General features: G+C 54.1%; 40 protein-coding genes and 1 pseudogene (1 of these 41 only partly in view). 13 read left to right on the top strand and 28 right to left on the bottom strand.

The window, feature by feature from the left end:
* Window positions 1–30: 30 nt before the first annotated feature.
* From R2K28_RS01490 to R2K28_RS01475, 4 genes are all read right to left on the bottom strand, one after another.
* Window positions 31–1,038, bottom strand: a complete 1,008-nt coding sequence (locus R2K28_RS01490; RefSeq protein WP_316367665.1) for a porin — start codon at window positions 1,036–1,038, stop codon at window positions 31–33.
* Window positions 1,039–1,430: 392 nt separating this feature from the next.
* A complete protein-coding gene (locus R2K28_RS01485; RefSeq protein ID WP_316367664.1) occupies window positions 1,431–2,420 on the bottom strand; it encodes an aminoglycoside phosphotransferase family protein in 990 nt (329 codons plus the stop codon).
* Between the two features lie 124 nt (window positions 2,421–2,544).
* A complete protein-coding gene (locus R2K28_RS01480; RefSeq protein WP_316367663.1) occupies window positions 2,545–5,688 on the bottom strand; it encodes an efflux RND transporter permease subunit in 3,144 nt (1,047 codons plus the stop codon).
* A complete protein-coding gene (locus R2K28_RS01475) occupies window positions 5,685–6,866 on the bottom strand; it encodes an efflux RND transporter periplasmic adaptor subunit (protein WP_316367662.1) in 1,182 nt (393 codons plus the stop codon). The genes R2K28_RS01480 and R2K28_RS01475 overlap by 4 nt, the downstream gene beginning before the upstream one ends.
* 164 nt (window positions 6,867–7,030) lie before the next feature.
* Between R2K28_RS01475 and R2K28_RS01470 the strand changes: the two genes are divergently transcribed.
* The 3 genes from R2K28_RS01470 to pdxA are packed head-to-tail and all read left to right on the top strand — an operon-like array spanning window position 7,031 to window position 11,597.
* Complete coding sequence (locus tag R2K28_RS01470) at window positions 7,031–9,283, top strand: LPS-assembly protein LptD (RefSeq protein ID WP_316367661.1); 2,253 nt, start codon at window positions 7,031–7,033, stop codon at window positions 9,281–9,283.
* Between the two features lie 47 nt (window positions 9,284–9,330).
* On the top strand, window positions 9,331–10,599 hold the full coding sequence (locus R2K28_RS01465) for a peptidylprolyl isomerase (protein WP_316367660.1): 1,269 nt from the start codon (window positions 9,331–9,333) through the stop codon (window positions 10,597–10,599).
* A 59-nt stretch (window positions 10,600–10,658) separates the two neighbouring features.
* Entirely contained in the window at window positions 10,659–11,597 is a 939-nt protein-coding gene (gene pdxA, locus R2K28_RS01460) for a 4-hydroxythreonine-4-phosphate dehydrogenase PdxA (RefSeq protein ID WP_442871458.1), read from the top strand.
* Window positions 11,598–11,638: 41 nt separating this feature from the next.
* Here pdxA and pmbA read toward each other — a convergent pair whose 3' ends face one another.
* From pmbA to rlmH, 8 genes are all read right to left on the bottom strand, one after another.
* On the bottom strand, window positions 11,639–12,964 hold the full coding sequence (gene pmbA, locus R2K28_RS01455; protein WP_316367658.1) for a metalloprotease PmbA: 1,326 nt from the start codon (window positions 12,962–12,964) through the stop codon (window positions 11,639–11,641).
* A 5-nt stretch (window positions 12,965–12,969) separates the two neighbouring features.
* On the bottom strand, window positions 12,970–14,412 hold the full coding sequence (tldD, locus tag R2K28_RS01450) for a metalloprotease TldD (RefSeq protein WP_316367657.1): 1,443 nt from the start codon (window positions 14,410–14,412) through the stop codon (window positions 12,970–12,972).
* A 183-nt stretch (window positions 14,413–14,595) separates the two neighbouring features.
* Window positions 14,596–15,414: a carbon-nitrogen hydrolase family protein gene (locus tag R2K28_RS01445; RefSeq protein ID WP_316367656.1), complete on the bottom strand. Its 819-nt coding sequence runs from the start codon at window positions 15,412–15,414 to the stop codon at window positions 14,596–14,598.
* Between the two features lie 161 nt (window positions 15,415–15,575).
* Window positions 15,576–19,163 (bottom strand): YhdP family protein, encoded by a 3,588-nt coding sequence (locus tag R2K28_RS01440; RefSeq protein ID WP_316367655.1) that lies wholly within the window; start codon window positions 19,161–19,163, stop codon window positions 15,576–15,578.
* Window positions 19,148–19,447 carry a YhdP family protein gene (locus tag R2K28_RS01435; protein ID WP_316367654.1) on the bottom strand — a complete coding sequence of 100 codons (300 nt, stop codon included), beginning with the start codon at window positions 19,445–19,447 and terminating at the stop codon, window positions 19,148–19,150. Before R2K28_RS01435 ends, R2K28_RS01440 begins: the two co-directional genes overlap by 16 nt.
* Window positions 19,448–19,471: 24 nt before the next feature.
* Window positions 19,472–20,926 carry a ribonuclease G gene (gene rng, locus R2K28_RS01430; protein ID WP_116447153.1) on the bottom strand — a complete coding sequence of 485 codons (1,455 nt, stop codon included), beginning with the start codon at window positions 20,924–20,926 and terminating at the stop codon, window positions 19,472–19,474.
* Between the two features lie 18 nt (window positions 20,927–20,944).
* Window positions 20,945–21,535: a Maf family protein gene (locus R2K28_RS01425; protein ID WP_316367653.1), complete on the bottom strand. Its 591-nt coding sequence runs from the start codon at window positions 21,533–21,535 to the stop codon at window positions 20,945–20,947.
* Between the two features lie 40 nt (window positions 21,536–21,575).
* Entirely contained in the window at window positions 21,576–22,046 is a 471-nt protein-coding gene (rlmH, locus tag R2K28_RS01420; RefSeq protein WP_316367652.1) for a 23S rRNA (pseudouridine(1915)-N(3))-methyltransferase RlmH, read from the bottom strand.
* A gap of 148 nt (window positions 22,047–22,194) precedes the next feature.
* Between rlmH and rhlB the strand changes: the two genes are divergently transcribed.
* The 3 genes from rhlB to R2K28_RS01405 all read left to right on the top strand — a co-directional run bounded on the left by rhlB (window position 22,195) and on the right by R2K28_RS01405 (window position 24,886).
* A complete protein-coding gene (gene rhlB / locus R2K28_RS01415; protein WP_316367651.1) occupies window positions 22,195–23,556 on the top strand; it encodes an ATP-dependent RNA helicase RhlB in 1,362 nt (453 codons plus the stop codon).
* A gap of 5 nt (window positions 23,557–23,561) precedes the next feature.
* Window positions 23,562–23,924, top strand: coding sequence for a YkgJ family cysteine cluster protein (locus R2K28_RS01410; protein WP_316367650.1), 363 nt, complete (start codon window positions 23,562–23,564; stop codon window positions 23,922–23,924).
* 131 nt (window positions 23,925–24,055) lie between these two features.
* A complete protein-coding gene (locus R2K28_RS01405; RefSeq protein ID WP_316367649.1) occupies window positions 24,056–24,886 on the top strand; it encodes an ion transporter in 831 nt (276 codons plus the stop codon).
* A 166-nt stretch (window positions 24,887–25,052) separates the two neighbouring features.
* Here the strand turns inward: R2K28_RS01405 and R2K28_RS01400 are convergent, their stop codons facing one another.
* Together R2K28_RS01400 and yrfG are read right to left on the bottom strand one after the other, a co-directional pair.
* Window positions 25,053–25,679 carry a hypothetical protein gene (locus tag R2K28_RS01400; RefSeq protein ID WP_316367648.1) on the bottom strand — a complete coding sequence of 209 codons (627 nt, stop codon included), beginning with the start codon at window positions 25,677–25,679 and terminating at the stop codon, window positions 25,053–25,055.
* A gap of 194 nt (window positions 25,680–25,873) precedes the next feature.
* A complete protein-coding gene (gene yrfG, locus R2K28_RS01395; protein WP_316367647.1) occupies window positions 25,874–26,542 on the bottom strand; it encodes a GMP/IMP nucleotidase in 669 nt (222 codons plus the stop codon).
* Window positions 26,543–26,559: 17 nt separating this feature from the next.
* Between yrfG and R2K28_RS01390 the strand changes: the two genes are divergently transcribed.
* The 5 genes from R2K28_RS01390 to R2K28_RS01370 all read left to right on the top strand — a co-directional run bounded on the left by R2K28_RS01390 (window position 26,560) and on the right by R2K28_RS01370 (window position 31,171).
* Complete coding sequence (locus R2K28_RS01390) at window positions 26,560–27,225, top strand: hypothetical protein (RefSeq protein ID WP_316367646.1); 666 nt, start codon at window positions 26,560–26,562, stop codon at window positions 27,223–27,225.
* A gap of 5 nt (window positions 27,226–27,230) precedes the next feature.
* A complete protein-coding gene (gene nudE, locus R2K28_RS01385; protein WP_316367645.1) occupies window positions 27,231–27,776 on the top strand; it encodes an ADP compounds hydrolase NudE in 546 nt (181 codons plus the stop codon).
* Window positions 27,777–27,802: 26 nt separating this feature from the next.
* On the top strand, window positions 27,803–28,594 hold the full coding sequence (gene cysQ / locus R2K28_RS01380; protein WP_316367644.1) for a 3'(2'),5'-bisphosphate nucleotidase CysQ: 792 nt from the start codon (window positions 27,803–27,805) through the stop codon (window positions 28,592–28,594).
* Between the two features lie 343 nt (window positions 28,595–28,937).
* On the top strand, window positions 28,938–29,969 hold the full coding sequence (locus R2K28_RS01375) for a thioredoxin family protein (RefSeq protein ID WP_316367643.1): 1,032 nt from the start codon (window positions 28,938–28,940) through the stop codon (window positions 29,967–29,969).
* 80 nt (window positions 29,970–30,049) lie between these two features.
* The gene (locus tag R2K28_RS01370) at window positions 30,050–31,171 is read left to right on the top strand and encodes a GGDEF domain-containing protein (protein ID WP_316367642.1); all 1,122 of its coding nucleotides are present in this window, start codon (window positions 30,050–30,052) and stop codon (window positions 31,169–31,171) included.
* Between the two features lie 42 nt (window positions 31,172–31,213).
* Here R2K28_RS01370 and R2K28_RS01365 read toward each other — a convergent pair.
* Window positions 31,214–31,453 (bottom strand): annotated as a pseudogene (locus tag R2K28_RS01365) (CDGSH iron-sulfur domain-containing protein); the annotation flags it as partial.
* Window positions 31,454–31,930: 477 nt separating this feature from the next.
* On the opposite strand from R2K28_RS01365, the gene bioA reads away from it, so the two are divergent.
* Entirely contained in the window at window positions 31,931–33,220 is a 1,290-nt protein-coding gene (gene bioA, locus R2K28_RS01360) for an adenosylmethionine--8-amino-7-oxononanoate transaminase (protein ID WP_316367641.1), read from the top strand.
* Between the two features lie 14 nt (window positions 33,221–33,234).
* Here bioA and R2K28_RS01355 read toward each other — a convergent pair whose 3' ends face one another.
* From R2K28_RS01355 to R2K28_RS01300, 12 genes are all read right to left on the bottom strand, one after another.
* The gene (locus tag R2K28_RS01355; RefSeq protein ID WP_316367640.1) at window positions 33,235–34,290 is read right to left on the bottom strand and encodes an FAD:protein FMN transferase; all 1,056 of its coding nucleotides are present in this window, start codon (window positions 34,288–34,290) and stop codon (window positions 33,235–33,237) included.
* A 91-nt stretch (window positions 34,291–34,381) separates the two neighbouring features.
* The gene (locus R2K28_RS01350; RefSeq protein WP_316367639.1) at window positions 34,382–37,393 is read right to left on the bottom strand and encodes a diguanylate cyclase domain-containing protein; all 3,012 of its coding nucleotides are present in this window, start codon (window positions 37,391–37,393) and stop codon (window positions 34,382–34,384) included.
* The gene (locus tag R2K28_RS01345) at window positions 37,390–43,566 is read right to left on the bottom strand and encodes an Ig-like domain-containing protein (RefSeq protein WP_316367638.1); all 6,177 of its coding nucleotides are present in this window, start codon (window positions 43,564–43,566) and stop codon (window positions 37,390–37,392) included. Before R2K28_RS01345 ends, R2K28_RS01350 begins: the two co-directional genes overlap by 4 nt.
* Window positions 43,563–44,651 carry an efflux RND transporter periplasmic adaptor subunit gene (locus tag R2K28_RS01340; RefSeq protein ID WP_316367637.1) on the bottom strand — a complete coding sequence of 363 codons (1,089 nt, stop codon included), beginning with the start codon at window positions 44,649–44,651 and terminating at the stop codon, window positions 43,563–43,565. The genes R2K28_RS01345 and R2K28_RS01340 overlap by 4 nt, the downstream gene beginning before the upstream one ends.
* Window positions 44,652–45,062: 411 nt before the next feature.
* Complete coding sequence (locus R2K28_RS01335; protein WP_316367636.1) at window positions 45,063–47,246, bottom strand: hypothetical protein; 2,184 nt, start codon at window positions 47,244–47,246, stop codon at window positions 45,063–45,065.
* The gene (locus R2K28_RS01330) at window positions 47,183–48,892 is read right to left on the bottom strand and encodes an efflux RND transporter periplasmic adaptor subunit (protein ID WP_316367635.1); all 1,710 of its coding nucleotides are present in this window, start codon (window positions 48,890–48,892) and stop codon (window positions 47,183–47,185) included. The genes R2K28_RS01335 and R2K28_RS01330 overlap by 64 nt, the downstream gene beginning before the upstream one ends.
* 147 nt (window positions 48,893–49,039) lie before the next feature.
* Window positions 49,040–49,477: a glutaredoxin family protein gene (locus R2K28_RS01325; protein ID WP_316367634.1), complete on the bottom strand. Its 438-nt coding sequence runs from the start codon at window positions 49,475–49,477 to the stop codon at window positions 49,040–49,042.
* Between the two features lie 116 nt (window positions 49,478–49,593).
* Entirely contained in the window at window positions 49,594–50,631 is a 1,038-nt protein-coding gene (gene trpD, locus R2K28_RS01320) for an anthranilate phosphoribosyltransferase (protein ID WP_316367633.1), read from the bottom strand.
* Between the two features lie 90 nt (window positions 50,632–50,721).
* Window positions 50,722–51,972 (bottom strand): hypothetical protein, encoded by a 1,251-nt coding sequence (locus tag R2K28_RS01315; protein WP_316367632.1) that lies wholly within the window; start codon window positions 51,970–51,972, stop codon window positions 50,722–50,724.
* Window positions 51,973–52,014: 42 nt separating this feature from the next.
* Window positions 52,015–52,929 carry a LysR substrate-binding domain-containing protein gene (locus tag R2K28_RS01310; RefSeq protein WP_316367631.1) on the bottom strand — a complete coding sequence of 305 codons (915 nt, stop codon included), beginning with the start codon at window positions 52,927–52,929 and terminating at the stop codon, window positions 52,015–52,017.
* Window positions 52,930–53,108: 179 nt separating this feature from the next.
* Window positions 53,109–53,696 carry a hypothetical protein gene (locus R2K28_RS01305; protein ID WP_316367630.1) on the bottom strand — a complete coding sequence of 196 codons (588 nt, stop codon included), beginning with the start codon at window positions 53,694–53,696 and terminating at the stop codon, window positions 53,109–53,111.
* A 278-nt stretch (window positions 53,697–53,974) separates the two neighbouring features.
* Window positions 53,975–54,331: a bacteriohemerythrin gene (locus R2K28_RS01300; protein WP_316367629.1), complete on the bottom strand. Its 357-nt coding sequence runs from the start codon at window positions 54,329–54,331 to the stop codon at window positions 53,975–53,977.
* 564 nt (window positions 54,332–54,895) lie between these two features.
* Here R2K28_RS01300 and R2K28_RS01295 point away from each other — a divergent pair.
* Window positions 54,896–56,788, top strand: coding sequence for a PAS domain S-box protein (locus tag R2K28_RS01295; protein WP_316367628.1), 1,893 nt, complete (start codon window positions 54,896–54,898; stop codon window positions 56,786–56,788).
* A 139-nt stretch (window positions 56,789–56,927) separates the two neighbouring features.
* Here R2K28_RS01295 and R2K28_RS01290 read toward each other — a convergent pair whose 3' ends face one another.
* Window positions 56,928–57,671: the 3' portion of a putative metal-binding motif-containing protein gene (locus tag R2K28_RS01290; protein ID WP_316367627.1), read on the bottom strand. The gene runs 213 nt beyond the window's last position; the window shows 744 of its 957 coding nt (coding positions 214–957); its start codon lies off the right edge, out of view; its stop codon occupies window positions 56,928–56,930.

Below are 57,671 nucleotides of genomic sequence, written 5' to 3'. Positions count from 1 at the left end.
GTTTCTAGCTTTAAATAGTCTTACGAGCTATTAGAAGCTGTGGATCAGACCAGCGAAGAACGCATCTGATTCCACATCGGTCTCGTCTTCTTCATAAGAGGTGAAGCCGACGTGAGCCTTGGTGCGCTTGCTCAAGCCATGCTCGTAACCGATGCTGAACTGAGTAACATCGTTCTCAGGATCGGAAACAGGCATACCAACGTTTACATTAGGAGTGAAACCAGCTACCAACCCGGCAACACCACCATTGGTGGAATCACCCATCAGGTACTGAGCCTTGATTTTGCCAGAGCCGACTTTGACGTGGCCGCTCAGACCGAGGAAATCAGGATCGTCCACACCGTCGAGGTCCAGATCCATGGAGGCCCACATGATGCCAGCCTGCCACATGCCACCATTCCAGATACCGGTAAGACGCAGCAGTGAAGGATCGGCATCTACTGGAGAACCGAGGTCATAGCTGTTGTAGGCCAGGGATGCGAAGATCGGGCCGTTGCTGTAGAGACCAGCCAGGGAGATGTGGTCGGCGGGGCCGTCCAGCTCTAGGTCAGGTCTCTCACCGGAAACCAGTGCGCCGACGAAGGTCAGACCGCCCATGGCAGGTGATACATAAGCGATAACGTTTTCAACGCGGTCATCGCCAGGAATTACGTTGGCAAGGTCACCGTTCGGCAGATCACCGAACTCATCGAATTTGCCCTGAGACATCTTCATTGGGGTGTCGTGAGTACCCAACAGAGCGGTACCGAAGCCACCGGCCAGGCCGATGAACTGGTTACGATCGCCAAGACCATCGGCGCCGTCATCGTTGTGTACTTTGAATTCGAAGTGATAAACAGCTTTCAGTCCACCACCCAGGTCTTCGCTGCCTTTCACACCAACGCGAGAATGGATGCTGTCAACACCCCAGACATCTGTGTCGCCATCATCTACGTTTTCGACGATGAAGTGCGCTTTACCAAACAGGGTGGCATCAGCCATGACTGCGGCAGGAGCCACCAGTGCAGCTGCAATTGCCAGAGAGAGTACTTTTTTCATTGAGTTAACTCCGAGAATTGATGGGTAGAAAATTGACTACGATGCGAATATTAGCCAACAGTGTGGCAAATTGCAAGCGTTTCTTTGCAAAAAAGACACAGAATTTAATGGTGTTGTAAAATTGCCACACCAACAAATATCCCAGGTTCAAAAAAAATAACATCAAAGAGTTATGATTACTATCTAAATACTTTCTAGGTTGTTATTGAGGAATACCTTAGGATGCTACTCAGGTATTGTTGCGATATTTTTCTGGACAAAAAGCACAGCAACAATAACTGCTGCAACATACTGTCAAATCACAGAAAATCAGTAGATTAGATCGAGCTTGTAACAGCTGACATAAGAAACTGGCATGAATTATCTGAATTGATAGACCAACCCGTGGGTTTTCACCCCTGATCAAGACAGGGTGAAACCCGCGTTCGGATAAACTCCCCAAGCGCCTGCAAAGGTGCAAGGCCAGTGTTCAACCGAGTGATGTAATCAAGTGTCCTTGGAATATCCTTCAAATAGCCGGATTTGCCGTCACGATGGTGCAATCGGGCGAAGATCCCGCTCGCTTTGAGATGTCGCTGCACCCCCATCAGATCGAACCAAGTCAGAAACCCTGCTTCATGTTCGCTGCGCAAAATACCGGACTGAACCGCCAGTTCATAATATCCCATGGCCCAGTCACGCACCCGTTGCTCAGGCCAGCTGATATAACAGTCACGCAGCAACGACACCAGATCGTAGGTCACCGGTCCCAATACGGCATCCTGAAAATCGAGAATACCCGGATTGTGGCTTGCGGTTACCATCAGATTACGGGAATGGTAGTCACGATGTACGCAGACCTGTGGCTGTTCCAGGGCACGATCCGCCAGTAGTTCGAATACCCGATCCAACATCGAATGTTCTTCATCACTTAGGGAGAGACCCAACTCCTGCAACAACAACCAATCGCGAAACAGCGCCATCTCCTGCATCAACAGGGTGCGATCATAGACCGGTAGCCGTTGCATCGGTCCACATGCCTGGAGTGTGGCCAGGGCACCCAAGGCATCACCATAGAGCCTGTCCACTGTCTCTGTCGTCAGGTGATCAAGATAGAGCTCAGTGCCAAGATCCTCGAGCAGCATGAATCCCTGGGTAAGATCCCGCGCATAGATATGCGGAACGTTCAAACCGATTGACTCGAATGCTTCTGCCACCTGAACGAAGGGTTTTGAATCCTCTCTCTCCGGAGGGGCATCCATGGCGATGTAGCTTTTTCCGTTTTCGCTTATGCGAAAATAGCGCCGAAAACTCGCATCGTTGGATGCAGGTGCGAATGAATAATCAGAGAGTTCCGGCAGTGACGTCAGCCAGGTTTTCAATTGTTCAATGCGTTGTGGCATCGCTATATGCTTCTCCGGTACGGCAAGCCGCACCCTACTTATAATGCTAACCGCTCATAATTGCGTAGGGTGCGGCTTGCCGCACCGTATCAAGGTGATTGTACCAGATGCCGTTTAAACGAAATTAACTATCTGTCGCCAAGACAGCATTCTCATCCCCGGCGCCGAAACGGGAAGTGACACGCAACCTCATATCATCCGCAATCAGATAGAAACAGGGCAGTGCGAGTAGTATCAATACCGTCGCAAACAGTAAACCAAAGCCGAGACTGACCGCCATCGGTGATAGAAATGCCGTCTGCCCGGTGGCGAAAAAGATGATTGGAGAGATACCAAGAAAGGTTGTCGCACTGGTCAACAGGATAGGTCTGATACGTACCCGTCCCGCCTCCACCAAGGCATCTTTACGCTCCCATCCTTCTCGTATCAAACGCTTGGCAAAATCGATCAGGATCAGTGAATCGTTGACCACGATTCCTGTCAGTGCAAGAAAACCGATAAGGGATAGGAACTGCAGATGAAAATCAAACAACACATGACCCACGATGACACCGATGGCGCCAAATGGGATTGCGAACATCACCACCAGGGGGTCAAGCAGTGATCTGAATAGCGCGGCCAATATGAAAAAGATAACCGCCAATGCGATCACCCCCGCACGCTGCATGCCGAGCATAGACTCTTGCGCCTTTTTCTTCTCACCGAGGAAGATAAGACGTTGCCCATCAGGAAGCTGACTGAATTCACCCGTTATCCGTTCCAGCACCTGGTTGGGCGTGGTGATCTTAGGATCGACTTCCGCGGTGATGGTGGCCAGTCGATGCAGATTGCGCCGATTGATACTGTTGTAGCCTCTCGCCTCCACGATTTCCGCTACATCGCCCAGGTAGAGTGTGCGTCCATCATCCAGGGTGATAGGCAGGCGTTCAAGGGCGCCGGCATCGTGGCGCAGTTCATCATGGTAGATCAGGCGTACGGGGATGCGTTTGTCGCGCCAGCTGACATGGGTCAGTTTCAGCCCAAGAAAACCGGTGCGCACCGCATTCGCCAATTCTGTCTGGGTGAGTCCCAGACGCCGTCCCCGCTCATTCAACTGATAGCGATACTCCAACTTGCCCGGATCCATATCCTGCCTGGCATCCGAGACCCCCGGTATACGACCGAGAAAGGTGCGAATCGTCTCCGCGGTTTTGCTGATACGATCCACCGATTCACCCACAACCCCGATCTCAATATCAGCACCTGCCGGTCCTCCCTGGGTACGCAGTATGGACATACGCTGAATACCAGGTATCTGTTGCAGCGCCTCGCGCACTTCTTCGATCACTTGTTTTGAGCTACGTTCGCGGCTCCCCTCCCAAGAGAACTTCAAACTGACAACAGGCGATATCCAACGTTCGATGAAGCCACTCGGTTTCTGCTGTTTCAGATCGACGATCAGCTGTATATATCGGCTGCCGATTTTCACCCGATGAAAGTCGATAAACATAACCCCCACATTGCTCAACAGTGTCTCCAGCTCATCCTCGCCCAGGGTCTGCATCAATGTCCCTTCAAGCTTATCCGCCAGGCGGGAGGTATCCTCGATACTGTAGGTGCTGGGTGCCTCCACATTGACAAAGAACTGTCCCACATCCACGTGACTAAAGAGCAGAAACGGGATCCGTGTGACAGCAAATGCGATGGCGATGCTCAACACCCCGATGCTCAGCATGCTGACTGGATAACGATAGTCGAGACATTTACGCAACAAACGAGTGTATCGGTGATTCAAGGCACTCCAATCGATACGCCCGCGCTGGCGCTTCCTGGCGGTGCGCAGGAACTCCTTGGCATGGGAGGGCAGCACGCCAAAGGCCTCCAGCAGGGAACCGGCCAGGGATGCGCTGACCACCACCGGTATCACGGCGATGAATGCCCCCATGGTACCGCCGATGGCGAACATCGGCATAAAGGCGGCTATGGTGGTGGTGGTCGAGGCCACCACCGGCCAATAGACCTCCTTTGTACCCAGGGCCGCGGCCCCTGCAGGGGACTCACCCATCTCCAGGTGGCGGTAGATATTCTCATTCACGATGATGGCATCATCGACAATCAGGCCAAGGGCGATCAAGAAGGCAAACAGGGAGACCATATTGATGCTGTAACCCAGCATATAGAGGGTGATCACAGCCACCAGGAATGAGACAGGAATGCCTAGGGCGGTAATGAATGCAATGCGGAAATTGAGCATCAGGTAGAGTGCCAACAGCACCAATGCCAGGCCGACAATCCCCGATGACTTAACGGTCTCGAGCCGGTTTTTGACATACACGGATAGATCGTTGAACAGGCCGAGACTAACTCCCGCCGGCAGGGACTTTGTATGGGTTTCAATGAACTCGCGGACCAACTTCGCCACCTCGATGGTGGAGGCCTGACTGGTCTTGTTGATGGTCATGTTGACGGATGGCTTGCCATTGAATCGGCCCAGGGTCTGCGCCTCCTCCAGACGCAACTGCACCTCTGCCAGATCCCCCAAACGCAACTGTCCGCCCTGCTCATCATGACGCAGTACGATGGCCGCCATCCGATCGGGATCTGGGGGAACTCCCATACCCCGCAGGCGAATATCCCCAGCGGTGGATTTCAAGGTACCGCCAGGCAGATCGCGCAGGTTGTTGCGCAATGCATGGCCAATCTCATTGAGTGAGACACTCAAGGCCGCCATCACCTGGGGATCGACAACAACCCAGACCTCCCACTCCCGATCGCCGGCCGTGCCCACGGAAGCGACACCTGGCAGTTGAATCAGCTCATCCTTGATGCCTTCGGCGATGCGATACAACTCACCCCGGGTGATCGTGCCGAACAGGCTGACCGATATGACCGGGAAGCGGGTCTCCAGGCGTGCCAGTTCAGGCTCTTCCGCCTCCTCCGGCAGGTCATCCACCTGATCAAGGGCGGTGCGGACCTTGCGCATGAAATTGTCCACATCGGAGCCGCTCTTCAGTTCGATGAGAATACTCGAGCTGCCCTCGCTGCTGGTGGAGCTGATAACGTCGATATCGGCCAGACCATCCAGCTCCTGTTCTATGGGCAGGGTAACCTGACGCTCCATCTCTTCCGGCGCGGCACCCTCGAACAGGGTGGTGATCCTGACCTTGTCCTGCTCCACCACGGGAAACATCTCCTGGGGCATGGCATACCAGGAGATCACCCCGGCCAGTAGAATAATGACCAACATCAGGTTGACCATCAGGGGATTGCGGATGGAAAAATCGATCAAGGCACTTTCCCGCCAGGCTCGACCTGAACCTCGATATCATGGCTGAGCACTTCCACATCACGGGCAACCAGCCGATCACCCGGCTCCACCCCCTGTAACAACAGCCGCCAATCCCCCTGGCGAATCCCGGGGACGACCTGTCGACGCACCAGGCGATTCGCTCGTACCAGGAAGACATAGTGTTTCCCCTCCTCCCGCATCACGGCGGAGGCCGGCACCACAAGCGCATCCCTTCTGGGACGCAGGGGCAGATCCACCCGGCCCAACTGTCCGGGCAACAAACCCTGCCCTGGCACCCGGATGCGCAACGGATGGGTATGGGTCTGAGAATCGGGATCGATCTGCAGGGCCACCAGTACACCCGCCACCTCACGATCATCCACATTCACCGTTAATTGTTGCCCCAGGGTCAATGCGGCGGCCACATCCCCACTCACCGCCACCTCGAGTTCCAGGGCAGCAGCATCGATCAACTCCAGCACCGGGCTGTTGCCTTGCAGATAGTCACCCACCTCGACCATGACACGGTTTACCCGGCCGCTGAAGGGGGCCAGCAAATGGGTACGCTCCAGATTTCGTCGGGCCCGATTGTTAGCGGCCTCCTGGCGGGCAAGGCGGGCACGGCTGCTCTGTTGACTGAACACAAGCCGGGCCTCTTCGCTCTGCAGATTGATCAACTGCTGACGGGCACTCTCCCGGGTGGAGACCGATGCCAACGAACCCTTGCCCAGCTTCTCCAGGCGCTGATACTCCCGTTCGGCCAGTCGCCTGTTCTCCCGCGCCAGCTTTAGCAGTGCCGCATCCCGCTCCTGTGTGGCACGGGTCTCGGTCAGCTGGGATTCCGATTCGCTCAAGGCATCCCTATAGTCCTCGTTAGCCAATCCCAGGAGCAGGTCCCCCTCGGATACCGACTCACCAGGTTCTACCTCCCGCGCAGTCAGTTCACCAGCCACTTCAAACCGCAGGGATGCAACCTGGCGCGGTCGCAGAACACCGGTAAAGGTCACCTTTGGCAACAGGTCCCGCTGCAGCACTTCGGCCACCTCGACCCGGGTGATACCCGGCTGCTTCATCTCCACATTGGCCTCAGGACGGGTCACAAACAGGAGCACGACGACGATGACGGCGGTCATCAGAATGGCCAGGGTGAGCAAAAATCGTCGTCTTACTGAGGTCACGAGAGATACCAATGGACAGGGGTAATTTGAAGTAATGCAGATTCTATGCGATTTTGTGCAGGGTCGCGTGATGAATTATCAATACCTTCCATTAGTGAGTTCATAAACCACTATTGGTTCCCTGACACGCATCGCCAGAATGGAAACACCAATCAGCCAACTCAATGCCAGCTCGTCCACTCACTTTTAGTCTTTGCCTCTGCCTGCTGGTAATCACCCCTACTACAATAGCGGAACAGCAGCCCCGCATCGACCAGGGTCTCAACTGGGACTATTGCGCGCAACCCCATAGGGAGAGCGATCTCACAGTGCCGGCATCCCCACTGCCGAACCAGCATCTTCAGCTGGCAGCCGACAGCATGGAGTTCGATCAGGAAACCGGCCTAAGCCTGCTCACCGGCGGGGTACAGCTGTGGCGGCTGGAGGGCTATGCAGAGGCGGACAGGATTGAATTCGATCACCAGCGTCGAGTGGCTGATCTTTTCGGTAACCTATTCATTCAGCAGACCGGGCTGCGGGCCACCGCCACCCAGGGTCACCTGGAGTTGGATGAGGACAGGGGCTGGTTGAGGGATACCCGGTTTCGTCTCACCCAGGGCAACGCCCGGGGCAGTGCTGGATTGATCAACCTGACCGGCAAGGATCAGTCACGCTATGAGCAGGTTGTCTACTCCACATGTCCCCCCGACAGAAGCGATTGGAGCCTGGTCGCCTCCGAACTGGAGATCGACATGGCCGAGGGGTGGGGAAGCGCCCGCCATGCCCGGCTGCAACTGGCCGGCCTGCCGGTATTCTATATGCCCTATTTCACCTTTCCGGTGGACGAGCGGAGAAAAACCGGTCTTTTAATCCCCTCGATCGGATCATCCAACCGCCTGGGCAGCGAACTCACCCTCCCCTACTATTTCAATCTCGCACCCAACTATGACGCCACCCTGACGCCGCGCCTGATGAGCAAACGGGGGGTAATGCTGGGGGGTGAATTACGTTATCTCGGTGAACGGCATCGCGCTGAGATCAGCGGCGAAATACTCCCGTCCGACAAGCAGATCAGCCCGGATCACGCTGAGCGACGCAGCGCCTTGAGATTCATTCATGTCAGCCACCCCTACCCCGGTCTCACTACCCGCATAGACACCAATGCGGTGAGCGATAACGACTACCTGGAGGATTTCGGCACCGGCCTGGTCATCACCAGTACACGTCACTTGGAGCGGGTCGGAGAGGTGCGTTACAACCTGGGCAACTGGAGCCTGCTGGGTCGAGTACAGCGATTCCAGACTGTGGATGACTCCCTGAGTGAATCACAACACCCTTACCGCCGCCTGCCGCAACTGACATCCCGCTATCGGGGATTCATCAACCCACTGGGACTCAATATCGGCTTCAGCGGGGAATATACCCACTTCAAGCACGATACCCTGAGTGATGGCGAGCGACTCAGCCTGCGCCCCTCCCTGAGTCTGCCGCTGCGTCGCAGCTGGGGCCACCTGATCCCCAGGTTGAGCCTCAACTATGCCAGCTACAGGCTGGACGAAGAGGATGACCCTGAAAACGAAACACCCGATTATTTCGTGCCTGCATACAGCCTTGATGGCGGCCTGGTATTCGAACGCGATACCCACTGGTTCGGTATTCCCGCGCAACAGACGCTGGAACCGCGACTGTTCGTACTGTATGCCCCTTTCGATGATCAGTCAGACATCCCCGACTTCGATAGCGCCGACCTGGATCTCAGCTTCACCAACCTGTTCAAAGAGAACCGTTTCAGCGGCCGGGACCGCTTCGGTGACGCCAGGCAGATCTCATTCGGTCTCACCAGCCGCTGGTTTCAAAGCGAGAATGGCATGGAACGACTACGCGCCAGCATCGGTCAGATCTACTACGGGGAAGATAGAGAGGTACAATTGACCGGCGCAACCGAAGACGATCCTTCATCCGCCATTGTGGCGGAGCTCTCGTCGAGACTGGGAAGCCATTGGCGCACAACGCTGACCCTACGTCACAACCCCCATCTGGATGACGAACAGATCGATAGAGGTCGTTTCACCCTGCGCTACAGTACGCCAGAGCAAAAACAGATCAATATCGATTACAATTTCAAACGTGATTCCATCGAAGACCTGGATTTCTCCTTCTATTGGCCCTTTGGACATGAGTTCAGCCTGTTTGGGAAATGGAAACACTCATACCTTTATGAGCGGAATATGAATAGAATACTCGGTTTGGAGTATGGCGGGCACTGCTGCTGGAAACTTCGCACCCTGCTGCAACGCTATGTGGCCAATGAAGACAAGGATGAAGAAGAGGAGACGCGATTCATGCTGCAGCTCGAGCTGCGGGGGCTGGGCGCCCTGGGTCATACGGTGGACAGAACAATGCAGGAAACGATTTATGGTTATCATAATGAACGGTAATGGCTATGCATCTTAAACAGCAACTCGTGATCACGCTTGCAGGAGTTATGATGCTGCTGCTCACGCTACCCGTACAGGCAGCGGTCAAGGAGCTGGACCACATTGTGGCGCTGGTCAATGACGACATCATTGCCAAAAGCGAGCTCGACAGTCGAACCCAGGAGTTGCTCGCCCAACTCGCGCAAAAACAGACCAACCTACCCCCTATGCGCATCATTCACCAGCAAGTGTTGGAGCGCATGATCACCAAGCGTCTGCAGTTGCAAGCCGCGCGACGACTCGGACTCAGCGTCGACGATGCCACAGTGACCAAGGCAATCGCCAATATCGCCGAGACCAACCATATATCACTCTTGCAGCTACGTGAAACCCTGGAGGCTGACGGCATCAACTTCCCCCTGTTTCGTGAACAACTTCGGGAGGATATCCTGATCAACCGCCTGAAACAGAAAGAGGTGATCAACAGGATTGTCATCACCGAACAGGATATTGATAATTTCCTCGCCCGGGAGGTGGGCACCAGCCGGCAACGCGCCGCTGTCCATCTCTACCATATCCTGATCGCCACCCCGGAAGGGGCGTCACCGGAAGATGTGCAGCAGGCAAAGCAGAAGGCTCAGTCGGTTTATGCCGAGCTTGCCGATGGCGCCGATTTCAGTGAACTGGCGATACGTCTGTCCGACGGCAGACAGGCCTTGGATGGGGGTGACCTGGGATGGATAGAGATATCACGCATCCCCAGCCTGTTTACCGGTGTGATCGATGAGATGGAGGTCGACGCTATCAGTGAACCGATACGCAATGCCTCCGGTTTTCACATCGTGAAGCTGGCAGAAGTGAAAGGGGGCAATAAACTGATCATCAACCAGACCCATGCCCGGCATATCCTGGTGAATACCAATGAAATCGTCTCTGACAATGAGGCCAAGCAGCGGCTTGAGACCCTGCGGGAACGTATCATAGGGGGTGATTCATTTGAGTCATTGGCACGCTCTCACTCCGATGACAAGGCATCGGCTATCAAAGGCGGTGATCTCGGATGGACCAGCCCCGGGGATCTTGTTAATCAATTCGAGGAGCAGATGGATGCCCTGGATATCGGTGAAATCAGCCAACCCTTCAAATCCCCCTTCGGTTGGCACATTGTGCAGCCTCTCGAGAGGCGTCAGCATGACAATACTGAAGAGGCGTTGAAAAACAAGGCCCGCCAGGCGATCCAAAAACAGAAATCGGAAGAGGCCATCGATCTGTGGTTGCGGCGTTTGCGCGACGAAGCCTATGTCGAGGTCTACCTGGAAGAGCTGGAAACACCTTGATTTCACGTCTAGCACTCACCCCTGGCGAGCCTGCCGGCGTCGGGCCGGATCTTTGTGTCATGCTGGCGCAAAAGCCCTACCCGGAAACCGAGATCGTCGCCATTGCTGATCCGGTGCTGCTGCAACAGCGCGCGGAACGTCTGGGTATGGCACTGGAACTGATTCCCTTCGATCAGCACCAGCCAGCATCTCCACTGCCACCGGGCAAGCTGAGATTCCTACCCGCAACCCTTGCCCACCAGGTGGTGTGCGGCCGGCTCAATCCTGCCAATGCGGAGTACGTGCTCGACACCCTGCGAATTGCAACGGAGGGGTGTCGCAATGGGTTCTTCGACGGCATGGTCACCGGCCCGGTACACAAAGGGGTGATAAACGACGCCGGCCTCTCCTTTACCGGTCACACAGAATACCTATCCGCCTTGTGTGAAGATGCCAATCCGGTGATGATGCTCGCCACGCCCGATCTCCGGGTTGCCCTGGTCACCACCCATCTTCCTCTCTCCCAGGTCAGTCAGGCGATTACCAAACAATCTGTGCAACAGGTCGCCAGCACCCTGCACAATGATCTACGACGCTATTTCGGCATCTCTCAGCCACGCATCATGGTGTGCGGTCTCAATCCGCACGCGGGTGAGCAAGGCCATCTTGGAAGGGAGGAGATCGAAATCATCCAGCCGGCACTGGCGGAGTTGAACAGCCAGGGCATGCAACTCATCGGCCCGCTGCCTGCGGATACCATCTTCACCCCTATTCACCTGCAACAGGCGGACGCAATCCTGGCGATGTATCACGATCAGGGATTACCGGTATTGAAACACCTGGGGTTCGGCAACGCTGTCAACATCACCCTGGGACTGCCCATCATCCGCACCTCTGTGGACCACGGCACGGCCCTGCCCCTGGCAGGTACCAGTCAGGCAAACCTGGGCAGTCTGCAGTACGCGGTGAAGGTGGCGGAGACGATGGTCAAGAGCAGGCCAAAGGAGGGAGTTGGCTGAGATACGCAACGGCAACCACTAATCTCTTCTCCACCCCCCGCTTACTCGCCCGCGATCATCATCCGTTCGATCAACCAAGAACCGGTCTGTACACTGCTCCGGGTCTCCACGTCAGTGCCCACTTGCTGTAATCCCATGAGCATATCGCGCATGTTTCCGGCAATGGTTATCTCCTCCACTGGGTACTGTATTTCGCCCCCCTCGACCCAAAAACCGGCGGCACCCCGGGAGTAGTCACCGGTTACCATATTGACTCCCTGCCCCATCAGTTCAGTGACCACCAGACCCCGGTTCATGGTTCTGAGCAGACCCTCCCAGTCCAGCTCTCCGCTATTGATACGAAGGTTCCTGACACCGCCTGCATTGCCTGTGGTCTGCATGCCGAGTTTACGTGCCGCATAGCTGTCGAGCACATAACTCTCAAGCACGCCCTGATCCACGAATACCCTGTTGTGGGTGGTTACGCCCTCGTTATCATAGGCTGCACTGGCCAGTCCCATGGGTAGACGGGGCTCTTCATGGATGGTGACGAAATCAGGAAAGACCGGTTTACCCAGATGATCGAGCAGAAAACTGGCCTTGCGGTAGAGCGCGGAACCCCGAATCGCGCCAATGAAGCTGCGTAAAAGTCCCACCGCCACATCCGCCTGAAACAGCACTGGCGCCTGTTGCGTCGGCAGTTGTCTGGCGTTCAAGCGTGCCAAGGTCCGCTGCGCCGCCACCCGGCCCACCTCCTCGGGACTATCCAACCGGCTCGATTGGCGAGACAATGTATACCAATAGTCACGCTGCATACTCTCATTCTGCTTACCTACAACCGCACAGCTCAGGCTGTGCCTGGAAGAGGGATAACCCCCCATGAAGCCATGGGTATTGCCATACACATGCAGACCGTTATGGGAGTTCAGGGAGGCACCTTCTGAATTGACGATGCGCGGATCGAAATCACGCGCCGCATCCTCACAACGGATTGCCTGTTCGATCGCCTCCTCCACGCTTTGCTGCCAGGGATGATAGAGGTCTAGATCAGGGTTGTCCGACGCCATCAACTCCGCATCGGCCAAACCGGAACAGGCATCCTCCGAGGTATAACGGGCAAAGTTACAGGCCGCCTCAACTGTCTCTTTTATGGCATGCGGACTGAGATCGGAGGTACTGGCGCTGCCTTTGCGATGGTCGAAATAGACTGTCACACCCAGGCCGTTGTCGCGAGTGTGTTCGATGGTCTCCGTCTCACCGAGTCGCACTGTCAATGAAAGCCCGGCATTACTGCTTACCGCGGCCTCCGCTGCCGTTGCACCCAGGCGTTTGGCCTCGCGCAACAGATCCTCAACCAATTGCTGCAATTCCCCTTTGCGCTGATCCATATCAATCACTGCTCAGTTCCCCCGACGATCAACTCATCCAGCTTCAACGTCGGTTGACCGACGCCCACAGGCACGCTCTGCCCCTCCTTGCCGCAGACACCGATACCGGAATCCAGTTTCAGGTCATTGCCCACCATACTCACACGGGTCATGGATTCCGGACCATTACCAATCAAGGTTGCCCCTTTCACCGGCTTGGTCACCTTGCCCTTCTCGATGAGGTAGGCCTCACTGGCCGAAAAGACAAAACGACCGGAGGTTATATCCACCTGGCCGCCGCCGAAGTTGACCGCATACAGACCCCGTTCCACAGAGGTGATGATCTCTTGCGGATCATATTCTCCGGCCAGCATATAGGTGTTGGTCATGCGCGGCATCGGTAGATGAGCATAGGACTCGCGCCTGCCATTACCGGTCGTGTCGACCTTCATCAACCTTGCATTGTGTTTATCCTGCATGTACCCCTTGAGGATACCGTTCTCAATCAATACCGTGTTCTGACTTGGCGTTCCCTCGTCATCCATATTCAGCGATCCCCGCCGCCCCGGCATGCTGCCATCGTCCACCACGGTACAACAGCTGGCCGCCACCTGCTCACCGATCCTGCCACTGAAGGCGGAGGTACCCTTACGGTTGAAGTCACCCTCTAGACCATGACCCACTGCCTCATGCAACAGCACCCCCGGCCAACCGGGACCCAGTACCACCGGCATCGATCCCGCGGGTGCATCGACCGCTTCAAGATTCACCAGGGCCTGCCTGACCGCTTCCCTGGCATAATCCAAGGCGCGATCCTGGTGGCGAAAATAGTCGAGACCCTCCCGAGCACCGCCGCCGCTGCTACCCTGCTCCCGTCGCGAACCCTGTTCCGCGATGACATGGACGTTGAGACGAACCAGGGGCCTCACATCGGCGCTGAGGGTACCGTCGATGGCTGCCACCAGCACGACATCATGGGCACCCACCAGACTGACGATGACCTCCTTTACCCGGGGGTCCTGTTTTCTCGCCTCCTGATCCACCTGGCGTAACAGGTCGACCTTTTCCACCTCACTCAGGGTGGGCAATGGATTGATCGGGGCATATAACTGACGCGGCATGGGTGTGCCCGCAACACGCACTGACTGGTCTGCACCACTGCGTATGATGGCACGCGCTGTCCGCGCCGCCTCCTGCAAGGTGGTCAGTTGCAGCTCATCGGAGTAGGCAAAACCGGTCTTCTCACCGCTGATGACCCGGATACCCGCACCCTGCTCGATATTGTGCGCACCCTCCTTGATGATACCGTCCTCCAGGACCCATGATTCCAACCGGCTGGATTGAAAATAGAGATCCGCCGCATCGATGCCGCTTCCGGTCAATTCACCGAGCATGCGGTCGAGATCCTGTTGCGCCAATCCCACTGGGGCTAAGATTGTCTGTTGTGCTATTTGAATCAGATCTGACATGATGTTCCTAGCCTATCGGCCGTTGTGCTATCTCCCATTGTCGCTGCAGGTAGTTCCCGGGTAACCCATATCCGAACCGGACAGAGTCATATCTGACTCATTTCATTGGGTGCCGGAATAGTGGATATATTGTGGTTAACGCAACCTGCTTTCATGATCGGGGCATACGATCCTGTAATCCCCTCATAGACGTAGATGGTCAATCGTCGGAAAAGTGCGCCGAATGGTCTTTTGGTATTCGCGATCAAGCTCCACACAGACAAAATCGGTGCCTCTGGGCACCTGGCTCAACACAGTGCCCCAGGGATCGACAATCATACTATGCCCGTGGGTTTCTCGACCACTGATGTGATATCCGCCTTGTGCGGCAGCAACCACAAAAGCGAGATTTTCGATAGCCCTGGCCCTGACCAGGGTCTCCCAGTGCGCCTTACCCGTCATGGCGGTGAATGAGGCCGGCACCACAAAGATCTCTGCACCCTTTTCCATCAACTGTCGAAACAGCTCAGGAAAACGCAGATCGTAGCAGACCGACACCCCCAGGATGCCGAAGGGGGTTTCCACCGTGACCAGTTCGTCGCCCGGTTCGATTGTATTTGATTCCACATAACGCTCATCCGTCTCCACAAGATGAACATCGAATAGATGTATCTTGTCGTATCGAGCCACCAGATTGCCACTACTGTCCATGATCAGGCATGCCGCACGAACCTTGCCGCCCTGACTGGCGCGCATAGGTATGGTGCCCCCTACAACCCAGACGTCATAGCGTTGGGCCATCTGGTTGAGGAATCCCTGCAAAGGACCATCATCATCCTCAACCAGGGTCAGCATATCCCGGTCGTGTTCCCCCTTGAAGGCGAAATTTTCCGGCAATACCACCAATCCGGCGCCCGCTTCGGCCGCTTCACAGATCAGTCTCTCTGCCTCTAACAGATTAGCACTGACATTGGGGCTGGAGGCCATCTGTATGGCTGCAACTTTATTCTTATTGCTACTCATCTGAAAACTCTTCAGTCAATTTCTGACTATTAACAATTACTGTGCCAATCTCGAGGATAGCATCATGAACCTTGATGCTACCAGCGATGGCTGGCATGATCTGCCACCTTAACCCTCCTCTCTACCATGCATTGGACGTGGTATTCGATGTGACTCTCCTCTCATTCACCTGGCATTTCCGGCATTAGTGCCCTGCCACCTCCAGTATCCTCGGTTTTGTTGACTTGAATAAATTCTGGTTTATCCCAGCTGCCGGTGACTTCGTAGGTACGCATGGCAATGCGATCAAACAACCGGCCAATCAACTTTTGTGTCATTGCCAGTGCCACGCCAGCGGTGGGATTGATCGCCAGGGTTCCCAGCAGGGGCAAGGTAGCACTGACATTCGGGGTGACCACAACCTTCTGGTCATAGGTCCGGGTCGCCAAACCTGTACGGCCTCGCACATCGACAACCGCTGCCGTACTCTTCATCACCAGGTCTGAGGTGTAGGCGTCACCATCGTTAATCGTGAAATTGCCCTCGATCGAGTCGAAAGCCAAACCTTCGGAAAAGAGATCCGAGAAGTCCAGGGCTAAACGTTTACCCAGAGCGTTGAGACTGAACAGGCCGATAAGCCGACCGACCCCTGGATCCACATTATTCACCAGCCCTTCATCCACCTTCAGGGATATACTGCCATAGAGTTTTTCCGCTCCGATCTCCAGCGGTGATGTTGGCCAATAGAGCTCTGCCTTGACATCGGTGGGGGCCTGCTCGATACCGGTGGTGATCCCCAAGGCTTGCTGTAGATCACCCAGACTGCCGGTATGCAACTTCAGATTCAGTGAAGTACTGTGCCCCTTAGGTGTCAGACGCCAATATCCCTGTCCGGAGAGGTCCACGTTATCTCCTACCAGGGCCAAGCTGTCGATGGTGATGCCGTCCGGCTCCTTTCTCCAGGTTACATAGCCCTTACCCATGGGATTGCCGTTAATGTAGAGGTCTTCAACCGTAAGATTGATGGCAGGCACATCCCTGGGATCGAGATCTGGCGCCTGGCGCTGTTGGTCTTCCTGTCCCGTAATGCCTCTTGCCAACTGATCCAGATCGTATTTGATGTAGTCAAAACGCCCGAATATGGGCCGATTATCGAGCTCGCCCGGCACCTGTATCATGCCCTGCGCAGTCTCTGAGGTCAGGTTGATACGGTAGCCGTCGGCATAGTTTTCATAGGTGAACTGGGTGTCGGGACAAGCTGTTCCGAGGGCAATCAGCTCATCCACCCGCAGGTCCATGGTAATGATTGGTAAACCACCCTGCTCCGAAGCGGCCTGCTGCGCCACCCAACTGATCCAACTGTCTGCGTTCAGTCTCTGCAGATGCCCGCGCATGTGGAAACCCTCCACATTCTCGAGTGAGAGGGCTTCCTGGGAAAATCCAAAGGCGGCAATCCAAGGCTTCTCCCCGGTATCGAAAAAGCGGAACAGGGCATGGGTGCTATCGTTGTAGCGAATCCTCAATTCAGTGGAATCGTCATTGCGCAAGTCGGCACTCAAATCCAATTTCATCTTTGATTTGGCAGGTTTGCCAAGGGGTTCCGGCAGCGTGACCGAGATCCCCTGCAGATCGGAAATCAGGTTCAGTCTAACCGGCACCTGGCTATGGTGATGGGCTATCCTGACTTCAACATCCCCCTCTCCAAGTCCCAGAAAGTAGTCGAGCTTCCAGTCGGGAAACTGTTGTTTCAAGCGTGCCAGATTGATCGGCATACGGGTTGTCACCCGTGTCCAATGCTGACCCTCATGGCTATAAGGCAAGACGTCGAAGACAATCTCATCCTCCAGCAGCCTGCCCTTGAGGCCTTTAGCCTCCACCCCTGTACGATTGAATTTAAGCCTGCCGGAGAGCTTATCGATCTTGAGATCAGGCTTCTTGATGGTTAGCGCAGCTTGGTCAAAATCGACTTCACCATTAATCTTGAGCTTATCCACTTTTTTCAGCGGTATCGACAAATCCACCCGGGTTTTGGTCTCTCCATCCACTTCCACCGCATCCACAAAGGCACGAAACTCCTTACGCAGAGGGGTGTCACCCAGAATCCCCATCAGGTCCTGCAGCGACCCCGACGCAGTCCCCTGTATCTTTACCGGAGAGGCCTCCTTTAATCTTTCGATCTCAACCGCCACATCCTGCAACTGACTGTTGAGCAGCAAGCCATCCTGCAGCTTGACCTGGAGTGCATTATTGATGAAATGGACCTCGGCCACCCCTTCAGAGAGGCGTGGCCATTGGGGCATATAGTCGAGAATCAGATCCTCCACACCGAACCAGACCTCGAACCGCCCCTGGTGTTGAGGGAAAGGAAATTCGCTGATGGGGCCATACAGCAGAAAACTGCCCGACTTCACATATCCGCTCACCAGCGCCTTATCCAGCCAGCTAACCAACTCGTCAGGCATGATGCCAACCGGCAGATATTCGCTCTTGCGTGAACCATCCGCATCCCAGAAATCGGATTGCATATCAATGAACAGATCCTTACCGGTGAAGGGTATCTGCAAATCGATACGGGAGAGGGTCTGCACGTCCCGGGAGCTCATCTGTAAACGGTCACTGTTGAGATGCAGTCCCCTGTCGAGCTCGAACTTCCATTCAAAATCACCCATCGCCTGTTGTGATTGCAGCGGGTTACGGAACAGCTGAGGAAAATCAACCATCAGGTTGCTGCTGTCTATTTTCAACCAGCCACCGGCCTGGTCTCCATCGAAGGCGAGTGTCAACCCACTCAACCCGGGTATGTCCTGCCATGGTTGATGTGCATAGTCTTCAACCTTCCCCTTCAAATGCCAGCTGAGCTCACCCTGCTGAGGCTTGTTAAATCCGAACTGCAGATGATTCAGCCTGCCCCGCGGCGAGAGCCCTTTGAGGATTGCGTGCAACTCGGGATTGGGCAGTTTCAGGATCGCGAGAAAATCATTCAACTCCATCAGCGACAGGGCATCCGCACTTAATTCAAAATGACGCTGCTGCTCCGTCCGCTGCCATCTGATACTTACCTCTTCGGTCGGCCATTGCCCATGGGATTGTTGTACATCAAGCCGGTCAAGGTCGATTTGCCAACCATCATGCATACGCCGCCACTCGAGCCCGGTGGAAAGCTGTTGCAGATAGAAAGGCTCTGTCCGCCCCGGTCCGCTAATGCGAAAATCGCTCAGCTTGCCTTTTCCACGCAGGCCCTGCAGCGCACCCTGTTCCAGATCACCCCAGAGTTCAACCTCAAGATCACCCTCGTCAAGGGTATAAGGGGTTGGCATCCACTCGGCCAGGCGCCCGCCCAGCACCAGCCCTTTACAACTGAAATAGAACTCTCCACTCATGGCCAGCGAGGTTGCACTCCTTTGCTGCAGGTCGGCTATCAGACGCACAGACTCCTCTCCCCGTTTACCGATCTGTGTACTCATGGAGAGTTGATGCCGCAAGCCATTGTTGAGCAGCTCCACATTCACCCCTGAGAGTCTGAGCGGGGGTTGGTTGGGAATGGCGCTTTTCAGGTAGATCTCGGTATCGAGCAGACGCAGTTTGTTCTGTCCCAGTAAAATGGCAGCCACCGTGTCCGGATCCCCTTCACTGACCTCCCCCATACCCTGCAAGGCTACGCTGCCATCAGAGAACCGTTCCAGTTTGAGTTTGGTGCCGATGACACTGGCCTCTCCCAGTTGCAGCTGGCCAGCAATAATACTTTGTATCAGCTTTATGTTGACCAGCACCTGCGGGGCATGCAGCAGGGGCTCGTGTTCTTATCATCCAGCACACTCACATCGGTAAAGTTGAGCGCCAGGTGAATCCCTTTCACCTGGGCCTTCATATCACCTATCTTCAGATCAACACCGGCTCCCTCTTCGGCCACCCGTTCTATCTCCCGCCGATAGGGATCGAGATCGATAACCGGGACAAACAGACGTAGAGCGCTGAGCAGCAGTGCGGCCAGGATCACCAGCCATGCCAGGATCTGCCAAAATTTAAGGTGAAGATACTTAGCGACGCTCAGCATATGACGGAAGGTCAGTGATACGGATCATACCAGCACGACGTCGTAGTGCTCCTGGGTATAGAGCATCTCTACCTGTAACTTGATGGGGTGACCGATAAACTGCTCCAACTCTGCCAGGTGGGTTGACTCCTCATCCAGGAGCCTGTCGATCACCTCTTGGGATGCAAGCACCAGTAGTGACTCCACATCGAATTGTCGCGACTCCCGGAGGATCTCCCTGAAGATTTCATAGCAGGTGGTCTCCGCTGTCTTCATGGAGCCCCGTCCGGCACAGCAGGGGCAAGGCTCGCAGAGTACATGCTCAAGGGATTCACGAATGCGTTTGCGGGTCATCTCCACCAGCCCCAGTGTAGAGACCTCGGTGATGTGGGTCCGTGCATGATCATGTGCCAGGCATTTTTCCAGGGCTCGCAGGACCTGACGACGATGTTCGGGATCGAGCATATCGATGAAATCGATAATGATGATTCCGCCCAGGTTTCTCAGACGCAGTTGGCGGCAGATGGCTTGTGCCGCCTCCAGGTTTGTCTTGAAAATGGTCTCCTCTAGATTCCTATGTCCTACAAAGGCACCCGTGTTGACATCGATAGTGGTCATTGCTTCGGTCTGATCGATTACGAGGTGTCCACCCGATTTGAGCTGTACCTTTCGTTCCAATGCCTTCTGAATCTCATCCTCGACCCCATAAAGATCAAACAATGGCCGTTGTCCCGGGTAGTATTCGATACACTGTTTTATGTCGGGGATAAATTTTTGCGCGAAGTTGATCGCCTTTTGATGAGTCTCCTTGGAATCGATGCGCACCTTTTCCACATCAGGTCCAACCAAATCGCGCAGTGAGCGCAGCGGCAGGGAGAGATCTTCATGAATCAGTTCGATGCCACTGGTCAGCTTGCTCTTCTCCTGAATCGAAGACCAGAGGCGCGCCAGGAAACGCATGTCCGCTTTCAGTGAAACCTCGTCCACCCCCTCCGCAGCGGTACGGGCGATGTAACCACCGGATATCTCACCGGCGTCTGCAACTTGATTCAATAACTCACGCAGGCGCTGACGCTCATCCTCGGCTTCAATGCGTTGCGAGATACCCATATTCCCCAGTGAAGGCATGAACACCAGGTGGCGAGAAGGGATGGATATATTGGTGGTCAGGCGGGCACCCTTGGTACCGAGTGGATCTTTCAGCACCTGGACGATGACATAGTCTCCTTCACGCAACAGTTCATGGATATTGTCTGTCTTGGGTTTATCGGTGGTCTCGCCAATGTCGGAAACATGCAGGAACGCCGCTCGCTCCAGACCGATATCCACAAACGCCGCCTGCATGCCGGGCAGTACCCGGCAAACCTTGCCCTTGTAGACATTGCCTACCAGGCCACGCTTGCCATAGCGTTCGATGATCACCTCTTGTACCGCGCCATTCTCGATGACCGCAACCCGGGTTTCCGGCGGTGTCACATTGATCAGTATCTCTTCACTCATACATCAAATACGCTCTTATTATTCATTATCGAATTGGATGCCATTACGGCTCAGTAATTCCGCCGTCTCGAACAGGGGCAGTCCCATCACTCCTGAATAACTGCCGTGCAACATGCTGATAAATCGTGCACCAATCCCCTGGATGGCATAGCTTCCCGCTTTATCGGCAGGTTCCCCGGTGGCCCAATAGGCTGTGATCTCCGCCTCACTCAAGGCTCGAAAGCTAACCTCGCTGAGGCTCAGATCGGTTTCAGTTTCCCGCCCGTTCAGTGCAACTGCGGTGTAGACCTGATGGGTCTTGCCAGACAGCTGCCGCAACATCCACAACCCGTGTTCTCTGTCCCTCGGCTTGCCCAACACCCGGTTTTTGATCACAACGCTGGTATCAGCGGCCAAAACCGGTAAAGATTCAGCCCCGGCAACCGCCTCTGCTCCCGCCTGGGCCTTCGCCGTCGCCAGGCGCAACACATAGGAAACCGGGTCCTCATCCGGCCGCTGCCGCTCATCCACATCGATCTCAAGCAGGGCATGGCTGATACCGATCTGGTGCAACAATGTCCTCCTGCGAGGCGAGCGAGAAGCCAGGTAGATGACAGGATTCTTCTTCACAGCGGATGGTTTCCTCTTACTGACTACTTGCTTACATCTCCTATGCCCTATGGTAGGGGTGATTACGCATCAGGCTCCAAGCCCGGTATAACTGCTCTGCAACCACTACCCTGACCAGGGGATGGGGGAGGGTCAGAGGGGAGAGAGACCAGCGTCCATCCGCCCGTTGAAGACAATCACCCGCCAGTCCCTCTGGGCCACCCACCAGCAGAGCCAGATCCCGGCCATCAGCCATCCACTCTCCAAGTTTGATCGAGAGACGCTGCGTACTCCAGGCGCTACCCGTGACATCCAGTGCCAATACCTGACACCCTTTGGGGATCGACTTCAGCATCCGTTCACCCTCATCGCGCACCGCCCGTGGGATATCGGCGTTCTTGCCGCGATGGCCAGGTGGTATCTCAATCAGATGCAAGGCGCATTCAGCGGGAATTCTGCGCGCATACTCCTGGTAACCTTCGACAACCCACCCCGGCATGCGGTTTCCCACGGATATCAGATGGATATTCATAGGGATGGATTGTACGGGATTCTACGCCATCTTGGTTGCCTGACCTCTAAAAAATGGTAAATAGACACCCTTTTACTCCCATAACCCCCAACACGCTGGAACAGCGAGCCATCGTGTGTACAGGCAATTTACTGTATCCTTGCCCGCCATGACTGAAAAACACCTTACAAATATAGGCTTCGACAGCTTCGATCTGGCCGATTCCATCCTGCAGGGAATCCGTGAGACCGGCTTTGAATACTGCACCCCAATCCAGGCTGAGACCCTGCCCATCGCACTTGACGGCAAGGATGTGGCTGGGCAGGCCCAGACCGGCACTGGCAAGACGGCGGCCTTTCTCATCGCCACCTTGCACCATCTGCTGCAACATCCCGCCAGCGAGGAGCGCAGGGCCAATCAGCCCCGGGCCCTGATCCTGGCACCCACCCGGGAGCTGGCGGTACAGATCTACAACGATGCGCAAACCCTCACCAAACACACCGATTTCTCCTCGGTGGCGGTATTTGGCGGCACTGGATACGATCAACAGCGCAAGCAGCTCGAGGCGGGTGTCGATATCCTCATCGGCACACCCGGTAGATTGATCGACTACTTCAAGCAGCATGTCTATGATCTGAAGGCAATCCAGGTGCTGGTACTGGACGAGGCGGACCGGATGTTCGACCTCGGCTTCATCAAGGATATCCGCTACATGATGCGCCGCTGCCCGCCTCCGCAGAAACGCCTGGGCATGCTCTTTTCAGCCACCCTCTCCTATCGGGTTAAAGAGCTCGCCTATGAGCATATGAACAACCCCCAGAGCGTGGAGGTGGCACCTGAGCAGGTTACCGCTGACAAGATCACCGAAACCTGCTACATGACCGCCAACGAGGAGAAGATCCCGCTTCTGGTGGGTCTGATTCAGGGTATGACGGACACCCGCACCATCGTCTTCGTCAACACCAAGCGGGTGGCTGACAAGGTGTGGGGATTCCTACAGGGCAACGGCATCGACACCGCCGTGCTCTCCGGCGATGTACCGCAGAAGAAGCGCCTTAGCCTGCTAAAGGGTTTTCAGGAGGGGCAGCTGGCTGTGCTGGTGGCCACCGATGTGGCGGCCCGTGGGCTGCATATCCCCGATGTCACTCACGTGATCAACTTCGATCTACCGGAGGATGCCGAGGACTATGTGCACCGGATCGGTCGTACCGCCCGTGCCGGTGCCAGCGGCGATGCCATCAGCTTCGCCTGTGAAACCTACGCCTTCTCCCTGCCCGATATCGAGGTCTTCGTGGGTCACTCCATTCCCACTCAGACCGTCGATCCAGCCCTGTTGGCGGAGATTGATCCCAAGAGCAGAATCTATCCCGAAAAGGGCTCGCGTCAGCCACATCGCGGCAAAGATGGACACAAGGGCCACGGCAAGGGACATCACCATAAGAGCCATAAACCCAAAGATGGGGAGAAAGCGAAGAAACGGCGCCGCCGCCGGCGTGGCCCCAAACCGCCGCAAAGCGGCAATACTGAATAACCCCTATGGACGGCAAGTGCAGTCGCTGTCTCAACTCGAAATGCTGTACCTACACCACGGAGGCCATCGGTGTCGCCCCCCGCTCCAAGGCAGACTTCGAACACCTGCTGTGGCAGGTCTCCCATCAGGGGGTGGAGATCTACAAGGATGAGGACGGCTGGTTTCTCCTCTTCCAGGGCAGCTGCGAGCACCTGGGACCGGGGGGATCCTGCGGCATCTACGACCAGCGGCCGCAGATCTGCCGCGACTATGACAATGACTGGTGCGAGTTCGATGCCCCGGCGGAAAATGGTTTTGATCACTACTTCCGCAACTATGCGGAACTGCTGACCTATTGCAAGAAACGTTTTAAAACCTGGGGACGTTGATCCTTCCGGGCCACCAGGGGAACTTTTCCTCTCATCCCACCCCTAATCGCACGCCACTTCGAAACTGATTTTTCATTCGAAATTCGTATAATGCGCGCCTTGTTACTACAGCCCGATATCCGACATTCACCATGAAACTTAACTCCGTGACACTGCGCGACCGTTTTGAGCAACTGCGCTCCAACAAGCTGTTCGAGACCTTCGTCATTCTAGTCATCATCATCTCCGCCCTGATGATCGGTGCCAAGACCTATCCCATACCCACCGCCACCGTCCAGGTGCTGCGCATCCTCGACGTGGGTATCACCCTCTTCTTTCTCACTGAGATCATCATCCGCATGGTGGCGGAAAAAAATCTGAAGGCCTTCTTCAGCAAGGGCTGGAACATCTTCGATTTCCTCATCGTCACCGCCAGCCTGATCCCGGTGGACGACAGCGAGGCCGCACTGCTGGGGCGCCTGCTGCGGATATTCCGGGTATTGCGCCTGGTCTCCATCATCCCCGAGCTGCGCATCCTGATGAACGCCTTCGTCACCGCCATCCCGCGCATGGGCTATGTCTCTCTGCTGATGTTCATCATCTTCTACATCTACGCCGCCATGGGCAGCATGTTCTTCAGCGAGATCAACCGGGAGCTCTGGGGCAACATCTCCATCGCCATGCTCACCCTGTTCCGCGTCGCCACCTTCGAGGACTGGACCGATGTGATGTACGAGACCATGGACATCTACCCCTTGAGCTGGTCCTTCTATCTCTCTTTCATCTTCATCGTCGCGTTTGTCTTTCTCAACATGATGATCGGCATTGTACTCGAGACACTGCAAAGAGAGCACGAACAATTCTCCCGCGACAGCGGTGAAGGGGAAGCGGGGGAAGTACACAGAATCGATGCCCGCACTCAAGAGATGGAGCAGCGGCTGATCCGTATGGAGGAGATGTTGAAGCAGCTTGGCACTAAATGATGAGCGATTGACTCAGGGTATTTAATGCCGCCGCCAGTTGAAATGAAATCAAATATACAGGGAATCCGCCCCAGGTTACCCAAGGCAGATTCACCAATCTCAATGTGATACTACATTTCAGTTAAACACCAACTCCACTAGTGTAACGAATCAGTGCCGCAAGGACCTATGGTAACGCTGGGATAATTTCTTCGTCGTGGGAAGAGGTCTCTCCTACTCCCCCTATAAAGACGGTTTGGCTGTGCTCTGCACGATTGTTCGTCCCTTCAATGAATACTGATCTGGAACCCAAACCACCATTGTCAAAACCACTCAAGAGGGTTGAATAGGATCCATTCCCCTTATGATCAATTCCACCGCACATGGTGACATGACTTGCGTGAGCATAACATTCCCGGCCATTGAGAATAGTCCCATACTCACCATTTATATTGTTGGCCATACCATTTACGATGCCACAATAACTTGAGTAATTATGCCTGATACCAATAATCAGGTTGTGTGATCCGCTACGCTCGACGGTCCCTTCGGTATGGGGTTCGTTATAGCCCAGAATCAGATTTCCTTTACAGTTGACGCTCTGGGTATTGCCCTCGCCGTTAACAATCTGCAGGTTGATACCAGTCAAACGAGCAGTTACACATTCGCTCTCATCGTGAAATGTAAGATAGTCGTTAAGTCTACCTATACCACCTGTGGATAGCCGCTCCACTGTAGACTCCAACTCCTGTATACGCGCTTCCAACTTGTTGATTCGTTCCATGAGCCGAGGAAAAAGAAATTGGCCAAACATGATGATTCTCCTTAATTAAAGTCCTTTTCTCGCACAATAAAAGGATGTCCTGTCGAATAATTAAAAATCGGTATGTATCGATTCAGCAGCTACTAAAGGCAGAGACAGACAGAAGCAACGTGAACAATTAACTTGATTATACAATCAGCTTCAATACCTGCAGTCATCCAACCTCTGTACTGTCAAATCCACTTTCAGACCGAGCAACGCAGACCGCTCATGATTTCCGAAAAATCATGGATGGCGGAGTAATCCCCGATCTCTCTCGATGGCGCCTTGGAGTCTGGCTTGAGCATGGCCAATAACCAATGAATGCCATATTCCCTGGCCGACGCGAGCACAGACAGGCTATCGTCTACGAACAGGGTCCGCTCTCTATCGAAGGGGTGAAGATTCTGCAGCCGGTTCCAGAATTCGGGGTGCTCCTTGGGCAGACCCAGCTGGTGAGAAGAAATGACCTGGTCGAAGAACCCCGCCAGGCGTGTCTTCTCCATCTTCAATGCCAGGGTCTTTTGATGGGCGTTGGTCACCAGAACACGTTCCTTGCCGGCACACATTAGCAGATCCAGGAAGTCGATAACATGGGGGTGAACCGCGATCAGATGATCCACCTCCTCCTTCAACAGGGCGATATCGAGTTCCAGTTCCCGACTCCAGTGATCAATGCAGTACCACTCCAGTGTGCCTTCGACACTTTTGTATCGGGCCAGCAACTCACCCTTGGCCTGTTCCAGAGACAAGCCTTTTGCCTCCGCATAGCGTGCCGGTACATGTTCCAGCCAGAAATGGTTATCGAAATGGAGATCCAGCAGGGTGCCGTCCATATCCAGCATGACAATATCAATTTGGTTCCAGTCGATCATCGTATACAGTTACACCTATGTATTTGATCCTTTCATTACTTCTCTCTCTATGGCCGTGCATTACCACCGCTGAGGAGGAACCGTTCGAATTCCCCGATGAGGATCTGGAATCACGCATCGAGGCGGTCAATGAAGGTGAATTGGAATTTCTGCACACTCCTCCGGCAGAACCCGTTCACCACCATATTAACCGGATACAGATCAATGTGGATAGTCTGGATCACGGTTGGGTTGAGCTGCATCAGTGCCACCGCCACCTGGATCCGGTGCCACACCTCGAGATCGTCTACCATCCCCAGCGCATACGTCAGATTGAATTGGTCAGGGTTGAGAATATCGGCTCCAGCCGGGTAATCGGCTCCAGCATCGAACTACGGGATATTCGCCACGGCGCAACTGTGTGTCTCCGGGCTGAAACCCAATCCCTGCACAAGTTGGCAAAGGGTGGTTATCAACTGCGCAACGGCCCCTACATGCGCAGATTCCTCGACGGTTACTTTCCCATGCAACTCAGTCTGCATGTAGACTATCCAGCCAAATTGATCCGCTTCACCGGCATGCGGCCACTCCCTGTCGACACCGAGCACACACGGATAAGAGAGGGCAGCCTCTATTGGAGCGGCTGGTTCCAGGGTAAGCTGTTTACAGAACTAGACTTTCTCGCGCACGAACAAGATCACTGAAAACCATGCCAAAACTCCCAACCATCCATTCTCAGCAACTGATCGCTGAAACACGCCTGTTCCGCGTGGAACAGTTGCAACTTGAATTCAGTAACGGTCAGCAACGGCAGTATGAGCGCCTACTCGGCGGTGAGAGAGGCTCGGTCCTGGTGGTACCCATGCTCGATGATGATACGGTGATGCTGATTCGCGAATACTCAGCCGGCAGCAACGACTACCAACTCGGCCTGCCCAAGGGACGCATGGAGGCGGGCGAGGATCCTCTGCAGGCCGCTAACCGGGAAATTCGCGAGGAGATCGGCTATGCAGCCCGCGAGCTGCGACTCATCAAGACATTTACCATCGCCCCCGCATACATCCGTCACCAGACCCATGTTATTCTTGCCCGGCACCTTTACCCCGACAAGCGACCGGGGGATGAACCCGAACCGATCGAAGTCGTACCCTGGAAGCTCTCCAACTGGGATGACCTGATCGGTCAAGCGGATTTTACCGAGGCCCGTTCTATCGCGGCCCTCTACCTGATCAGGGATCATTTAGGTACCCGTTAGCACTGATCCAAACAAAGACATTAGACATGAGTATACCCATATCTCTCAACGACCTGCTTCAGATGGCCCATCAGGCAGGGGATGCCATCCTGGCTGTCTATAACACCGACTTCGAGGTCGAGAACAAGCAGGACAACTCCCCATTGACCGCCGCCGATACTGCTGCGCATCATTTAATCGTTTCCAGCTTGGAAAGTCTCACACCGGATATTCCGGTACTATCTGAAGAGTCTTCCGAGATCCCTTTCTCGATACGTCAGCAGTGGCAGCGGTATTGGTTGATCGACCCCCTTGATGGCACCCGGGAGTTCGTCAAACGCAATGGCGAATTCACCGTGAATATCGCCCTCATCGAGGAACACGCCCCAACCTTGGGGGTGGTCCATGCACCGCTATTGGGCACCACTTACTATGGCATCCATGGTAATGGCGCCTGGAAACAGGAGGCCGGTCAGCCCCCCAGGCCGATCCAGGTCACGGAGCGGTGCAAGCACCCCGTCCGCGTCGCCGGCAGCCGCTCCCATGCGGGCGACTCATTGCTGCGTTTCCTGGAGAAGATGGGGGAACATGAGCTGATCAGTATGGGCAGCTCATTGAAACTCTGCCTGGTGGCAGAGGGCAAGGCCGACATCTATCCCCGCCTCGGCCTCACCTCGGAATGGGACACTGCCGCCGCCCAGGCCGTGGTTGAAGCGGCCGGCGGACAGGTCACCACCCTCGATCTGCAGCCCCTCGAATACAACACCAAGGATTCCCTGCTCAATCCACATTTCCTGGTATTCGGCGATCTCTCCACAAACTGGTCAGCCTATCTCTAGGCTTCAAAGCACTTGATTATTGCTTTGCCTGCTGTGGTTACTGATCGCCTTCTTCTTCCGCGTACAAATGACTTGACACCAGGGTTAACAGGGACAGGCACAAATTGTGCACCGACTGGTTACTCGACCACTATGCCCTATTCAAATAACCTGCAATACGGTTTCGATTTACAATACTGAAATTTATATCTAACCTGATATATTGTAGCGTCTAGAAAGAGAATAAAAAAAACCTTGACCCTACCCCTATCCTATCCTCATCTGTTTCAGTCTAGAGTATGGGGTTGGTCAACTTAGATTAGGGCCTGTTAACACTAATCTTGCACCCTGGTGAACCATGCCCATGAACAAACTACTATGCAACACATCAATCATTGTCGCGATGCTGTCGGCATCTTTCAATCAATTCGCTTTTGCCATTGATTCCGAAAGCGATGTCTATGCATTCGATGATTTCCCCCTTGAAGATCTGCTGCAATACCCCGATTGGTTCAAGAAGAGCTTCCTGGATCTGCCAGACGATCTCGATGAAGCGGCGCTCAACAACAAGCGTGGCATTATCGTCTATTTCGGCCAAAAGCGTTGTGCCTATTGCAAGATGTTGCTGGATGTGAATTTCGGTCTCAGCGACATCACGACCTATACCCGCAACCACTTCGATATCGTACCCATCGATATCTGGAGCACGGAAGAGGTCACAACCTTGAATAATGAGGTGGTCACTCAACGGGAATATGCGTTACGCGAGAAGACAAACTTCACGCCCTCGCTGATTTTTTACGATAGCCAGGGCAAGGAGGCACTGCGCCTGCGCGGGTATTACCCTCCCTACCAATTTCGCGCTGCCTTGGAATATGTCGCCGATGGACACTATCAAAAAGAGTCATTCCCCGAATATCTTGCCAGGGGAGACTCAGGCACCGCATTTGAACCTGGTGATTTAAACGAAGAGGACTATTTTATCCCACCACCGCACAATCTTGATCGCAGCCGCTTTCCCGGCCAACGCCCGTTACTGGTCTACTTCGAACAGGGTAACTGTCACGCATGCGACATTCTCCATGGCCAACCCTTGCGTGACCCGGCCATCGATAAACTGCTGCGCGGTTTTGATAACGTTCAACTCGATATCGCAGGACAGACCCCGGTCATCACCCCCAAGGGAAAACGCACAACTGCGCAACAGTGGGCCAAGGATATGGGTCTCTTCTATACCCCCTCGCTGGTTTTTTTCGATGAACAGGGGAGTGAGATAATTCGTGTCGACTCGGTAGTCCGTTTTTATCGTCTGCGCAAGGTGATAAATTTCATCACCAGTCGGGGCTATGTTTCCGAACCCAATTATCAGCGCTGGCGGGTCAACAGCGACTTTTGAATCAAATAGATGCACAATGGTTTCTCAAGATGCATACCACTAAGCCGATATGTCTGAGCATGTGACTTGTGTGCAGTACAATGGATCTAAAAAAAGAGAACCGACTACTCCATGCACGCCTTAGGGAATTAACCCAAAAGGCACAGGAGAACCAGGAGACACTAGGGCGCTTTCATGCCCGTGAACTGGAACTGCTGAGCGCTGAAACGCTGCCGGAACTTCTGAGTTGCATGACCGAAGGACTCAAGACCTCCTTTGAGATCAAGACTATTCAAGTCATGCTGCACGATCCCAATCACGAAATCCGTCACCTGTTGTACAAAAACGGTCTGGATGAAAAGGCCTTTCCGTTGCTCGATTTTGTGGATGATATGGTGGCGATAAATCCACGCTTTCTGCGTCTGAGAAGCCCCTGGCTGGGCCCTTTTCTAAGCCCTGAGTATGATCAGCTCTTCTCTGATACCGAGGGTCTGGAGAGCATGGCCATACTACCCATGGTTCGACACAATGTACTGGTAGGCAGCATCAATTTGGGCAGTGACGAACAGCATCGATTCTCACGCCAGCTCGCCACCGATTTTCTTGCCCGTCTCGCCACCATCTGCACCGTTTGTCTGGAAAACACAATCAACCGGGAACATATCCTGATCAGTGGCTTTACCGATCCGCTAACCGAACTTCACAATCGCCGCTATCTGGATCGCCGCATCAATGAGGAGATCGCCCGGGCGGCACGTTATCGCCAACCCTTAAGCTGCCTGTTCATCGACGCTGACCATTTCAAACGCATCAATGACAGCTACGGCCACCAAGCCGGGGACACGGTTTTGCGGGAACTGGCAAATCGCATCCGCTCCCAACTGCGTGCCAGTGACATCGCCACACGGTTTGGCGGCGAGGAGTTTGCATTGTTATTGCCCCAAACCACCCTCAACGAGGCATTGATGCTGGCTGAACGGATCCGCATGGAAGTCAACGCCCAGCCGATCCCCCTGGATGATGGTTCATCACTGCAGTTGAGCGTATCGATAGGGGTCAGCGAGACCCTGCCCCTATCAAATAAAACCCAGCAAATGGCCGACGGGGAACAGCTTCTGGTGAATGCCGACCAGGCCCTCTATACAGCCAAGAAAAATGGCCGAAACCGCATCGAATTCCATACCTCACATGGGCAGCTGTCCAACGATATCAACTCCAGCTAGGGCTGGGTTTTACACCCTACCCGGCACAACCGATGATCAATCCTCCACCTGTTTGTGGCTGCCATCGCAATAGGGTGGGGTTTTTGTCTGTTTACAACGGCAGAGCCAGGCCTCACCGTTCTTCTCGGCCTTGAATCCAAGCGGCTCAATCCCCGTGCCCTGGTGTGAGCCATCACAGAATGGCTGATTGGATGAGCGACCGCAGGCACACCACCAATACTCTTTACCTGCGACAAGTTCCACATCGATGGGTTGCTTTGCGGCTACTACAGGTTTGCCCATATTATTCTCCTTATTTGTAAGGCCGGGATTGTTTTACTATGGCCTGTTATTTGGAGGTGTCATTCACCTTTTGCTTCGATCTTCATTGGTAACATAGATAGCAATTAAAAAAAACTCGGCAACATCCTCGATTATTATCTGTTAACCTCTGCCTCGCGACTGACTAGACTCTGCGGTTGGCAACCTGGCAAGCCTTTTTACAGCCCCCGTCTGGGCACTATGGATTCAGGTATATATACAACTTAACTACTTGATTATAAAAAAATATACCCATGAAGGCCGAATTTGCAGCAGCGCTGCCACGGAGGAGACCCAAGTGACGTCATCTCGCCATAATGCTGTAACATGCATAGGTAAACTATTACACCATTTAACAAGGGACCAGTGGTGAGTTGCCGGTTGATCTGACTATGGATCGATGTCTGACTCTTCAACCCCCTCAAATTGCTTCTATTTTTAAAGGTCATCCCTGCTGAAATGAGTGAAAACCTGGACTGGATCGAATTCGACAAACAACATATCTGGCACCCCTACAGTGCCATTGGCTCCGATTTGCCGGTTTTTCCCGTCGTATCTGCCGATGGGGTGCGGTTACGCCTGGCCGATGGCCGGGAGCTGATCGATGGCATGTCCTCCTGGTGGTGCGCCATCCACGGCTATAATCACCCTGAATTGAAGCGGGCGATGGCAGATCAACTCGATACCATGCCCCATGTCATGTTCGGGGGGCTTAGCCATCAGCCTGCCGCCGATCTGGCAAAAAAACTGATCGAAATCACCCCCGGTCCGCTACAGACCGTCTTTTACACCGATTCCGGCTCGGTTTCAGTGGAGGTGGCCATGAAGATGGCCATTCAATACTGGCACGATAAGGATCAAGCCGAAAAACAGCGATTCCTCACTATCCGCAGGGGCTATCACGGCGATACCTTCGGCGCCATGTCGGTGTGTGACCCTGAGACCGGCATGCACTCCCTATTCTCCGAGATCCTGCCCCAGCAGATCTTCGTCGATGCCCCCAGCTGCTACTTCGGTCACCCCTGTAAGGGGGACGGGGCCAAGGCGCTGAGGAAAAAACTCAAGAAGTATCACTCAGATATCGCCGCGGTTATCCTGGAACCAATCGTGCAGGGGGCCGGTGGAATGCGTTTTTATTCCGCTGAATACCTGAAAGAGGTACGCAGTCTGTGTGATAAATACGGGGTACTTCTGATCCTGGATGAGATCGCTACCGGATTTGGCCGCACCGGCAAACTCTTCGCCTGCGAACATGCCGATATCGCCCCTGACATCATGTGCCTGGGGAAGTCACTTACCGGCGGCACCATGAGTCTGGCGGCAACCCTGACCACGGAAGAGATCAGTAAATCCATCAGCCAGGGGGATCCAGGCCTGTTTATGCATGGCCCCACGTTTATGGCCAATCCCCTGGCCTGCAGTGCCGCACTGGCGAGCCTGAATCTACTCCTCGACTCCCCATGGCAGGAACGGGTCAAGACCATAGAAGCGAGTCTGCAGAATGGGTTAGCCCCCTGCCGGGAGCTGCCGCAGGTGGACGAGGTTCGGGTGCTGGGCGCCATCGGGGTAGTGGAGATGAAGAAGCCCGTGGATATGCGACAGATACAACCCTGCTTCGTCGATGCCGGCGTATGGGTCAGACCCTTCGGCAAGCTGGTCTACCTGATGCCTCCCTATGTTATCGAACAGGATGATCTCCACACCCTGACCTCTGCGGTGGTCGATGTGGTTGGGAAGTGCCCGATCTGAATTCTGCCTGTCGATCAGGATCCGGCGTCCAGCCCGGGAGATACAATCACCTGCCCGATAGGCTGCTGAAATTCGATGCGCTCACGCATATCCGGGGAAAGATGGACATCTCCATTGTCGTCAACAAGCATCACTTGGGCTAGACCCATCTGCTTTGCAATCCTCTGCCATTGTGCGGGACCTGCCACGCTCAAGGCGGTGGCCGCGGCATCGGCCAGGCCACCATCCTTGCTGATCACTGTCGCCGAGGCTACGTGCTCCACCGGGTAGCCGGTTCGCGGATCGATGATATGGGCATAGCGTATACTTTCGTATTCACGGTATCGTTCATAGTTTCCGGAAGTAAGCACACATTCACCGTCCACCACATCGACCGAGGCAATGACACCCTCGCCCAGGGGGTGACGTATACCGATTGTCCAAGGCCGGTCGCCGTGATGACCCGAGACACAGAGATCGCCCCCCGCATTGACGATGGCATTGGCAATGCCAAACGCCTGCAAGCGGCGTATGGCGAGATTCAAGGCATAGCCCTTGGCGAATGCACCCAGATCCAGGGACACCGCCGGATTGGTGGAATGGATTCGATTCTCCTCGAATAGAAGCTGAGACATGGAGGGCGTCTCATCAATCAGTGAGGCTATCTTTTTTGCATCCGGCGGCGGCCCACCCGGAGGTTCATCGCTGTGAAAACCCCACAATGCGATTAAGCGCCCGATTGCAGGATTGAAGAGGTGATCACTCAGTTCCGCATGGCGTTTGGCTTGCTGTAACAGATCAGCCAGTTCAGGTGTGACCGTCATGGGGTCTCCCTGGGCAAGCATTCTGTTCAATCGAACCAGTTCACCATCCCCCTTCCATGCGTGCCACTCCCGGTGCATCGCCTGGAAGGTCCGCTCCAGATCCCGCACCGCGGCATCAAATTCCGCCGGTTGGTCGGTGTAGGCCTTGATATCGAGAAGCGTACCGAATACCAGCAGGGTCTGATGATGATCCCGGGGACCCCGGTCACAGGCAGCCACACCGATCAATACGGCAAACAGCAACAAAATGCGGCAGCTCAAATGCACTTTTTTACTCCGTTGAAAGCGGGTGATTCTGCACACCACTATACCCATCGAAGGGTGCTTGTGCATTTGTAATAAGTCGGTAAGAAAAGGCTTACGCCTCGCCCTCAGGCCCGTTGTAGGATTCGAGCAGGGATAGCACCTGGTCTGCCGCGACCGGCTGACTATAGAGTGTTCCTTGAACCTCATCACAACCAAGCATGGACAGCACCTTTTTCTGGCTTTCAGTCTCAACGCCCTCGGCGGTGACTCTCAAGTGCAGACCCTTGGCCAGGGAGATGATGCCGTTGATGATGGTTTGGTCATACTCACTCGGCAGTGTATCTTCGATAAAGGAGTGGTCTATCTTGATTGCATCGATCGGCAATACCCTGAGATGGCTGAGAGATGAAAAGCCCTTGCCGAAATCGTCCAGAGTAAAACGAATGCCGGCCTCGTTCATTGCCTGCATGACAGGCGTAGTCTGTTTGTAGTTTTCAACCAATGTGCTTTCAGTGACCTCTAATTCCATATATGAAGGATCTATACCAAGTTTTTCGCAGCTCTTTAGAACCTTTTCCGTTAGGTCTGATTTACGTAACTGCACAGCAGAGAGATTGACCGCAACCCGCAGATCATCGTAGCCCATATCATGCCACTGTTTCAGATCGCGAATTGCCTGTCTCAGCACCCAAATCCCCAGCTTATGGATCAATCCCGTGCTCTCCGCGACCGGAATAAACTCGCTAGGAGGTATCAATCCAACCTTCGCATGAGGCCACCGAGCCAGGGCCTCCATGCAGACGATACGACCGCTCTTGAGATCGAATTTCGGCTGATAGTTCAATTCAAAGTGTGAGCGGACAATCGCCTTGTGTAACTGGCTCTCCAGCCAGACCTTATGATAGGCATCCCGGTTGATCTCAGGTGAGAAGAAGCGGATGTTGTTGCTTCCCTGTTCACGCTTGGCGGCATATCGGGCCGAACTCGCCATTTGCATCAAACCGGCCGGTGACTCGTCATCGTGCGGGTAGAGGGCCACACCTACACTGAATGAGATGAATAGCTCTTGATTATTGATTTCAATCGGTTCTTTCAAGCCATTCAGGATGCGTCTGATGACCCAGGTAATCGACTCGATATCCTTTACATCCGTCAGAATCAGGGCGAATTCGTCTTTGTTCACGCGGGAGATGGTTGAGGACTCTTTATTGTCCTGTTCATCTATGACCGCAACGGTATCGGTGATACGCAAGCTATCCACAAGCCGGGAGGCGATGGCCTTGAGAATCCGATCACCAGTGCTGAAGCCGAATGCCTCGTTGATACTGCTGAAATCATCGATATCGATCGAGACCAATGCTGCGGATTTTCCGTAACGCTTGCATCTGGCAAGAACCTGAAGTATGCGATCACTGAAGATAATCCTGTTGGGCAGACCTGTCAGCTCATCCTTCCCCTCCCGGCGCTTGATCTCTTCCCGGCTGTACTCAAGTTCCGACTCGAGATTACGCACCAGATCTTCCAATCTATGCACCTCACTCCGGAGTATCTTCTCAGGCGCCTCATCAGTCAGTGGTACCGCCTGTGCCTCCTTAATATCCTGCTTCGCCTTTTCAAAAGCGCGCTCCTGCTCCGTCAAATCGGGATCCCAGGCGACGACGCAGTTGCGTCCCTGCTTCTTGGCTGCATAGAGGGCATTGTCAGCATTGGTGATCAATTGTATCTGCTCATCCACACCATCCGGTAGGAGTGCCACACCGATGCTTACGGTCAACGTCCGATTGTCGATAAATAGATCATGACCCTTTTGTTGAATCTCGTTGCGTAAGCGTTCGGCAAGCACCATCGCCTGTTGCTGATCCGCATCGGGCATGACCAGGGAAAACTCTTCACCGCCATAGCGGCCGACAACGTCTTCCGGCCGTGAATTGACGATCAGGGTTTCGGCAACGAATTTTATCGCCTTGTCTCCGTTGGCATGACCGTATTGATCATTGACCAACTTGAATTTGTCGATATCGATCATCATGAAAACCAAACCGGTTCCCTGTTTGACCGCCGACTCGAAAAGGGCATCGTATTTTTCAAAGAATGCGCGCCGATTGTAGCAGCCTGTCAAGGGGTCACGGGTGGCCAGCAGTTCAAGCTCCACGGTTTTGTCACGTAACGCCTTCTCTGAACTACGCAGTTTTTCAAGTGTCGATTGGAGTTCACGGTGCTTTTTCTCCAAATCGGTCATATCGTCGAAGGTTGCCAGCACACCACGCGGCCTTCCCTTACCATCGAAGATCGGCGCAGTATTGACCGAAAATGTTCGCTCGGTTTTGTTCCTCAACTGCAGATGCATCGGGATCCCGGTCTTGCGCTCCATATTCTGCATACTGCTGCACCATGGAAAGATATCCGCCTTGATTCCCTTCTCTCTCTTTCTCCATGCCAACTCATCCGCACGCAGGCCGATCAGGTCATCCTCCTTGATACTGGTTTTCTCGGTAAAGGAATCATTGGCCAAAATGATCTGGTCTTTCTCATCCAGAATAATCAATCCCTCGGAAAGGGCATTGAATGCGGAGCGGACCCGTTCGGGTATCACCGCTTTCGGATCGAGCTCGCGTAGGGTTCGCTTGATGAAGATCATGTAGAGGACAAATCCCATCAAGGCCACGAACAGCAACAATCCCCCAAGGGTGCCAAGCGAGAGTGCGCTCTCCTTTTTCAAGGGAGCGAATGCCACCTCAAGGGTTCCCCATCGGCTCTTGTTGGCCATGATCGGCACCCGCACATGAGTCGAGGTGGATTTATCCAGAGGGACATCCACCCAATGTTTATCGTGCTCACCGATAACCAGGGAGACACCCCGGTTGCTACTCAACGCGATGGAGAGGACTTCATCATCTCTATCCACTACAGATTTGAGCGTTGCACGTAGAATCTCAATATCATTCGATGAGGCAGCCGAGGAGACCTGAACCGCCAGCGATTCGCAGAACTGTTTTCTTGCCTGCAGAGCCGTCTTCTCCTCATCGGGAACAAAACCGATAAGACGCCCCAGCAGAAGAATGCTTAAGGTCAGCAGCACCAAACCCAAGGTGATTTTGATTGTCGGACTGAACCGAAACATCATGCGTCCTTCCGTGAATTGTTGCCTCGGCCATGCCTGCTCCTGCGATCGAACAGTTTCGCCAAACGCTTCTCCTCAGGATCGTCTTCTGCTCGATCATCCCGGGCTTTCTCACGCCTTTTTGCATACGCCGAGAGAACCGGCAGGGGATCGACCTGACGCCACAGGGGAACTGATGAGAGCAGGCTGGCCGAAAGCACACCAGCACGCAACAACCAGGCCACATAACCAGCCGAAAGGGTGAGGGTGCCCAGTGCCGCCGACTGCAGCACGATACCATCGCTCGAGGACTGTTCATCCCGATGGTCCGACATCTCCTGACCCATGGTGTCGAGGAGGTACCAGATCGTCTCCGGCACCTCAATCAATTCGCTGCTCTGAGTATTGAACTGTGGCAGTTCATCAGGTGAAACCGGTGTGGGTGTAAGCCTTGCCTCCACAAAATCAAAACCGTTGGCATTTCTATTATCCGTGCCAAATAACGACGATGACAGTTGTTTGAAAGCATGCCGTTCAGGCTCAGCAAAACTCGAGACCGGGTCTTCCCCTGCGGTTTGTAACAAGGATTCATCCGCCTGCCTGATCTCATCCATGGCTTCGACAGCTGTGAGTATAGGTACCTGCTCTCTATCCTGCTCGCTCAGTGTGGCTGCTGGCACATCAGGTGCTATCGGTTGTTCTGGACCGAGATCAAAAATAACCTCATCCAGAAAGGGCTCTTCAGGATCAGCCGGCCCTTCGACCGCCCTGATCAGAGCAATATTGAAGGTTTGAAGAGAGAAGGATCCGTCTTCACTTGTGGCGCGCACCGTAACCTCAAACTGTGACCCATCCTGGCTCTCCAAATCCGACACCAAGGTAATGACCCCGGTGGACGGATTGATGGCAAAGAGTCCCCCAGCATCCCCATCCAGACTATAGGAGATGCGGTTGTTTCCACTATCCGGATCTTCAGCCCAGACTGTGATGCCGACTTCATCTTCGATCGAGCCGGAAATGGGGATAACATCGGGCGCATCCTCAATATCCATCAACAGACCGACATCGAACTCATCCACATCCCTGACCTCTACCGTAAAGATCTGACGGTCGGCCCCGCCGTTTCCGTCTGCAACCAAAATCTCAACTTGATAGCGATTATCTTGGTTAGAATCTAATGGATTCTCTCTATCCGGTGCCACATTGAATACCAGCTCTCCACTCAGGTTATCGATACTGAATAAGCCCAGATCACTGCCCCCCACAATTGAGAATGAGAGGGTATCGTTATCAGGATCATTGGCGTTAACCGTCGTCACGTCCGAGCTATTTTCTTGCAACGAGAGTAAAACAGACTCGGAATCACTCTGACTGATAATGCTTGGAGCATCGTTTACCGGTACAACATCTATCTCTACCAAGTAGCTGTTTGCTCCACCATTGCCATCTCTTACGCTGTAAACAAAACTGTCGGCACCATAAAAGTTGGCATCGGGAGCATAACTGAATCTACCATTCTCATGGACCGTAACACTACCGTGAGCAGGTTCGTTTTCCAGGCGGTAGGTAACACCATCCCCATCGCCATCACTGGCTGCTGGAAGTACTCCCGTGTAGACACTGTCCTCGGTCACGCTGATATTGATATCCGAAGCCACTGGAGAAGTGTTGACTGAGTCAATATTGATATTGACCATTGCAACCGACGACTGACCATCATTGTCGGTAACACGATAGGTGAAGCTGTCGGTAAAGTTCTCACTACCGTTGTGGGTGTAGCTGAAGGTGCCGTCGCCATTCAACGTCAGAGTGCCGTTGGTCACATCGGTGATCAGACTCACCGTCACTGGGGTATCGCTCAGACCGGCGTCGTTGTTGAGGACGGTTGTAGAACCACCGACAAGAGTGGTGGCAGTGCCGCCTTCTGCAAGGCTGATGCTGTCGGCAGTGGCGGTTGGCGTAGTATCGCTCACCGGGGTGATATTGATCGTCACCGTGGCGTCGCTGGTCTGACCGTCGTTGTCAGTAACACGGTAGGTGAAGTTGTCGGTAAAGTTTTCCGAGCCGTTGTGGGTGTAGCTGAAGGTGCCGTCGCCATTCAACGTCAGAGTGCCGTTGGTCACATCGGTGACCAGACTCACCGTCACTGGGGTATCGCTCAGACCGGCGTCGTTGTTGAGGACGGTTGTAGAACCACCGACAAGAGTGGTGGCAGTGCCGCCTTCTGCAAGGCTGATGCTGTCGGCAGTGGCGGTTGGCGTAGTATCGCTCACCGGGGTGATATTGATCGTCACCGTGGCGTCGCTGGTCTGACCGTCGTTGTCAGTAACACGGTAGGTGAAGTTGTCGGTAAAGTTTTCCGAGCCGTTGTGGGTGTAGCTGAAGGTGCCATCGCCATTCAACGTCAGAGTGCCGTTGGTCACATCGGTGATCAGACTCACCGTCACTGGGGTATCGCTCAGACCGGCGTCGTTGTCGAGGACGGTTGTAGAACCACCGACAAGAGTGGTGGCAGTGCCGCCTTCTGCAAGGCTGATGCTGTCGATGTTGGCAACCGGCGTAGTATCGCTCACCGGGGTGATATTGATCGTTACCGTGGCGTCGCTGGTCTGGCCGTCGTTATCGGTCACACGGTAGGTGAAGTTGTCGGTGAAATTCTCCGAACCACTGTGGGTATATGAAAAGGTACCGTCGCCATTCAACGTCAGGGTACCATTGCTAACATCAGTGACCAGACTCACCGTCACTGGGGTGTCATTCAGACCGGTGTCGTTATTCAGCACCGTGGTGGAACCTCCCACCAGGGTAGTGGCGGTTCCACCCTCGGCTACGCTGATGCTGTCGATGTTGGCAACCGGCGTAGTATCGCTCACCGGGGTGATATTGATCGTTACCGTGGCGTCGCTGGTCTGACCGTCGTTGTCAGTAACACGGTAGGTGAATGAGTCGGTGAAGATTTCACTTCCATTGTGGGTGTAGCTGAAGGTGCCGTCGCCATTCAACGTCAGGGTACCATTGCTAACATCAGTGACCAGACTCACCGTCACTGGGGTGTCATTCAGACCGGTGTCGTTATTCAGCACCGTGGTGGAACCTCCCACCAGGGTAGTGGCGGTTCCACCCTCGGCTACGCTGATGCTGTCGATGTTGGCAACCGGCGTAGTATCGCTCACCGGGGTGATATTGATCGTTACCGTGGCGTCGCTGGTCTGGCCGTCGTTGTCAGTAACACGGTAGGTGAAGTTGTCGGTAAAGTTTTCCGAGCCGTTGTGGGTGTAGCTGAAGGTGCCATCGCCATTCAACGTCAGAGTGCCGTTGGTCACATCGGTGATCAGACTCACCGTCACTGGGGTGTCATTCAGACCGGTGTCGTTATTCAGCACCGTGGTGGAACCTCCCACCAGGGTAGTGGCGGTTCCACCCTCGGCTACGCTGATGCTGTCGATGTTGGCAACCGGCGTAGTATCGCTCACCGGGGTGATATTGATCGTTACCGTGGCGTCGCTGGTCTGACCGTCGTTGTCAGTAACACGGTAGGTGAATGAGTCGGTGAAGATTTCACTTCCATTGTGGGTGTAGCTGAAGGTGCCGTCGCCATTCAACGTCAGGGTACCATTGCTAACATCAGTGACCAGACTCACCGTCACTGGGGTGTCATTCAGACCGGTGTCGTTATTCAGCACCGTGGTGGAACCTCCCACCAGGGTAGTGGCGGTTCCACCCTCGGCTACGCTGATGCTGTCGATGTTGGCAACCGGCGTAGTATCGCTCACCGGGGTGATATTGATCGTTACCGTGGCGTCGCTGGTCTGACCGTCGTTGTCAGTAACACGGTAGGTGAATGAGTCGGTGAAGATTTCACTTCCATTGTGGGTGTAGCTGAAGGTGCCGTCGCCATTCAACGTCAGAGTGCCGTTGGTCACATCGGTGACCAGTGAGACGGTCACCGGGGTATCACCGAGGCCTGTGTCGTTATTCAGCACCGTGGTGGAACCTCCCACCAGGGTGGTGGCAGTACCGCCCTCAGCCACGCTGATGCTGTCGGCAGTGGCAATAGGATCATCATTGACCGGGTTTACGGTGAGGGTAATGCTGTCACTGTCCTGTTCGCTTCCGGCATCACCGGTCAAGCCAGGATCGCTGCCACTGTTACCACGATCGTTGGTGGTGACAGTTAGATTTACATTGCCGTTAAAATCGGTTGTGGGGGTAAAGCTCAATGTCAACAGGGCTGCATTGATCTCCGCCAGGGTGCCGGTAAAAACCATATTGGCGTCATCCGTGCCATCGCCTGTGGAGAAGATCAGACCAGTGGTATCACCAAATGTCAGCAGACCACCGGTGTCCACATTGAGCGCTACCTGCAAAGTACCGCCAGCATGATCCGCGTCGCTGATCTGGATCTGATTGACACCGCTGAAATTGACAGTCGTATCCTCGTTTGTCGATACCGAAGCCGGTAGGGTATTGACCGGGGCATCATTCATGGCCGTATAGTTGACGGTTGCCACCAACGTATTGGAATCGATGAAGCCATCATTCACGGTAACGCTGAAACTGGGTGCAACCTCGTCACCATCATCCACAAACTGCACCACACCTGCTGTCAGATTTGCGCTGGTGAAGGTTGATATAGACGTGCCGGGATTACTGCTCAGTTGGAAATAGCCGTCTGTTACACTGCTCACGGTATAAGTAAAAGCCGTATCATCCGGATCGGTAACAGTGAAATCGGCAGCTGTCAGAGTGACGGTCTCACCTTCCGACAGGGTCATACTGGCGCTGTCAATGGTTGGCGCCAAATTTGCCAGCTCTGCCATGTCGGCCGCGGTCAAGGCGCGATCATATACCCTTACCTCGTCAATAAATCCGTTGGTTGGATTGACGATTCCCGTCATAGTGTCATCGATAGACCCAATCTGCATGTCATCGATGAAATCGACATCGTTAAAGAATGCCGAAGTAGCCGAGGTGCCGTTGAGATAGGTTATGGCCGCACCCGTCATCTGCACACCATCAACATAGAGACTGTTGCCGCTGCCATCGACGGTGACAGCCACATGATGCCAGGCACCGTCGTTTATGGGCGTATTTGCTTGAACATTCAGCAGAATGCCTTCACCCCAATTCTGCGCATAGTAATAAAACTCGCCATTGATCATGCCAATGTTGGCATCACTCGAAAGCGAACGGTCATAAATCGAGAAGATGTACTGAGCGGCCGAGCTGGTCGTATTGACCCAGGCAGCTACCGTCCCCTGGCCTAATCCTGAAAAACCGGCAATATGACTCGATAAATCGGCATAGTCGTTGATGCCATCGACTGACAATTTACCTCCACCGACAATGTTTGTAGCAACATTGGTGTCTATCGCGGCTCCATTGGTTAGCGTTCCGTGATAGTTGTTACCACTCGAATCTGCAGCATTGGCATCAAAAGCCCAGTGGCCCTGCAAGCCTGTGGTGATGTCCAATGTGTGATGGAAGTTCTGTTGCAATCCAGCACTCAGTGCCAAGCCGCTCTCGATGTTGCCGCTGGTGAATTCCAAATCCCAATCACCATTTTGCTGCACATCTCCAGTTAGATCGTCGGAAGCAGCAATATCGGTTCCGGTCAGTTGAGCCAGGGTTGAAAGCAACTGCACACCCTCAGCTGTAGCGGCGACATTACAACCATAGATCAGAATATCCGCATCGCTGGTGAAAGCGTCACTCCATGTACGCAACTCGTCGGCTTTCTGATTCAATGTTTCATGATCAATGGTGTCTTTACCGATCTGTATGGCACCGTCACCACCATGGGTGATGAGATGCATTGCATCGAGGTTGCGATAATTACTGAGCGTTTCATTAAGCTGATCGATGCCGCTGCTTTCCATATCGAGCACCACGATGGCGTAGCTGTGCCCCTCACCGTTGCGACTGATCAGGTCATCCACCATTGACTGGTAATCCGGTATTGCCGGGTCGACGATTACAAGTTCAAGGCTGGAACCATCGGTTTCCCCTGCATCGCCGGTGGGGTTGCTCTGCAACGCGGCAACTATGGTCTGCAGGTCTGATTCATCATCAGTGGATTCGACATCGTTCGGCGACAGATCTAAGGCGACACCCGCAAGGTCGGCCGAGAGCAGAATTCGCGGCTCCAGTTCCTCGAAAATCAGCCTATCCGGTCTCCTTGACCGATGCCGCTTCATTGTTCGATGATCCTCGCATCAATACCCATCTCCGTGAGTTTCTTATAATAGTTATCCGCAATTCTGCGGTTGTTGAAGTAGCCGAGAGAGATGTGTCCCTTCAGCGACCCCTTAGGTATGACCCAGGTATCCTTGAGACCTTTTTGGTTGAGTACCGCCGCCTGATGCTCGGCTTTGCGCAGTGGTAAATGGGAATCATTGGTCACAATCAGGAAATAGGGGTTGGATGCTCTAATTGTATTCACAGCTGGGTTGAGTGGTTGTGAAACGACAGCGTCGTCCGAGTTGTTCGCCGACACTGCCGTCTCCTCATCGGCCTGTTGCATCCGGGCAGGAGCCTCTTTTTCAACCTTGGGTAATGCCGGTTGCCGTTGAACCATTTTGTCGAGAAAACGCACTTGGCATCTCAAACCACTGGTGAGCTTGGAATTCTCATTGGGTATCTCAAGGCGGATACGAAAGGTGCCGCTGGCTGCATCGAGTATCGGATCGACAATCTTCACCACCGCCTGATGGCTACCACCGACGGGCTTTTCCGGACTCACCATGGCGAGTTGGCCGAGTTTGATCTTGCCCAACAGGGAGACCGGCGCGACGACCTCTACCCGCAATGGGTTGACCTGGGCGATCTTGACGATGGGACGCTCCTCCACCGACTCCCCTGGATTGAGATAGCGATCAACCACGATGCCGTCGATGGGGCTGCGAATGGTATGGCGATTGTAGAGTGCCTCGGCCTGCTTCAGGTCGAGTTCCGCCAAATATTTGATCTCTTTGGCCTGGGCAAGTTTGTAACGGGTGAGCCGGGTTTCGGTATCGACCTTGTCGTAATCCTGAAAAGAGGAGAGCTTCTTTTCATGCAGTTCCTTGATCCGGTTCAATTGACGCCGGCCATAGGCAAGACTGACCTCCTGCAGGCGCACATCACTGTCGATCGAAGCCTTGGCGCGGGCATATTCCAGGGCGGCCTGTTCGACCTCCGACTCGAGCTTGGCAACCACCTGGTTCCTGACAATGCTATCCCCAACGTCAACGGAAACCGCCTCGAGAATACCATCGATGCGCGAGCTGAGTTCCACTGTCATGAAAGGTTCTATGACACCATCCAGGGTCTCAGTTCCCTGTGCAATCATCGAAGAAGAAAAAAGGCACGAAAGCACCCCTAAAAGAAGATGAATTTTTCGCATGTCGTTTTTCTCTTACTCTCTGTAGCCAACGCTGCCGTAAAAAGCTTCAGAATGGTTTTTTCAAGTGATTCTTATTCCCATTCCAAGAAATATTCAGTAAGCATATACTCGGCCTTGAGCGCGATTTCTTAATAAGAAAAACGTGATATTCCCTTCAGATTTAACACTTTGTGATCGATATTCCTAATCCATCCAGATGCGCTATCGTGATAACGGGATATTTGGCATGCATGTCGTGATTTGTGGGTAGATGACAATGGGAGGCACAGGCTGCTGTTGATCCGCAGCATTGTGACTAGGCACCGCAGCTCAAAGATTGAATCGTTTGAGAAACAGCTGGCGCAACGATCGATACCATTGCCATCCCAAAGGCCGCGGTCGATGTTCGAAGCGGACAATGATGCGCTCACCCAAGCGTGTAACCGGCTGTTCGAGCTGCAGTCGCATTTCAAACACCGCCTCCAGGGGACGCGTGCCGTCCCTATCCTCTGGGTGTAGGGTGAATTCACCGCCCCCGAGGCTGCCCAGCGCGGGGCTGGGTAGACGCTGCCGGGATTCGGGGATCTCCCTGACCCGCTTAACCGGCACTAACTCACCAGGCCTGTTGGCGTAACGCGCCTCGATCGTCTCAGTGGCGTGACGCACCAGACCCACAGCCTCCTGCGAAACAGCCACCCTGAGCTCTGCCTGACGGTTATCGAACACATAACCGATGAGATCACCCTGATGGAGAAACAGGCCGGGCAGGTCTCCAGGCTGCTGAACCAGAAAGGTACCTGCAGCAGGGCTGCGGAGTGTGAGACCTGCTGCCAGTGTCTGCTTTTGGGCAAGCTCTGCCTCAACCAGTCCCATCTCGTCCGACACCATCTCCGCCCTTACCGTTTCCCGGTCGCTGACCAGGGCCTCATACTCAGCCTGGAGCTCGCGGAGACGACCGGCCAGGCGTTTCAAATCGGTCTCGAGAAATGGATCTTCAAGTGCCACCAGGGATTGATCGGCTATGACGTAACTGTCTGGCAACGCCAGTAATTCAATGACCTCTCCTTGCGTCCCTGCACGTACTTCCGAGCCGTCCGGCGGGAGTACGACACCCTCTGCATGGGTGGCATAAGGGGCGGGGATGATAAACAACATGATTGAAAGCAACCCGATGATCGATGCGCTACTCAGCACAGCCCGTTTTCGCCGCTCGGCAAGCCTTTGGCTGGTGAAGAGGAATTTAAGCTGCCTGGCCAGTGGCACTATTACCATCCCGACCAGCGCCCAAAGCGCGATTCCCTGACCCACCAGCGGATAGCGCTCCGCCACGAACAGCATGATCGTGATAAGGATGAAGAGCCGATAGAGGAAAGCAGTTATGCCGTAGGAGATGAACCATCCACGCTCCCAGTCACTCTGTGCCGGTGAATCCGCATCTTCCACAGCGAACAGATAGTGCTGCAACAGATAACCGAGATAGCGATTGGCGCGGCTACTGAGGTTGGGGATATCGATCAGGTCGGCAAATACATAGTAACCATCGAATCTGAGTAGTGGATTGCCGTTTACAAGCAGCGTCGACAGTCCACCGATCAGCATCATGTTGTAGGCAGCCGCATTGACCCAGCCGGGCCCGGTGGCCAACCACAACCAAAGCCCCAGGCTGGCTAGAAAAAGTTCCGCCATGATTCCCGCGGCGCCGACCGCAATCCGCGCCCGCCGCTCACTGAACCCGTTGGCAGCGGAGGCATCCACGAAGGGCATGGGGATGAGGGCAAGCAGCAGCACCCCCACCTGATGCACTTCTCCCCCCCAGTGCTTGGTGGCAAACCCGTGAGCCGCCTCGTGGAACAGCTTCATCAGCAGATAGACAATCCCCATCAACAGCAGATTGTCCGCTGAGAGCAATTGACTGGTGACGTTTCCGGCGATCGACTGCCAATGCAGCGCCGCCTGAAGCAGCCCACTCAGTACTGTCAACAGCCACAAACCCATACCGAATCGACTGAACAATGGCCGCACCATCGGCATCACTCGGTTCAGCACATTGTCGGGGTCCCACAAGGGGATCCGTAGTGAGAGTGGGTTGCGCAGCTGTCGCAGCCATTGGCGCGGCTGTTTACGGCGTTCGAGTAGCTTCAACCCATCACTCTCCGCGCTCTCCATAAGGGCTCCACCCCCCTTAAGCTGCATCAGTAAACGGATGAAGCCCTCCAGCTCAGGCGGCTGCCGCATATGTTGTTGGGCATGTTTCCAGATCGCCTCGAGGGTCTGCTCGCCGTCAAACCGGCTTATCAGTTGATAAGCCCCTGGTGTGAGACGGAAATGGCGCTCGCTGATCGGATCCTGCAGCAGATACCAGAGCTCGTTCCGGTAGAGCTGCCGGCGGATCACGATCTGCGGATTGAGACGGGGGCGGGCCCCGGCAATCCTCTGCCACAGGCTCTCCATCAACCCCACCAGCGCCAAAGCTGCAATCGCAGCCAATCGCTCAAACGGTGACCGGCAAGCCACAGCAGGCTACGCTTGCCCGCATCGATTTTCGCCACACCCTGAAGCCCCGGTCTCAGCTGTTCGCTCACCTTCTGCAGTTCCGCTTCCAAGGTGAACAGATAACTCCCCTCAGCGGCTGTCGAAAGCGGCAGGATACGCTTCACATGAAATGGGTGTACCAGATGGGGATAACCGGCAAGACGCAAATTACCCGACTGACCGACATCCACGGCACCGATATCCAACTCATCCACCTGCAGGATGACGCGGTAGCTTTCGAGGGGTGCGATCTTGAATAACTCCTCACCCCGCTTCAGGGGGACACCGAGGGACTGACTGAGATCTCCGCTGACAATGACGCCATGCAAAGGCGCCTTGATACGACTCATCGCAAGTTTCATTTCCACCCGATCAAGCTCCGCCTGGGCCTGATCCGTTTTCGCCTGCAGCACCGCAATCTTGCTCCGCTCATGGGTCGCCAACGCCTCGCGCTGCTCATGCTGCAGCTTTGCCAGTTCGGTTTGCCACTTCGCCTGCTCCAGCTGCAGCTCCTTGTCATCCAACTGACACAGCAAGGTCCCCTCCGCCACGACATCGCCCGCCTTGGCGGAGGCCTCATGTAGATAACCGTCGAACGGCGCGGTTATAACGCGCTGTATCCGCCCCTCCAGGTTTGCCCGCGCTTCGATATGGTAGTCTCCCTCGATCAATGCCGACATCAAGAGAATCAAGGCCAGACCCGGCAGACCCAATTTCAGCCACAGGCCCTGCGGACCCAGCCAGGACTCCAATCGCTTGCGTAATCGCTCCCCCATCAAGCGAAACAGAGACCGCTCACAATATTGCCGCTGCTGCAGCAACAGACCGAGTAATCCAGCCGCCTGCTGACAGTGCCTCTGCTCCTGTTGCGTGAACGGCTGTTGCCGATGACGTTCCAGCAACAGCGCACCTACTGCACTATCCGCCGCAGTCAACGGTATCGTGCAGAGTGTTGCCTGCCCCACCGCCTCGGCTAGAAATTGTTGGTTTCGCAGCAGCAGATCAGCGGATGACTCCAAGGCTGGATAGGCCAACATTTTCCGTTGATCGAGGGCTTCGAACATCGCCTCCTTGATGGCGCGCAGCAACCCGGTTTCGCGTTCGATCTTGATGGGTGGAGCTGTCGCCACGATCTCGAGACGGCGTCTATTACCAAAGGCAAGAGTGACCCTGTCGCAACGGAACTGCTTGGCGAAGAGTCCCACTATCGACGCTGGGGATAGGGATCCGGCTGTTAAGCGCTCAACCCATTCCCCACCCAATGGATGAGTGTCGGCGGCCTGTTTCTGCAACAGCTGCAACCAACGCAGGCTCCACTGTAGCGCCTGCATCGCCGCCTTCTGTTTTTGCGCCTCCCGGGCGCTCATACACAGGGCGACAGCACCCTTTGCCTCACTCCCGGAGACCAGGGGTACGGCAACCAGATCGGCACCGGAAACACTATGCTTGCCAATGGAAACGATCAACCGCCTGCGGGTCTCAATCGCCTTCCGGGCAAGCTTCAACAGATCTTTTTCCGGCTCCTCATGCTCCGGCCAGCACGCCAGGCTGCGCCAGGCGTTGTCCTCAGCGTTTTTAGCAACGACAACAGCCGACTGAATACCACTGATCAAACGACACAGTTGCATCAACCATTGCTGTATTACTGCCTGGGAAGGTGACGGCATGCTAGACATAAATTCCTTTGATTCCTATTCACTGTTTTCGGTAGTGGTTAGGATATCTTTATCGCCGTCTGATGAGCGTGCTCCGATACGCACAGTCGATCAATCGATCTATCTTGTGTAGACCTCCCGAAAACTGGCCTCGGAAAAGCCATTCAGCCGTTGTTTGCCCACGAGGATGATCGGCACCCCCCTACCCCCCAGTTTTTTATAGTCACGCCTGCCTTTTTGACTCGTCTCCACATCATATTCCACATAGGGGATAGCGTTACGTTTGAAATATCGACGGGCCTTTTTACAGTAACCACACCTTTTAGTGCTGTACATGACCACCTTTTGTCGAACTGAGCCGATTGTAGATTCATATTCAGGTGCCTGATAGAGATTGGGTTTGACAGTGACGGCTTCAGACTCTTCGGTTGCGGGTGGCCGATCACCAAAATGAATCTTCCCGTTCTTATCCCGCCATTTATAGATGGCCTCCGCATTGACTGAACCGCTGGCCAGCACGACAAGCAGGCAGCCTATAACCAATTGAAATGGTTTCATCGTTGCTTCCTTTTTTATGGCCTGTTAACACTAATCCAATGCACTCTGTTGTGCCTGAAAAAGCGCCACTCAGCGTTGGTCGTCGTCTCATTGCACAGGTTGAAAAACAGCGCTGATTAGTGTTGCAACTCAAGCAGTTTCTCAGCTACCCGCCCCGACTCGAACAGTTTCACCGCCAAGGCCACGCCTGCACCAATATCATCCGTCTTATTGCCAAGATAGAGCCTGACTCCCGCATTGTAGAGAATGGCATCGAGATGTTGGTCGCTCTTTCCCATAAGGGCATCCTCAACTCTACGCGCTGTCGCATCCACTGACTCGCAGGGATGATGAGGGCGATGCTTAAATCCAAAATCGGCAGGATCGAGGATATATTGAGCGACTTCGCCATGGTTGAAATCGGCCACGGCCACCGCTTCCATCGGCAATTCATCACAGCCATCCAGCCCCTGAACCACCATTACCCGCCGCTGTCCCCGCTCACCTGCGGTGCTGGCAAAGCGCTCCAGGAAGCTTTTATGGGCGGCACCTATCAATGAATAGGGCGCGTCAGCTGGATTTAGCATGACCTCGCAGGCGTGCAGAAACGATCGATAGAAGAGCGTCTGGCGTATCGGTTTCAGTCTCTCCACAGCATGCAGATAACAGCTGGCATGCAGATGACCGAAACCCTTCTCTTGGATATTTCTCGACACCCGCTGGGGCTCAAGATAGGCGGGGATACCCAATGCCTCCAACAGACGCGCAGTGGTGACCCCATCCTTGGGCGGTAGTCCGCTGCTGGAGTGCATCACCACCGGCACCCCTGCCGCGGCGGTGACAATGGCTGCCGCCAGACTGAGATGGAGTGCATTCTTGCGTCCATCGTAGGGGCCGTTGCAATTCAACAGCCCTTCCGCCTTTGGCTTAATCAAGTCAGCACTCCCCTCCATGGCATCGAGAAAACCCTTCATCTCCTCAACCCGCGCCCCTTTGAAACGCATGGCGGTGAGAAAGGCCCCCACCTGGGCCGGATGCGCCTCGGCGGACATCAGGAAGGTCAACGCCTCGCAGGCCTCTTCCCGGGACATATCCTTGGCCCCGCGGGAGCCCTTGGCAGTGGCGATCAGGCGCTTGCGGAATGCCTCAGCCGCCTGACTCATCTGTTGTTGCATTGCTCGACTCCCAATCGGCGGTATCTACGCAGATCACCCCAATCCGTAGGGTGCGGCTTGCCGCACCGGATCATGGCCTGGGTAACGTCACTAAACTGTATCTGCGAAAACAAACGGAACGCTTTGATCGGCCTTGTATTCTGTCGCCCTCACCACGGTGCTATCCGCCACTTCCTGTCGCGCCGTTAGCAATGCCGCCTGAATGCGCCGATCACTGATATGGTAGCTTGGATCAAGTCCTATAGCGTCGATATCCTTACAGGGCTCGTCGAACAACGAGCGATAGATGTCGCTCATCATGTTATAGCGGCTCGACATCAGCATATTCGTCGCCTGCTTGATCTGCTGCAATGTCTGCTCTTCATGGCCAAACAGGCTGGTTGCCAACATCACCGAGATGGCATGCAGTACATCGTATTGCACATGGGCGATGAATACGATCAGGTGACGCTGGGTCAATGGCACATTCTCATGCCAGGCCCAGCGAATCATGCCCCCCAGCAAAAGACTGAAAAATTCCGGCACCCCCCACTCCATGCCCAGGCCTACGGAGGCCAGGGACTCCACCAGGCTAAACGATGGATGGCCGGCCAACAGGCGCTGGGTTAGTACATTATCCGCCACCCCGTGCAGCATCGGTACATCCTGCCCTTCAAAAGGTATGCCCAGTCCATCAAAGAGCTGGCGGTACATCACGATATGGGTGGTGGAATTGAGCAGACCCGACAGATCCGGGTAACTATCGATGCTATGGGTACCTACCCCATACTCATCGGCCAACAGCTGGGCCAAGATAATCTGCGCCAGCTCGGACACCCGTTCATTGAGACTGCCATAAGGGAGAGAAATGAAACCGGAGAAGCGTCCCTGAGCCAGGGCGACACACTGGCGGGTATTCTTGACCTGATTGAAATAGTTGGTTGCGAATCCAGCCAATTGTACTGCATCGAACTCACCCCTGAAGATGCGCACAAAGCAGGGATGATGCCAGACCGGGTGCAACATGACATGCTCATGGAGTTCAAGGAACAACGCCTGCAACGCCCCGGGTTTGAACAGATCCAATTCACTGAACCTGTTTCCAGGTTCCATGTCGGCGATGACCCGCATCTGCTCAAACAGCTGGTGCAGGGGATTGTCATCCGCTTCGAGTTCATTGATCACCCGGGTAAAGTCTCTCAGTTGACTCTGGCGAAATGCATCCAAAACCTGATCGGCTTCCAGTGACAAGAGATTGGGCAACGGATGCACACCGGGGAGCAGGGTTGCGCTCCCATCACCGTTGACTTGCAACAGGTCGGAAAATTGGTTCGTGCTATCGCTGGAATTCACGCGCGTCATATAGGTGGCACTCCTGGTAATGCGGCTCTACCCTGTCGGTTTTCAGAGTTTTCTGACTGTATTCGGCAATTGAGAACGGATAACGTTTGCCAGGGCCTCGATCGCCTTTTTACGCGGGAAGGTTTTCCTGAAAACAAACTGCACCCGCCGATAGGCATCCTTGAGCTGCAGTTTTCGAGCAATAATCCCAGAATCGGTTGTCCAACTCCCCTGTACCGCCAAGGCGGGCACCAGAGTACAGCCAAATCCAGCACCGACCAATTGCAGCAGGGTCTCCAGACTGGCGGCCCGCAGATCCGCCATCTCATTATCGATAGCACCTTCCTTGATCCGGCACACATCCATCACCTGATTGGTGAGGCAATGTCCATCTGCCAACAACAATAGATTGATACGGCTCAGATCACGGCGGTTGATCTCGTCCTTGTTGTAGAGCTCATGATTTCTGGGGTGAGCCAACCAGAAGGGTTCCTCGAACAGAGGCATAACCTCCAGCTCTGGCTCCTTTACGGTTGTGGCCAGGATAGCCACATCGATCTGATGATCCAACAGCCGCTGGGTCAGCATATCGGTGATCTCTTCGGAGAGTATCAGGCGCATCTGCGGATACTGCTCCTTGAGGGGCATCAGGATCAACGGTATCAGATAGGGACTGACAGTCGGGATGGCACCTACCCGGAGCGCACCCGCCAAAGGATCTCGTTGTGCCCGGGCCAGCTGCTTGATCACGTCGGCCTGCTCCAGGATCAGCTTGGCGTGCTTGACGATCTCCAGACCGATCGGGGTGGTTGAGACCGAGCGATTGGTTCGTTCGAAAATGGTGACACCAAGCTCCTGCTCAAGCTTCTTGATTTGTCCGCTGAGGGTAGGTTGGCTGATATAGCACTGGGCGGCCGCATGGCCGAAATGTTCGGTCTCGGCAACGGCAATAAGATATTTCAAGTCACGCAGATTCATGATTGTAATCGGTTCTATCAATCGTGAAGCGCATTTTACCCTGTTCGTCTCTATCATTGCCAATGACAGATATCAATCCAGCAAGGATCAAAAAAATATGCCTATAGATACACAAAAGCCGCCTTGTTTTTCACAAGGCGGCTTACCGATAGCATAATCATGCAATAGGTCGACGTAGATTACTTGAGCACGTCGGATACACCGAACGGACTGTAGAGGTAATTACCCTGCTCGTCCTTGGGCAGTTCCAGCTCATGACCGGCCTTGATGGCTTCCTCGGCCGTTGCATACTTGCATTTACCCACCCGTTTCAGTGTCGCATTGGCAAAACCGATGGTGATGCCGAAGCCTCCGTCTTCAATCCACTCCTTCCAGTGCCCAGCACCTCCATTGGCACGGCTCTCGGTGACGATCTCCCACTCCATACCATCGTGACCACCATCCTTGTTGGCGCCATATGGCCACTGGAAATCACCATGCATAAATATCTGATCACCTTCCTGGCTGGCACGTCCATTCCAGTCTGGATAGGTGTCCGAAACCCATACATAGCGCTGGTGTGTCCCGACAAAAGCATCAGGGTAGAAGCATATTCCCTGGGTCGCCCACTGAGTGTGGACGGGACTGCTGTCATCATAGGCGGTTATGGTCCAGCGGTTGCCGTCACTGATGAGATCGGGGTCGTGAGGTGGCTGGGCAAACAGTGATGTGGTGGCAGTCAATGCCAGGGTCGTTACGGTTAAGCGCAATTTTGTCTTAAAATTCATTTCCATTCTCCTTTGCTAATGTGATCAACGACATCCACAGATAGAATCTGTTTTCTGTCTTTCCTTTCACATAGCCAATTGATTTTTCGAATCGCTATCGGCAGGGTAAATTTACAAAGGGCGAATCCGTTTGTGATGTGAATATTGCACAGGTCATGATTCAATATTTCATTTCACAACTTTACGAGTAGCAGTTTAAAGGTGTAAATCGAGCATGCGCAGAACAACTCTGGATCGGTTGATTGAGCAGTTGCGCGAAGTGAACCGGGAGAAGAGTATCAGCCGAAGAATTTCTTTAGTGAACGTGAGAAGAAGCCTTGTTTCTTATTGTTTTTTTCGAGTTTGGCCAGCGAGGTTTTCACGCTGGCCACATACGCAGCGTCATCATTCTGGATATGGCAAAAAAGCCATCTTGACAGCAGGCCATGGAGTTCATCGGCAATGTCTTCACCATCGTCAAATCGCTGCTTGTATTCACTCACCCGTTTTATGAAAAGCTCATGTACCCGCTTGTGAGGCCGTGTGAATTCATAACCGGCATACTCGATCAGTGTCTCCTCAAAGCCGAAGTGGGAAACCGTATAATCAACAGTGTCGTCGATGACCTTAGCAATGACTACACGGTTTTTTGTCACCCTCGCGTCATCGAGTTGGTTGATGTAATTGACAATTTGTTATGCTGCCCGTCAATGACCTCAATGCCGGTATCGAGGTCCTTTTTCCATGTCAGGTGAGCCATTTTTTCCTCTGAACATACTCTAAAAAATTGCTGAGAGCCGATCAGGATGCAATGAAAAACAACCCTGACCATGATGGATTATAACCAGATTAAACCGTTGCTATCAATTCGTGAACTTAAGATATTTTTTAAGAATTTCAAAAACTTCCAATCTTCTGCCAAGTATCGCCACCTATCTTTTTGACCCAGACCCCATGAAAACCACCTGCGATGCTCGGATTTAAAACCAGTACCAAGACTGCATTTTTTTGGCTTGTGTCAGCTGCGCCAGGCATTGATCAATAGCTAAAATTATTTCTGGATAGTCAGGAAATCGATTCACATAATTTGGCAAGGATTTCTCTCTTTAACATCTATAATTGAATATCTGTCCACTAATGCAGTGTAACCTCTGAGGAAGGATCCACTTAGCATTCCAGTCAAGTATTGGCACTGCGTACGATCGTCCAGGTGAAACCTAATGTCTGCGCAAAATCGAAAAATAGAGTCCGCCCTGGACAATTCCAACTTAACCCCACATTTTTTTGAGAGCATGGACCGGATCAACAGGGCCATCCATAGCACCAGTGACCTGGATCAAATGATGGTCAATGTGCTCGACACCGTACTTGGCATATTCGAATGTGACAGGGCCTTTCTGGTCTATCCTTGCGATCCTGAGGCAGAGTTCTGGCATGTACCGATGGAACGTACCCGGCCGGAATTTCCAGGCGCAAACGCGTCCCGAGCACAGATCCCAATGCTACAGGATGTTGCCGCCAGCTTGAGAATCCTCCTGGAAAATCAAGAGCCTGTAACCTTCGGAGAGGGGAATGAACACCCGATTGCGGCTGAATCTCTGGATGAGTTCAACATCAAATCATTCATGTCGATGGCAATCTATCCCAAAGTGGACAAACCCTGGCAGTTCGGCATTCATCAGTGCTCCCGGAACCGAACCTGGAGTCCGTCCGAGGTACGCCTGTTTCAGTACATCGGACGGCGTCTGGGGGATGGGCTCTCGCTCCTGCTCACATTTACCGAGTTGAAAAAGCGAGAAGAGACCTACAGCAGGATCGTAACCCTGGCCAGTGAGGGTATCTGGAGTATTGACGCCAGTGGTAAGACCACCTATGCAAATGCCCGAATGACCGAGATTCTGGGCTACTCAGCCGACGAGATGGAAGGACGACCGGTAACCGACTTCATGTTCGAGGAGGACATTCCGGGATTTTTGCAGAAACTCAAAGCCGGATTTTCTAATGCCCCTACACCCTATGAACGCCGCTATCGACGCAAGAACGGCGATACTGTGTGGGTGTCGGTATCGGCGACCGGAATCCACGATGAGGATGGAAACCCGATCGGTGGATTTGGCATGATATCCGACATCACCGAAAAAAAGCAGGCAGAGGAGGCGCTATACAGGCTCAATCAGGAACTCGAGGCAAAGGTGGAGGCGCGAACCCGAGAACTGCAGGTATCACATGAGAAACTGGAGGAGGCCTACCGGGAGCTGAAACAGGCCCATGCGAGTATTTTGCATCAGGAGAAAATGGCCTCTATCGGCCAGCTCGCCTCAGGTATCGCGCATGAGATCAACACCCCAAGCCAGTACGTGAGAAACAACATCAGCTTTATTCAGGAGTCCCTTGATGAGGTGCTCAGTGGTATGCGGGCGTGTCTGGAGACTGTAACAAAGCTGAAGGACGGGAAGACCCGTTCGGAGTCGTTAGACAACCTTGAAACCGTCCTGGAGGAGCTAGACTACGACTATCTGAAAGAGGAGCTCCCCCGAGCCCTGAACGAGTCTGCGGAGGGTGTGGATCGAATCACCAATATCGTTGTCGCCATGAAGGATTTCGCCAAGCCGAGCAGGGATGTGCCGGAACCGGTGGATATATCCAAGCTGATCGAGGACACGATAGAGATCTCTCGCAACTCCTGGAAATCTGTAGCGGAGTTGGTCGTCGAACCGTCGCCCAAGCCATTGGTTGTAGCCGGCCTAAGAGATGAGCTAGGGCAGGTGGTATTGCATCTGATTCTCAATGCGGCCGATGCCATTGAGGCTGAAAATCAGGATAGTGATGCCCTGGGGCGCATTCGTATTCAGACCATTGGATCTGAAACCTGGGCAGAGATCGTTGTGCAGGATAGTGGATGCGGCATGACACCGGAGGTACAGCAAAGAGTATTCGAGCCATTTTTTACCACCAAAGATGTGGGGCGTGGCTCTGGTCAAGGTTTAGCCATCGCCTATCATATCATTACGGACAAACACGACGGCGAGCTACTCGTAGACTCCTCACCAGGCGAAGGCAGCACCTTCACCATTCGATTGCCTGTTATGGTTCAACCCGGCAACACATATTAGCAAAATAATGCAGCTTGTTTGCTGGACGGCACTCCAGTGCATCTCCGTATGACAGTAGCACTACATAAAAAAGGGGGCCGAAGCCCCCTTTAGTCAAAGCCAACACGCTTGCTGGCCGGGTAAACCAAGCCAAATCTTCTTAGTCACGAGACTTGCGTGATTTACGATCGTCTTCCTCATCCGACTCGTCATCATCATCTGATTCTCTACTACGCTTGCGGTCATGTTCGTCGCAATCCTTTTTGTGCCAGTGATGGCGCTTACCTTTTGTACGCCACCAGGGCTCTTCACTCTGCTCATCATCATCACTGTTATCTTGACAAACAGCATCGCTACTATCGATAGATCCGTTACAGTTGTTATCGACACCATCATCACAGATCTCCAACGCAGCAGGATTGATCTCCGCATTGGTATCGTCACAATCCATGGCACCGCAGCTTCCTCCCTCTGTACTGTACCCATCACCATCACTGTCGGTACACTCAAGCGGACAATCCACAGCATTGCTATCAGCAGTATCCACAAGGCCGTTACAGTTGTTGTCCACCCCATCACTACAGATTTCAGCCGCGCCCGGATTGATGGAGCTATCATTGTCATTACAGTCAATGGCACCACAGGCACCACCTTCTATAGCGAAACCATCGATATCCATATCTGTACAGGCGACAGGACAACCAACAGCATCCGGATCAGCCGCATCAGCCAAACCATCCCCATCGTTGTCGATTTCATCCGTACAATCTTCTGGGGCGCCAGGATAAGCTTCACCGCTATTATCGTTGAAATCAGCAAGGGTTCCGCAGCTATCACCTTCCACATAGTAGCCATCTTGATCCGCATCGGTGCAACTAGGCGCCACTACAGGAGCGGGGCAAAA

The sequence above is a fragment of the Candidatus Thiodiazotropha sp. CDECU1 genome (genome assembly GCF_963455295.1).
GTDB lineage: Bacteria > Pseudomonadota > Gammaproteobacteria > Chromatiales > Chromatiaceae > Thiodiazotropha.
The sequence above is the reverse complement of the archived record's forward strand: the minus strand, read 5'-3'. Positions and strand labels throughout refer to the sequence as shown.

Excerpts from the sequence above, each read along its gene's own strand:
- R2K28_RS01325 (WP_316367634.1), bottom strand. The coding sequence starts at position 49,477 with ATGAAACCATTTCAATTGGTTATAGGCTGCCTGCTTGTCGTGCTGGCC.
- R2K28_RS01405 (WP_316367649.1), top strand. The coding sequence starts at position 24,056 with ATGAAACTTAACTCCGTGACACTGCGCGACCGTTTTGAGCAACTGCGC.
- pdxA (WP_442871458.1), top strand. The coding sequence starts at position 10,659 with ATGCTGGCGCAAAAGCCCTACCCGGAAACCGAGATCGTCGCCATTGCT.
- R2K28_RS01375 (WP_316367643.1), top strand. The coding sequence starts at position 28,938 with ATGAACAAACTACTATGCAACACATCAATCATTGTCGCGATGCTGTCG.
- tldD (WP_316367657.1), bottom strand. The coding sequence starts at position 14,412 with ATGTCAGATCTGATTCAAATAGCACAACAGACAATCTTAGCCCCAGTG.
- rlmH (WP_316367652.1), bottom strand. The coding sequence starts at position 22,046 with ATGAATATCCATCTGATATCCGTGGGAAACCGCATGCCGGGGTGGGTT.
- R2K28_RS01315 (WP_316367632.1), bottom strand. The coding sequence starts at position 51,972 with ATGACGCGCGTGAATTCCAGCGATAGCACGAACCAATTTTCCGACCTG.
- rhlB (WP_316367651.1), top strand. The coding sequence starts at position 22,195 with ATGACTGAAAAACACCTTACAAATATAGGCTTCGACAGCTTCGATCTG.
- R2K28_RS01445 (WP_316367656.1), bottom strand. The coding sequence starts at position 15,414 with ATGAGTAGCAATAAGAATAAAGTTGCAGCCATACAGATGGCCTCCAGC.
- R2K28_RS01350 (WP_316367639.1), bottom strand. The coding sequence starts at position 37,393 with ATGATGTTTCGGTTCAGTCCGACAATCAAAATCACCTTGGGTTTGGTG.
- R2K28_RS01400 (WP_316367648.1), bottom strand. The coding sequence starts at position 25,679 with ATGTTTGGCCAATTTCTTTTTCCTCGGCTCATGGAACGAATCAACAAG.
- yrfG (WP_316367647.1), bottom strand. The coding sequence starts at position 26,542 with ATGATCGACTGGAACCAAATTGATATTGTCATGCTGGATATGGACGGC.
- R2K28_RS01305 (WP_316367630.1), bottom strand. The coding sequence starts at position 53,696 with ATGAATTTTAAGACAAAATTGCGCTTAACCGTAACGACCCTGGCATTG.
- R2K28_RS01330 (WP_316367635.1), bottom strand. The coding sequence starts at position 48,892 with ATGCAACTGTGTCGTTTGATCAGTGGTATTCAGTCGGCTGTTGTCGTT.
- R2K28_RS01390 (WP_316367646.1), top strand. The coding sequence starts at position 26,560 with ATGTATTTGATCCTTTCATTACTTCTCTCTCTATGGCCGTGCATTACC.
- R2K28_RS01295 (WP_316367628.1), top strand. The coding sequence starts at position 54,896 with ATGTCTGCGCAAAATCGAAAAATAGAGTCCGCCCTGGACAATTCCAAC.
- R2K28_RS01340 (WP_316367637.1), bottom strand. The coding sequence starts at position 44,651 with ATGACAGTGGAACTCAGCTCGCGCATCGATGGTATTCTCGAGGCGGTT.
- pmbA (WP_316367658.1), bottom strand. The coding sequence starts at position 12,964 with ATGGATCAGCGCAAAGGGGAATTGCAGCAATTGGTTGAGGATCTGTTG.
- R2K28_RS01345 (WP_316367638.1), bottom strand. The coding sequence starts at position 43,566 with ATGAAGCGGCATCGGTCAAGGAGACCGGATAGGCTGATTTTCGAGGAA.
- cysQ (WP_316367644.1), top strand. The coding sequence starts at position 27,803 with ATGAGTATACCCATATCTCTCAACGACCTGCTTCAGATGGCCCATCAG.
- nudE (WP_316367645.1), top strand. The coding sequence starts at position 27,231 with ATGCCAAAACTCCCAACCATCCATTCTCAGCAACTGATCGCTGAAACA.
- R2K28_RS01485 (WP_316367664.1), bottom strand. The coding sequence starts at position 2,420 with ATGCCACAACGCATTGAACAATTGAAAACCTGGCTGACGTCACTGCCG.
- R2K28_RS01435 (WP_316367654.1), bottom strand. The coding sequence starts at position 19,447 with ATGCTGAGCGTCGCTAAGTATCTTCACCTTAAATTTTGGCAGATCCTG.
- R2K28_RS01470 (WP_316367661.1), top strand. The coding sequence starts at position 7,031 with ATGCCAGCTCGTCCACTCACTTTTAGTCTTTGCCTCTGCCTGCTGGTA.
- rng (WP_116447153.1), bottom strand. The coding sequence starts at position 20,926 with ATGAGTGAAGAGATACTGATCAATGTGACACCGCCGGAAACCCGGGTT.
- R2K28_RS01410 (WP_316367650.1), top strand. The coding sequence starts at position 23,562 with ATGGACGGCAAGTGCAGTCGCTGTCTCAACTCGAAATGCTGTACCTAC.
- R2K28_RS01465 (WP_316367660.1), top strand. The coding sequence starts at position 9,331 with ATGATGCTGCTGCTCACGCTACCCGTACAGGCAGCGGTCAAGGAGCTG.
- R2K28_RS01310 (WP_316367631.1), bottom strand. The coding sequence starts at position 52,929 with ATGAATCTGCGTGACTTGAAATATCTTATTGCCGTTGCCGAGACCGAA.
- R2K28_RS01490 (WP_316367665.1), bottom strand. The coding sequence starts at position 1,038 with ATGAAAAAAGTACTCTCTCTGGCAATTGCAGCTGCACTGGTGGCTCCT.
- R2K28_RS01370 (WP_316367642.1), top strand. The coding sequence starts at position 30,050 with ATGGATCTAAAAAAAGAGAACCGACTACTCCATGCACGCCTTAGGGAA.
- bioA (WP_316367641.1), top strand. The coding sequence starts at position 31,931 with ATGAGTGAAAACCTGGACTGGATCGAATTCGACAAACAACATATCTGG.
- trpD (WP_316367633.1), bottom strand. The coding sequence starts at position 50,631 with ATGCAACAACAGATGAGTCAGGCGGCTGAGGCATTCCGCAAGCGCCTG.